The sequence below is a fragment of the Nocardia sp. NPDC127579 genome (assembly GCF_042672005.1).
Taxonomy (GTDB): domain Bacteria; phylum Actinomycetota; class Actinomycetes; order Mycobacteriales; family Mycobacteriaceae; genus Nocardia.
Genome location: NZ_JBHXVZ010000009.1, coordinates 113,653 through 168,880, shown reverse-complemented (window position 1 = coordinate 168,880; position 55,228 = coordinate 113,653). Strand labels below are relative to the sequence as shown.

General features: G+C 68.3%; 57 protein-coding genes (2 of these 57 running past the window's edge). 17 read left to right on the top strand and 40 right to left on the bottom strand.

Annotation, left to right across the window (positions count from 1 at the left end):
- The 3 genes in view from ACFVMC_RS27730 to ACFVMC_RS27720 are tightly spaced (each overlapping or abutting the next) and all read right to left on the bottom strand, a layout consistent with a single transcriptional unit that may run on beyond the window.
- Positions 1-441 carry the 5' portion of an SCO2522 family protein gene (locus tag ACFVMC_RS27730; RefSeq protein ID WP_379215023.1) on the bottom strand. The gene continues 555 nt to the left of window position 1, outside the view, so the window shows 441 of its 996 coding nt (coding positions 1-441); the start codon lies at positions 439-441; its stop codon lies beyond the left edge, outside the window.
- Complete coding sequence (locus ACFVMC_RS27725; RefSeq protein ID WP_379215022.1) at positions 441-1,379, bottom strand: SCO2523 family variant P-loop protein; 939 nt, start codon at positions 1,377-1,379, stop codon at positions 441-443. The genes ACFVMC_RS27730 and ACFVMC_RS27725 overlap by 1 nt, the downstream gene beginning before the upstream one ends.
- The gene (locus tag ACFVMC_RS27720; RefSeq protein WP_379215020.1) at positions 1,376-3,220 is read right to left on the bottom strand and encodes an SCO2524 family protein; all 1,845 of its coding nucleotides are present in this window, start codon (positions 3,218-3,220) and stop codon (positions 1,376-1,378) included. The genes ACFVMC_RS27725 and ACFVMC_RS27720 overlap by 4 nt, the downstream gene beginning before the upstream one ends.
- 135 nt (positions 3,221-3,355) lie before the next feature.
- On the opposite strand from ACFVMC_RS27720, the gene ACFVMC_RS27715 reads away from it, so the two are divergent.
- Positions 3,356-3,703: a hypothetical protein gene (locus ACFVMC_RS27715; RefSeq protein ID WP_379215019.1), complete on the top strand. Its 348-nt coding sequence runs from the start codon at positions 3,356-3,358 to the stop codon at positions 3,701-3,703.
- An 82-nt stretch (positions 3,704-3,785) separates the two neighbouring features.
- Here ACFVMC_RS27715 and ACFVMC_RS27710 read toward each other — a convergent pair whose 3' ends face one another.
- The 4 genes from ACFVMC_RS27710 to ACFVMC_RS27695 all read right to left on the bottom strand — a co-directional run bounded on the left by ACFVMC_RS27710 (position 3,786) and on the right by ACFVMC_RS27695 (position 8,091).
- Positions 3,786-4,832, bottom strand: a complete 1,047-nt coding sequence (locus ACFVMC_RS27710) for an alpha/beta fold hydrolase (protein ID WP_379215018.1) — start codon at positions 4,830-4,832, stop codon at positions 3,786-3,788.
- A gap of 221 nt (positions 4,833-5,053) precedes the next feature.
- Positions 5,054-7,072, bottom strand: coding sequence for a protein kinase (locus ACFVMC_RS27705; RefSeq protein ID WP_379215017.1), 2,019 nt, complete (start codon positions 7,070-7,072; stop codon positions 5,054-5,056).
- Between the two features lie 91 nt (positions 7,073-7,163).
- On the bottom strand, positions 7,164-7,637 hold the full coding sequence (locus ACFVMC_RS27700) for a DUF4189 domain-containing protein (protein WP_379215015.1): 474 nt from the start codon (positions 7,635-7,637) through the stop codon (positions 7,164-7,166).
- A gap of 13 nt (positions 7,638-7,650) precedes the next feature.
- Positions 7,651-8,091, bottom strand: a complete 441-nt coding sequence (locus ACFVMC_RS27695) for a DUF4189 domain-containing protein (protein ID WP_379215013.1) — start codon at positions 8,089-8,091, stop codon at positions 7,651-7,653.
- Positions 8,092-8,180: 89 nt separating this feature from the next.
- Between ACFVMC_RS27695 and ACFVMC_RS27690 the strand changes: the two genes are divergently transcribed.
- Entirely contained in the window at positions 8,181-8,849 is a 669-nt protein-coding gene (locus tag ACFVMC_RS27690; protein WP_379215012.1) for an NAD(P)-binding oxidoreductase, read from the top strand.
- A 40-nt stretch (positions 8,850-8,889) separates the two neighbouring features.
- Here ACFVMC_RS27690 and ACFVMC_RS27685 read toward each other — a convergent pair whose 3' ends face one another.
- From ACFVMC_RS27685 to ACFVMC_RS27655, 7 genes are all read right to left on the bottom strand, one after another.
- A complete protein-coding gene (locus tag ACFVMC_RS27685) occupies positions 8,890-9,879 on the bottom strand; it encodes an LLM class flavin-dependent oxidoreductase (protein WP_379215010.1) in 990 nt (329 codons plus the stop codon).
- 43 nt (positions 9,880-9,922) lie between these two features.
- Positions 9,923-10,444 (bottom strand): gluconokinase, encoded by a 522-nt coding sequence (locus tag ACFVMC_RS27680; protein WP_379215008.1) that lies wholly within the window; start codon positions 10,442-10,444, stop codon positions 9,923-9,925.
- Between the two features lie 9 nt (positions 10,445-10,453).
- Positions 10,454-11,185 carry a respiratory nitrate reductase subunit gamma gene (gene narI / locus ACFVMC_RS27675; protein ID WP_379215006.1) on the bottom strand — a complete coding sequence of 244 codons (732 nt, stop codon included), beginning with the start codon at positions 11,183-11,185 and terminating at the stop codon, positions 10,454-10,456.
- Complete coding sequence (gene narJ / locus ACFVMC_RS27670; protein ID WP_379215004.1) at positions 11,182-11,805, bottom strand: nitrate reductase molybdenum cofactor assembly chaperone; 624 nt, start codon at positions 11,803-11,805, stop codon at positions 11,182-11,184. The genes narI and narJ overlap by 4 nt, the downstream gene beginning before the upstream one ends.
- Positions 11,802-13,403, bottom strand: coding sequence for a nitrate reductase subunit beta (gene narH / locus ACFVMC_RS27665; protein ID WP_379215002.1), 1,602 nt, complete (start codon positions 13,401-13,403; stop codon positions 11,802-11,804). The genes narJ and narH overlap by 4 nt, the downstream gene beginning before the upstream one ends.
- Entirely contained in the window at positions 13,403-17,101 is a 3,699-nt protein-coding gene (locus tag ACFVMC_RS27660) for a nitrate reductase subunit alpha (protein ID WP_379215000.1), read from the bottom strand. The genes narH and ACFVMC_RS27660 overlap by 1 nt, the downstream gene beginning before the upstream one ends.
- A gap of 155 nt (positions 17,102-17,256) precedes the next feature.
- Positions 17,257-18,411: an EamA family transporter gene (locus tag ACFVMC_RS27655; RefSeq protein WP_379214998.1), complete on the bottom strand. Its 1,155-nt coding sequence runs from the start codon at positions 18,409-18,411 to the stop codon at positions 17,257-17,259.
- Between the two features lie 159 nt (positions 18,412-18,570).
- On the opposite strand from ACFVMC_RS27655, the gene ACFVMC_RS27650 reads away from it, so the two are divergent.
- Positions 18,571-19,167, top strand: a complete 597-nt coding sequence (locus tag ACFVMC_RS27650) for a phosphoribosylanthranilate isomerase (protein WP_379214996.1) — start codon at positions 18,571-18,573, stop codon at positions 19,165-19,167.
- A 23-nt stretch (positions 19,168-19,190) separates the two neighbouring features.
- Here the strand turns inward: ACFVMC_RS27650 and ACFVMC_RS27645 are convergent, their stop codons facing one another.
- The 8 genes from ACFVMC_RS27645 to ACFVMC_RS27610 all read right to left on the bottom strand — a co-directional run bounded on the left by ACFVMC_RS27645 (position 19,191) and on the right by ACFVMC_RS27610 (position 24,345).
- Complete coding sequence (locus ACFVMC_RS27645; protein WP_379214994.1) at positions 19,191-19,964, bottom strand: ESX secretion-associated protein EspG; 774 nt, start codon at positions 19,962-19,964, stop codon at positions 19,191-19,193.
- A gap of 23 nt (positions 19,965-19,987) precedes the next feature.
- Positions 19,988-21,298: a hypothetical protein gene (locus tag ACFVMC_RS27640; RefSeq protein ID WP_379214993.1), complete on the bottom strand. Its 1,311-nt coding sequence runs from the start codon at positions 21,296-21,298 to the stop codon at positions 19,988-19,990.
- A gap of 3 nt (positions 21,299-21,301) precedes the next feature.
- Positions 21,302-21,679, bottom strand: coding sequence for a hypothetical protein (locus ACFVMC_RS27635; RefSeq protein WP_379214992.1), 378 nt, complete (start codon positions 21,677-21,679; stop codon positions 21,302-21,304).
- A gap of 18 nt (positions 21,680-21,697) precedes the next feature.
- Positions 21,698-22,219 carry a DUF3558 domain-containing protein gene (locus ACFVMC_RS27630; RefSeq protein ID WP_379214990.1) on the bottom strand — a complete coding sequence of 174 codons (522 nt, stop codon included), beginning with the start codon at positions 22,217-22,219 and terminating at the stop codon, positions 21,698-21,700.
- Between the two features lie 96 nt (positions 22,220-22,315).
- Entirely contained in the window at positions 22,316-22,657 is a 342-nt protein-coding gene (locus ACFVMC_RS27625) for a helix-turn-helix domain-containing protein (protein ID WP_379214989.1), read from the bottom strand.
- Positions 22,658-22,708: 51 nt separating this feature from the next.
- Positions 22,709-23,038 (bottom strand): type II toxin-antitoxin system RelE/ParE family toxin, encoded by a 330-nt coding sequence (locus ACFVMC_RS27620; protein ID WP_379214988.1) that lies wholly within the window; start codon positions 23,036-23,038, stop codon positions 22,709-22,711.
- A gap of 102 nt (positions 23,039-23,140) precedes the next feature.
- Positions 23,141-23,986, bottom strand: coding sequence for a DUF6585 family protein (locus ACFVMC_RS27615; protein WP_379214986.1), 846 nt, complete (start codon positions 23,984-23,986; stop codon positions 23,141-23,143).
- Positions 23,983-24,345 carry a hypothetical protein gene (locus ACFVMC_RS27610; protein ID WP_379214984.1) on the bottom strand — a complete coding sequence of 121 codons (363 nt, stop codon included), beginning with the start codon at positions 24,343-24,345 and terminating at the stop codon, positions 23,983-23,985. The genes ACFVMC_RS27615 and ACFVMC_RS27610 overlap by 4 nt, the downstream gene beginning before the upstream one ends.
- A gap of 203 nt (positions 24,346-24,548) precedes the next feature.
- Here ACFVMC_RS27610 and ACFVMC_RS27605 point away from each other — a divergent pair, with 203 nt between their 5' ends.
- The 8 genes from ACFVMC_RS27605 to ACFVMC_RS27570 all read left to right on the top strand — a co-directional run bounded on the left by ACFVMC_RS27605 (position 24,549) and on the right by ACFVMC_RS27570 (position 33,832).
- Complete coding sequence (locus ACFVMC_RS27605) at positions 24,549-25,787, top strand: VWA domain-containing protein (protein WP_379214982.1); 1,239 nt, start codon at positions 24,549-24,551, stop codon at positions 25,785-25,787.
- A 75-nt stretch (positions 25,788-25,862) separates the two neighbouring features.
- The gene (locus ACFVMC_RS27600; protein ID WP_379214980.1) at positions 25,863-26,795 is read left to right on the top strand and encodes a metal ABC transporter substrate-binding protein; all 933 of its coding nucleotides are present in this window, start codon (positions 25,863-25,865) and stop codon (positions 26,793-26,795) included.
- Complete coding sequence (locus ACFVMC_RS27595; RefSeq protein WP_379214979.1) at positions 26,792-27,547, top strand: metal ABC transporter ATP-binding protein; 756 nt, start codon at positions 26,792-26,794, stop codon at positions 27,545-27,547. The genes ACFVMC_RS27600 and ACFVMC_RS27595 overlap by 4 nt, the downstream gene beginning before the upstream one ends.
- Positions 27,548-27,549: 2 nt before the next feature.
- Positions 27,550-28,416 (top strand): metal ABC transporter permease, encoded by an 867-nt coding sequence (locus tag ACFVMC_RS27590; RefSeq protein WP_379214977.1) that lies wholly within the window; start codon positions 27,550-27,552, stop codon positions 28,414-28,416.
- Positions 28,417-28,448: 32 nt separating this feature from the next.
- A complete protein-coding gene (locus ACFVMC_RS27585) occupies positions 28,449-28,835 on the top strand; it encodes a hypothetical protein (protein ID WP_379214975.1) in 387 nt (128 codons plus the stop codon).
- 164 nt (positions 28,836-28,999) lie between these two features.
- Entirely contained in the window at positions 29,000-30,724 is a 1,725-nt protein-coding gene (locus ACFVMC_RS27580) for a DUF3556 domain-containing protein (RefSeq protein ID WP_379214973.1), read from the top strand.
- A gap of 45 nt (positions 30,725-30,769) precedes the next feature.
- Positions 30,770-32,803 carry a M3 family metallopeptidase gene (locus ACFVMC_RS27575; RefSeq protein WP_379214971.1) on the top strand — a complete coding sequence of 678 codons (2,034 nt, stop codon included), beginning with the start codon at positions 30,770-30,772 and terminating at the stop codon, positions 32,801-32,803.
- Between the two features lie 90 nt (positions 32,804-32,893).
- Complete coding sequence (locus ACFVMC_RS27570; RefSeq protein ID WP_379214969.1) at positions 32,894-33,832, top strand: SMP-30/gluconolactonase/LRE family protein; 939 nt, start codon at positions 32,894-32,896, stop codon at positions 33,830-33,832.
- On the opposite strand, the gene ACFVMC_RS27565 is transcribed toward ACFVMC_RS27570, so the two are convergent.
- The gene (locus ACFVMC_RS27565) at positions 33,833-34,453 is read right to left on the bottom strand and encodes a TIGR03086 family metal-binding protein (RefSeq protein WP_379214968.1); all 621 of its coding nucleotides are present in this window, start codon (positions 34,451-34,453) and stop codon (positions 33,833-33,835) included.
- An 85-nt stretch (positions 34,454-34,538) separates the two neighbouring features.
- Between ACFVMC_RS27565 and ACFVMC_RS27560 the strand changes: the two genes are divergently transcribed.
- Positions 34,539-34,964 carry a MarR family winged helix-turn-helix transcriptional regulator gene (locus ACFVMC_RS27560; RefSeq protein ID WP_379214966.1) on the top strand — a complete coding sequence of 142 codons (426 nt, stop codon included), beginning with the start codon at positions 34,539-34,541 and terminating at the stop codon, positions 34,962-34,964.
- A 28-nt stretch (positions 34,965-34,992) separates the two neighbouring features.
- Here ACFVMC_RS27560 and ACFVMC_RS27555 read toward each other — a convergent pair whose 3' ends face one another.
- The 3 genes from ACFVMC_RS27555 to ACFVMC_RS27545 form a co-directional block, all read right to left on the bottom strand.
- Positions 34,993-35,451 (bottom strand): type II toxin-antitoxin system VapC family toxin, encoded by a 459-nt coding sequence (locus tag ACFVMC_RS27555; protein ID WP_379214964.1) that lies wholly within the window; start codon positions 35,449-35,451, stop codon positions 34,993-34,995.
- The gene (locus ACFVMC_RS27550) at positions 35,441-35,710 is read right to left on the bottom strand and encodes a type II toxin-antitoxin system Phd/YefM family antitoxin (RefSeq protein WP_379214962.1); all 270 of its coding nucleotides are present in this window, start codon (positions 35,708-35,710) and stop codon (positions 35,441-35,443) included. The genes ACFVMC_RS27555 and ACFVMC_RS27550 overlap by 11 nt, the downstream gene beginning before the upstream one ends.
- 346 nt (positions 35,711-36,056) lie before the next feature.
- A complete protein-coding gene (locus ACFVMC_RS27545; protein WP_379214961.1) occupies positions 36,057-36,644 on the bottom strand; it encodes a hypothetical protein in 588 nt (195 codons plus the stop codon).
- A 281-nt stretch (positions 36,645-36,925) separates the two neighbouring features.
- Here ACFVMC_RS27545 and ACFVMC_RS27540 point away from each other — a divergent pair, with 281 nt between their 5' ends.
- Positions 36,926-37,273 carry a DoxX family protein gene (locus tag ACFVMC_RS27540; protein ID WP_379214959.1) on the top strand — a complete coding sequence of 116 codons (348 nt, stop codon included), beginning with the start codon at positions 36,926-36,928 and terminating at the stop codon, positions 37,271-37,273.
- Between the two features lie 66 nt (positions 37,274-37,339).
- Here ACFVMC_RS27540 and katG read toward each other — a convergent pair whose 3' ends face one another.
- The 4 genes from katG to ACFVMC_RS27520 all read right to left on the bottom strand — a co-directional run bounded on the left by katG (position 37,340) and on the right by ACFVMC_RS27520 (position 44,639).
- Positions 37,340-39,565 carry a catalase/peroxidase HPI gene (gene katG / locus ACFVMC_RS27535; RefSeq protein ID WP_379214957.1) on the bottom strand — a complete coding sequence of 742 codons (2,226 nt, stop codon included), beginning with the start codon at positions 39,563-39,565 and terminating at the stop codon, positions 37,340-37,342.
- 37 nt (positions 39,566-39,602) lie between these two features.
- Positions 39,603-40,061: a Fur family transcriptional regulator gene (locus ACFVMC_RS27530; protein ID WP_379214955.1), complete on the bottom strand. Its 459-nt coding sequence runs from the start codon at positions 40,059-40,061 to the stop codon at positions 39,603-39,605.
- Positions 40,062-40,170: 109 nt separating this feature from the next.
- Positions 40,171-42,696: an ATP-dependent helicase HrpB gene (gene hrpB, locus ACFVMC_RS27525; protein WP_379214953.1), complete on the bottom strand. Its 2,526-nt coding sequence runs from the start codon at positions 42,694-42,696 to the stop codon at positions 40,171-40,173.
- A 380-nt stretch (positions 42,697-43,076) separates the two neighbouring features.
- Complete coding sequence (locus ACFVMC_RS27520) at positions 43,077-44,639, bottom strand: alpha/beta hydrolase (protein WP_379214951.1); 1,563 nt, start codon at positions 44,637-44,639, stop codon at positions 43,077-43,079.
- 235 nt (positions 44,640-44,874) lie between these two features.
- On the opposite strand from ACFVMC_RS27520, the gene ACFVMC_RS27515 reads away from it, so the two are divergent.
- Together ACFVMC_RS27515 and ACFVMC_RS27510 are read left to right on the top strand one after the other, a co-directional pair.
- Entirely contained in the window at positions 44,875-46,182 is a 1,308-nt protein-coding gene (locus tag ACFVMC_RS27515; RefSeq protein WP_379214949.1) for a phosphatase PAP2 family protein, read from the top strand.
- Between the two features lie 103 nt (positions 46,183-46,285).
- Entirely contained in the window at positions 46,286-46,525 is a 240-nt protein-coding gene (locus tag ACFVMC_RS27510) for a hypothetical protein (RefSeq protein WP_379214948.1), read from the top strand.
- Positions 46,526-46,531: 6 nt separating this feature from the next.
- On the opposite strand, the gene ACFVMC_RS27505 is transcribed toward ACFVMC_RS27510, so the two are convergent.
- Complete coding sequence (locus ACFVMC_RS27505) at positions 46,532-46,801, bottom strand: DUF2277 domain-containing protein (RefSeq protein WP_379214946.1); 270 nt, start codon at positions 46,799-46,801, stop codon at positions 46,532-46,534.
- A 277-nt stretch (positions 46,802-47,078) separates the two neighbouring features.
- Here ACFVMC_RS27505 and ACFVMC_RS27500 point away from each other — a divergent pair, with 277 nt between their 5' ends.
- Positions 47,079-47,681 carry a C40 family peptidase gene (locus ACFVMC_RS27500; protein ID WP_379214945.1) on the top strand — a complete coding sequence of 201 codons (603 nt, stop codon included), beginning with the start codon at positions 47,079-47,081 and terminating at the stop codon, positions 47,679-47,681.
- On the opposite strand, the gene ACFVMC_RS27495 is transcribed toward ACFVMC_RS27500, so the two are convergent.
- The 3 genes from ACFVMC_RS27495 to ACFVMC_RS27485 all read right to left on the bottom strand — a co-directional run bounded on the left by ACFVMC_RS27495 (position 47,678) and on the right by ACFVMC_RS27485 (position 49,337).
- Positions 47,678-48,154, bottom strand: a complete 477-nt coding sequence (locus ACFVMC_RS27495) for a lytic transglycosylase domain-containing protein (RefSeq protein ID WP_379214943.1) — start codon at positions 48,152-48,154, stop codon at positions 47,678-47,680. The two genes, ACFVMC_RS27500 and ACFVMC_RS27495, sit on opposite strands and share 4 nt — an antisense overlap.
- A 108-nt stretch (positions 48,155-48,262) precedes the next feature.
- Complete coding sequence (locus ACFVMC_RS27490) at positions 48,263-48,730, bottom strand: hypothetical protein (protein WP_379214942.1); 468 nt, start codon at positions 48,728-48,730, stop codon at positions 48,263-48,265.
- A gap of 58 nt (positions 48,731-48,788) precedes the next feature.
- Entirely contained in the window at positions 48,789-49,337 is a 549-nt protein-coding gene (locus ACFVMC_RS27485; protein WP_379214940.1) for an Rv3235 family protein, read from the bottom strand.
- Between the two features lie 138 nt (positions 49,338-49,475).
- Between ACFVMC_RS27485 and ACFVMC_RS27480 the strand changes: the two genes are divergently transcribed.
- Entirely contained in the window at positions 49,476-51,053 is a 1,578-nt protein-coding gene (locus tag ACFVMC_RS27480; protein ID WP_379214938.1) for an ATP-binding protein, read from the top strand.
- On the opposite strand, the gene ACFVMC_RS27475 is transcribed toward ACFVMC_RS27480, so the two are convergent.
- The 6 genes from ACFVMC_RS27475 to ACFVMC_RS27450 form a co-directional block, all read right to left on the bottom strand.
- A complete protein-coding gene (locus tag ACFVMC_RS27475; RefSeq protein WP_379214936.1) occupies positions 51,034-51,720 on the bottom strand; it encodes a Mut7-C RNAse domain-containing protein in 687 nt (228 codons plus the stop codon). The two genes, ACFVMC_RS27480 and ACFVMC_RS27475, sit on opposite strands and share 20 nt — an antisense overlap.
- Positions 51,721-51,763: 43 nt before the next feature.
- Positions 51,764-53,119: an AIM24 family protein gene (locus ACFVMC_RS27470; RefSeq protein WP_379214934.1), complete on the bottom strand. Its 1,356-nt coding sequence runs from the start codon at positions 53,117-53,119 to the stop codon at positions 51,764-51,766.
- An 85-nt stretch (positions 53,120-53,204) separates the two neighbouring features.
- Positions 53,205-54,065, bottom strand: a complete 861-nt coding sequence (locus ACFVMC_RS27465; protein WP_379214932.1) for an alpha/beta hydrolase family esterase — start codon at positions 54,063-54,065, stop codon at positions 53,205-53,207.
- Between the two features lie 36 nt (positions 54,066-54,101).
- Positions 54,102-54,788 (bottom strand): disulfide bond formation protein B, encoded by a 687-nt coding sequence (locus ACFVMC_RS27460; protein ID WP_379214931.1) that lies wholly within the window; start codon positions 54,786-54,788, stop codon positions 54,102-54,104.
- Positions 54,788-54,952, bottom strand: a complete 165-nt coding sequence (locus tag ACFVMC_RS27455) for a hypothetical protein (RefSeq protein ID WP_379214929.1) — start codon at positions 54,950-54,952, stop codon at positions 54,788-54,790. The genes ACFVMC_RS27460 and ACFVMC_RS27455 overlap by 1 nt, the downstream gene beginning before the upstream one ends.
- A 110-nt stretch (positions 54,953-55,062) precedes the next feature.
- Positions 55,063-55,228: the 3' portion of an MFS transporter gene (locus tag ACFVMC_RS27450; protein ID WP_379214927.1), read on the bottom strand. 2,357 nt of this gene lie beyond the right edge of the window; the window shows 166 of its 2,523 coding nt (coding positions 2,358-2,523); its start codon lies off the right edge, out of view; its stop codon occupies positions 55,063-55,065.

Sequence of the window (55,228 nt, the reverse complement as noted above, 5' to 3'; positions counted from 1 at the left end):
CTCCTCGTCCTCGGGCTGAGCGATCAGCCGCGCGGACACCATCTCCGCGACCGGGATCGGCGCGCCCACCGCGACGCCGCCCGCGAACACCGGCGCCTGATGGCAGCTCGATTCCCGGGCCAGATAGTCGATGCTCAGCCCGGCTTCACCGGCGGTGCGCAGCAGCCGGTCGAGCACCTTGGCCGGTTCGAACCGGGGCTGGAAGTAGTCGTCGGTGAGATAGCAGGTGCTCACCTGGGTATCGGGCCCGAATTCGATGCGCGCCGACTCGATGAACGCGGCGACCAGCGGGACCGCGCGCCGGAACTGGGCGCGGACCAGATCGGTCTCGTAGAGGATCTCCTCGTGCCGGAAATGGCAGATCTCGATCGACAGGTGGGCCATGGGTAGCGGCGCGATGGCGGATTCCTCCGACGCCTCCCGATAGGTTGGCAGATTCATTACTCGATGTCCCAGGTCGCCGAATCGGTAAGTCGCCGAGCCAGATCCGTGTACGCCTCGACCGTGGCCAGATTGGCCAGCCGGGCGTTCACGTCGGCGTCGAGAATGAGCTGTTCGCGCCACTGCAACATCGGCTCGATCGGCGTCTGCCCGAGCACCATGGCCGCGCCGATACCGTTGGCCATGGCCAGTTCCCGCAGCGCGTTGGCCTGCTCCTTGAGCCAGGCGGCCTGCGGCGGACGGTCCACCGTGCGGGTCCAGTCCGACGCGGCGACCGCGGTGCGCACGCAGCGCGTCGAGGCCAGCAGGGCGTCCTCGTCGTGGCCGAAATGCGCTCCGGTGGTGATCAATCCGTGCGGCCCGTGCACCAGGCCGCCGGCCGCCAGCACATGCTGATGGGTCCAGCGATGGAAGACCAGCCAGCGATGCGGGCGGTGATTCAGCATGGTCGAGGCGGTAGCGCGCAGCGCGATCTCCAGGGCGACCGAGCGCCCGGCGCTGAGATCGACCATCACCACCGCGAATTCGCTGAGCAGCTTCGCGAGCAGCCGCGCGCCGCGCTGCACCATGGCGTCGTCACAGCCGAATTCGGCGCCGCCCAGATCACCCGGAATCAGCACCAGCTCACCGGCGCCCGGCGGATTGCGGCGCAACTGGGGCCGGTCGGTCTCGCCGCTGACGGTCAGCCGCTTCGGCTCCCCGATATTGCCGAGCAGATACGAGTGCAACCCGTGGCCCTCGGTGATGCCGCGTTCGGCCTGGCCGATCTCGAACAGCGCGCCCGCCGTCGGGGATCCGAAATCGAAATCGACATAGGCGACGTCGAGACCGCGCAGACACAGCCGGTAGGCGATGTTGCAGCTGGTGACCGAGCGGCCCGTGCCCCCTTTGTCGGAGGTCGCGAAGACCAGCATCGAGTCGCTGTCGGCGGCGCTCATCGGGTGGCGTCCTCCCGGGCGTAGGCGAGCGCGTTGAGCCGTAACAGCGCGTCCACGGCCAGGGCCTCGGCGGTGTGCGGCCGTTTGCTCAGGATCTCCCGGGCGCGATCCAGGGCCTGCTCGATCGCCTCCAACTCCTTGAAGCGCGGCGAGTAGACGGCATCGCTGACCTGGAGCAGTTCCTGATTGAGCAGATGCTCGGCCTCGCTGATCTTGCCGGTGGTGGCGTTGATCATGCCCTGGGTGGCCAGCGGTGGCCGGGTGTAGGTGTTGTGCGCGACGACCAGACACTCCATCATGCGTTCGGTCAGGAACCAGGACGGCGCGGCCTCGGCGGCGTCGCCGAGCGGGGCGAGGTTGTCCCACAGGCCCGCCGACCGGCCGCGCGCGATCGAGCGCTCCAGCATGTGATCCATGGACGAGGTCGCCAGATCCAGCAGTTGCTCGCGGGTCTCGACGTCGCGGGCCAGCCGGGCGGCCTGTAGCGAGCGCTTGAGCAGCAGCGTGGTGAAGTCGGCGACGTGATAACCCAGCAGCGGGCCCGCCTCCACATCCTCGGACCCCTTGAGCGTCAAGGTGATTCCCGGATAGTGCAGGCGCGCGGCGGGATCGTCCGGCACCTCCCGGTTGATGATCCGCGCCCGCTGGGCCAGCTGACGCAGCACCGCGACGGTGCGCGCCAGATCCGTGGTGGACTCCCGTTCCAGCAGATCCTGGATCAGGAACGCGGTCACCGCGAGACTGTAGTAATCGGACTGTTTGCCGTCGGAGGTGCGCCAGGGCAGGTCCTCCAGCGGCCAGCGCCCGGTACCGAACCGCGAGATCGTCGCCCAATAGCGCTGGGTCAGCTCCGCGCGGCGTTTCAGCGACTCGACCAGCAGCAGCTGACGCGGCTCGAACAGGTCCGGTTCCTTGGTGCGCTGGGAGTACAGGTCCTTGATGCCGTCGAGGGCGACCAGCGTGAAATAGAGGTAGGGCTCGGAGACGGCGTAACCGGGCTGGGTGGCGATCCGGGTGGTGACATCCACGATGTCACCGGCGTTGACGTCGATGCCCCACGCCCAGCCGCACTCGAAGGCCAGATTGTCGTCGCGCAGATCGATATCGGAGGCGTGACCACTGCGGACGTCGGTGGAGGCCTGCACGCGGATCTGCTCCAGCGCGGCCGAGAAGTCGGCGATGACATCCTTGGCCGAGGCGCCGGTCTGGTTCACCAGCCGCAGGATCTCCTGTCCGGCAGGTGAGCTGAACGGCGGCGTGTGGATCACGAAACTGCGGATCAAGCCGCCCATCGCGGCGGTCAGGCGGGCGCTCACCCGGGGCGTCAGATCGTCGATCCGCTGGTTCAATCGCCGGGCCTCGCGGCGCACCTCGTGCACGAGATAGCGCTGCAACCCGCGCAGGAAGCGCAGAGTCGCGATGCACAGACTCAGCGACATCGAATACGAGTCGACCACTTCGAGTTCGCGTTGCGCGGCCGTCGGCTCGCCGAAGCCCACATCGCGAAAGTAGCTGCCGCCTGCGAAGTTCGACTCACCGTCGGCGCCGGTGTAGGCGTCGAAGAACTCCTCGATCTTCGTCACCAGCGCGCCGCCGACCCGGATGTCGTCGCCGAGGACCGCCATCACCGCGGCCACGTCGTCGGCGGTGGCGATGCTGTCCGGGTCCAGGGCGAAACTGTCCAACTCGGTCGACGGATACAGCAGGCACATCAACTGTTCGGCGTCGCTGATCGAGTTACGTCCGTCGCGCCCGCCCCAGACCCACGTATCATCGCGGAACGAGGTGTGCAGGTGCGCTCGCCACAGATCCAGAAGTTGTTGCCGCGGTCGAATTCTCATCGATGCCCCTCCGTACAACTGCCCCCTCAGTGTGAACGCTCGACCAAGACCTTGTCATCGGTTGTGCCGGAATATGTTTCGATGTTTCCGGGTAGCCCTGGCTGGGTACCGACCCGAACGCGAGGAGAACACCGAATGCGCGTCACCATCCGCCGTGGACTCGCCGCCATCGCGATAGCCGCCGCCGGCATCACCGGCCTGGCCCCGTCCGCCGCCCCCCAGCCGTCCATCTACCACCCGGTGATCACCCCGTGCAGCCACCTCTTCCGGACGCCACTGGAACCGCCCCGCCCAGGCACCGCGGTGTACTGGAGCCCCTTCGGCACCTCCGATATCGCCTGCTACGACGACGGCACCGGCATCCGCCACCGCTACCAGCGCGACCCCTCCGGCACCTGGCACGACATGAACGAACTGGCCCCCGGCCAATGGTTCTACGTCATCTACGGCTCGACCGTCCCGAACCAGGCCACCTGGGCCTAAGCCCTCTCAAGCCGGGACATGACTGCGGTGTTTCGCGAGAAGCCCCCGCAGTGGTGTCCCACTTACCGGCATCGTGGCGGGCTCAGCCCAGGAACTCGTGGATGCGGGGCCAGGTGGTGTGGCGGGCCTGGGGGCCGGCGATGAGGGCCAGGTGGTTGAGGTCGGGGATGTCGGTGAATTCGACTTCGGCGGCGCCGGTGAGGATGTCGACGCCGGGGGCGATGGTGGCGGAGGGGGCGAGGGTGTCGGCGCTGCTGCCGAGCAGCAGGACGCGGCAGCTGAGTTTGGTCAAGTCGATGCGGCGGTCCGGGCTCAGCCGGACCTGGCCGCGGGCGAGCTGGTTGCCGACGATGAGCTGCTTGTAGGTCTGGCGGTAGAGGCGGCCGGGGTAGCCGGGCATGGCGTCGATGAAGCGGTCGATGGCCTCCATGCGGGCCAGCGCCTCGGTGTCGGCCACGTTGCGGGCGATGAACAGCGGGCGGGTCAGTTCGCGCGAGAACGACATGCCGCGGAAACCGGCCTGCACGAACAGGCCCGGGATACCACCGAAAAGGTAGGTGGCATAGGTGATTTCGCGGCCACCGGAGAACTTGGCGAACATTCGCACCGGTTTGAGCAGGATGTTCTTGCCGAAGTCCATGGGCGAGCCCAGGGTGGTGACCGAGCCCAGCGGCAGCTCGTTGTGGTCGGCGGCGGTGAGCAGGCTGATGATGCCGCCCAGCGACCAGCCGATCACGTCCACGTCGGCGCCGCCGTGCTCGGCGCTGACCCGGGCGATGGCGGTCGGGAGGATGTCGTCGATCCACTCCTCGAGGCCGAGGTCACGGTCGGCGGCGGTGATGCGGCCGTAGTCGATCACGTAGGGCTGGCGGCCGGTGTCGAGCAGGAACTGGGCCAGGCTCTGCCCCGGCCGCAGGTCGTAGCAGGAGGCGTCGACGGCCAGCGGCGGCACCAGCAGCACCGGGTTGCCGGTGGCCGGGGTGTCCCGGTCGAACCGGCGCAGCTGCCGGTGCGGGCGGTCGTAGAGTACGGTCGAGCTTGTGCGCGTAGGCATTTCGATGCCATTACCGAAAGTCAACGCCCACCCGTTGCGCAGCGCGGGCGGCAGACTGGTGACAAGCCAGGTCATCCGGGGCGATTCCTCTCGGGCAGGGGTGCACGACCACCCCGACTAGACGTTACACACTGTAACAGACACACCTGTATGTAACTTCGCCGGGACGCCCAACTCTCGACGCGGCACCACAGCCACAGGGCAGTCCAGCCCTCCGGCAATCGGCTGTCGACCACAAACCCGCCGGACAGCCCAGCCAATCACCGACCCCGGCCTGCGGCACCACGCCCCGCGGGTCAGCCCGGCCATTCGTGGACCCGGGTCTGCGGGACCACCTGGGGCGCCTGGGTCGCGGGGCTCTGCGGGCGCTGGACCGGGGGGACGTATTGCTGGGTGGTCGGGGCCGGAGCGGCGGTCTGGTGAGTTTCGACCGGAGCCTCGGCCGGCAGCGGCGGTGGGCTGGCCGGGGCACCGGCCGATGTGGGCGTAGGCGTAACCGATTGCGGCGCAACCGTTGTCGTGGGTGCGGGACCTCCCGCCCCAGCATCCTCGCGCAGGGTGAACACCATGCCGACCAGTACGCCGAGCACTACCACCGCGAGCACGGCGAACAACGCGGTCTGCCGACGCCGGGCCGACACCCGCCCCGGGCTCGCGGGCCCGAGCGAATCGAAGCCCGCCGACGATCGCGAGGCCCCCGCTCGAATCACAGTCCGCACATGCGCCTGATCGGGAGCCACGTCCGACGCGTCTGGCGACCCATCAGGAAGCGGTGCTTGATCGGACACCGAGTTACCGGGCGCGCCTGACGCTTGCGCACCGCCCCCGTCACGACGAGGTGAACCCGCAGCCGACTGCACGCCGGGAGGCGAGTCGGCCGGGACACCCACGAAAGGCGTTCGCCGAGCAGCGACCGGCGGGCCCGGCATCACACCGCGGGGCGGCGCGGAGTTCGCATCGCGAGGCCCGTGGGCTGCCTCCGAGTCAGGCGAGTTGACGGCCGGGTCCGACACGAACCGATCGGAATTCATACCACTGCGCCGCGCGCCAGCCACCGGATCGGAAACGTCACCCGCCGACTCCGACACGGACCGATCAGAGTTCGGACCACCGCGCCACGCACCAGCCACCGACGCGGAAGCATCACCCGCCAACTCCGACACGGACCGGCCAGAGTCCAAGTCACCACGCCGAGCAGCACCTACCGAAACGGAAACATCACCCGCCAACTCCGACACGGACCGGCCAGAATCCAAGTCACCACGCCGAGCAGCACCTACCGGGCCGGAAACGTCGCCCACCAACTCCGGCGCGGACCGGTCAGAGTTCGGGCCACCGCGCCGGGCAGCAGCCACCGGAGCGGAAACATCACCCGCCGACTCCGGCACGGACCGATCGGCGACGCCCGGCTTCGTGAGGAGCGGCGCCTTCTGTGGGGTGCCGGTCTCGGTGGGGGCCGCTGCGGCGTGTGCGCGGGCGGCGGAGTGGAGGGCGTGGGCGGCGGCTTCAGCGAGAGCGGTGCAGTTGGGGTAGCGGTCCTCGGGGGATTTGGCCAGGGCGGTCGCAATGACGGTGTCGAGTTCCGCGGGCAGGTCGGGACGGCGGTCGCGGGGTGCCGGTGGCGGTGCGCCGAGGTGCGCGCCGATCACCGCCGCCTGGTCCTTGCGCGGGAAAGGTGTTCGGCCGGTGAGCAATTGGAACAGGGTGCAGCCCAGGGAGTAGACGTCGGCGCGGTGGTCGGTGGGGCCGTCGGTGAAACGTTCCGGGGCGGCGTAGGCGAAGGTAGCGGCGATACCGGACAGCGTGACGGTGTCGTCCAGGGTGCGGGCGATACCGAAATCGGTTAGCACGGCCCGCTCCCCGTGCATCGGGCTGTTCTCGATGAGCAGGTTCGCCGGTTTCACGTCCCGGTGCAGGACGCCCTGCTCGTGCGCGTAGTCGAGCGCGTGCGCCGCGCCGGTCAGCAGGCGCACCGCGCGGTCCGCGTCCAGACCGTCGGGATGCCGGTCCAGCAGTTTGGCGGCATCACCGCCGTCGATGTAACGCATGGTCAACCAGAGCGCCGGATCCTCGGCCTCGCTGCGGTCGTATACGGGCACGATATTGGGATGGTCGAGCCCAGCGGCCACGGTGGCTTCCCGGTCGAAAGCCGAGCGCGCCTTGGGATCCGCGAGGAAGGCGTTGGCGAGCACCTTCAGCGCCACCTGCCGCTGTAGCCGGGGATGCCCGGCCAGGTAGACCGTGCCCATCCCTCCGGATCCGAGCCGCCGCTCGATGGTGAACCCGGCGAACTGGGTTCCCGCCTGCAAAACCACTGACATCCTCCCCGCAGCACCCGAATTGCGCTGCGACCCTGAGCCAATCTAGTGCCGCCCCGGTCCGCCTGCCGACCGAGGGGCGACGAGTTCAGCCGGCGTTGGAGGTGCAGATGGTGTCCAGGACGAACGCCGGGCGGACGATCTGAAAAGTGGCGGATTGGAGGCGGGGCGCGTCGGCGAGCCGCATCGCCGCCGCCTCGGCGTCCGCGGCCGTGGGGCCCGTCCCGTAGTAGTAGAGGGGCTGGACGGACAGACCCGGGACATCCGGGAGCACCGTCCACGGAAAGGCCTTCACGTCCAATTCGGCGACCGAACCGCATTCGTTCTGGATTCGGACCGCGATCCAGCATCCGCTGGGCTTGCCCTTCTGGCACGCCTCGAGGGCGGCCGCGTCGGCGGAGCCCTGGTCCGGGTAGTCGAAGGATTCGCCTACGGTGCCCAGGCCGAGGGCGATCGATCCGTACAGATAATCGGTGGCCTGGGCGGAGCCGGTATTGGCGGCCAGCAGCACCCCGACGGTCGGAACAACCATGGCCCAGGCCGATTTACGCGGCAGCGACATGAGTTCGGTTCTCCTATCCGGCGTTCGAGGTGCAGATGGTGTCCAGGACGAAGGCGGGTTTGGCGACCCACCAGACACCCGGAATCGAGATCGGCTCCAAACCGGCCATCCGCATGGCGTTTTCGTGCGCCTTCGCGGCGGTCGGCCCGGTACCGGCCCAATAGTTCGGGCTGGTGCCGAGCGGCCAGGCGATATCGCGTTCGGCGACCGAACCGCACTCGTTGTAGAACCGCGCCATCACGGTGCACAGGGAAGCGTCACCGCAGGCTTTCATGGCCGCCGCGTCCGCTTCCTTCTGCGTGCGATAGTCCGCGGCCGCGCCGACTCCTTTGGTCCGCACCGCGATGGCCCCGTAGAGATCGGGCGCCGCCTGCGCGGACCCGGCACCGGTGACCATCGACGCGGCAGCCGCCGGAATAACCAAGGCCAACGCGGATTTTCGCAACAGCGACATCAAACACACCCCGAGCTCGAGTAGCAGTACCGGGAGATCATGGCGGCAATCCCGCCGACTGTCCAGCCGGTTACCTACAGTGAGTGCCCATGAAGGTATTCCAGATCGGTGCGGCCGGTGGTGTCGGACGCAGGCTCGCCCGCCTGCTCACCGAGCGCGGTGACGCGGTCACCGGGATGTACCGCAATCCGAGCCAGGCCGAGGTGGTCGCCGCGACAGGCGCCACTCCTCTGCCGGGTGATCTCATCGCGGAGTCCGCCGCGGAACTGGCCGAGAAGATCGCCGGTCACGATGCCGTGGTGTTCTCGGCCGGAGCCCACGGCACCGGCACCGACCAGACCACCCTCATCGACGGCAAAGGTCTGGAGAAGGCCGCCGAAGCCGCGATCCGAGCAGGGGTTTCGCGTTTCGTCCTGGTCTCGGTCTTCCCCGAGGCCGGCCGCGACCACGACACCACCCCCGGCTTCGAGCACTACATGCGGGTCAAGAAACTCGCCGACGTCTACCTGACCCGCACCACCCTGGACTGGGTCATCGTGCGCCCCGGCACGCTGCGCGACACCCCGGGCACCGGCCACGTCACCGCCGGCCCCGCCATCGACTACGGCGACGTCACCCGCGACGACGTAGCCGCCTTCCTCGCCGCCACCCTCCACCACCCCGCCCTCACCCGCGTCATCATCGAACTCACCGGTGGCGCAACCCCGGTCGCCGAAGCGGTCGCCCATTTCACCCGGCCCGTGGTAAGTGGGACCTGACCGAGGGAGTCACTCGACGTTTACCTCAGCCATGTCCCACTCACCCAGGTGCGAGACCGACCGCGACGGCCAGCCGACGGTGGGATTCGAGGCGGGCGGTGCGGTCGAAAGTGCTGGTGTGGACCAGGATTTCGTCGGCGGTGGTGCGGGTGATCAGGGATTCGAGGGTGGGGAGGATGTCGGCTTCGGGGCCGTGGATGTGGGGGCGCAGGCTGTCGGTGAAGATGGCGCGCTGGCGGTCGGTCATCGATTCGGGGGTGATGTCCTCGGGGGCGCGCAGCGGCGGGAAGGTGCCGTGGGTGCGGGAGTAGGCCGCCGACCAGGCTTCCGGCAGCAGGAGCCGGTGCGCTTGGGCGCGGCTGTCGGCGATCATCACCGAGGCGCTGACCACCACATACGGTTCGGCGGCCCAGGCGCCGGGCTGGAAGTCGGCGCGATAGCGCTCGATCGCGGTCACCATCGCCTGTTCACCCCCGACGGCGGCGATCACGAGCGGCAGGCCGAAGCGCGCCGCCCGCTCCGCGCTGGATCCGGTGGCCAGCAGGAACGGGGTCACCGGCAATCCCTCGGCGGGCCAAGCGTGTACCCCCTGCCGTCCGCCCGCGAAATAGCCGAGCAGTTCGGTCAATCGGGTGTCGAAGTCGGCGGCGTCCTGCTTGTCGTGGCCCAGCGCCCGCCGCACCCCGCCGGTGAAACCCACCGAGCGGCCCAGCCCCATATCGATGCGCCCCGGAAACAGCGATTCCAGCACGCCGAACTGTTCGGCCACCACCAGCGGCTGATGGTTGGGCAGCATCACACCACCGGTACCGACCCGGATCCGCGAGGTCGCCGCCGCCACGGCTGCCGCGAGCACGGTCGGCGCGGACCCGGCGATACCCGGCACGCTGTGGTGCTCGGACACCCAGAACCGGTGATACCCCCACTGCTCGGCGAGCCGGCCGAATTCGACGGTCTCCCGCAGCGCTTCGGGATGGCTCTGTCCTTCCCGGGTGCGCGACCGGTCCAGGATGGAGAAGCGGGTAGTCATAGGTAGTACCAACGCGCCGGGGGCGGAGGGATTCCGGGCGGGTTCAGCGCAGCGCCGCCTCGGCGGCCGCGGCGAGCTCGCTGGGCGAGTGATCGATGTCGAGGGTGATCACCCCGGGTTCGCCGGTGGGGTCCTCGAGCGTCGCGAGTTGGGAATCGAGCATGGACGCGGGCATGAAGTGGCCCTTCCGGTGCGCCATGCGCCGGTGTAGTTCCGCGCGGGTGCCGTGCAGATAGACGAAGATCAGGCGGGCGTCCGGGTGGTCGGCGACACCATCGCGCAGCAGGTCGCGATAGGAGCGCTTGAGCGCCGAACAGGTGACGACGGCCGACCCGTCGGCGGCGACCCGCGTGGAGATCCAGCGGGCGATATCCCGCAACCAGGGTTCGCGGTCTGCGTCGGTGAGCGGATGGCCCACCGACATCTTCGCGATATTGGCCGCCGGATGCAGGTCGTCACCCTCGAGCATCGGCCAGCCCAGGTCGGTGGCCAGCGCGGCGGCGACCGTCGACTTGCCCGCACCGGACACGCCCATCACCACGACTACGCAGGGCCGGTCGGACATGCCTCGACCCTACCGTCCGGCGTCGATCCGCTCCCAGCCCCGGCGCGCGGGCCGTTCGGCGAGCTGACGCGGGTCGCGGCTGCGGTAGACGATGTAGGGCCGGAACAGGTACTGCACCGGGGCGCTGAAGATGTGCACGAGCCGGGTGAACGGCAGCAGCGCGAACAGCAGCATGCCGATCACGGCGTGGATCTGGAAGGCGGTGGGCGCACCGGCCATCAGATCGACCTCGGGCCGCAGGGTGAAGATGCTGCGCGCCCAGGGCGCGATGGTGGAGCGGTAGTCGTAGCCCTCGTCGATGCTGGAATGGCTCAGTTTGGCGAACATGCCGGTGACGATCGCGCCGACCAGCACCAGGTACATGAGCTTGTCGTTGCGGGTGGTGGCGTGGAAGACACCGGCATTGGTGCGACGCCGGTAGATGAGCATGGCGATGCCGAGAACGGTCAGCGCGCCGGCGGCGGTGCCCGCGAACAGCGAGACCAGGTGGTAGGCGTGCTCGTCGAAGTGCAGCGCGTCGGTCCAGCTCGCCGGGATGAACAGGCCCATGATGTGGCCGAGGAAGACGAACAGGATGCCGTAGTGGAACATCGGCGAGGCGATGTTCAGCAGGCGGGATTCGTAGAGTTCCGAGGAGCGGGTGGTCCAGCCGAACTTGTCGTAGCGGTAGCGCCAGGCCAGGCCGGTGGCGAGCAGCGCGAGGACGAGGTACGGCAGCGCACCCCACAGGAAGATGCTCATCGACGGTCTCCTGTCAGCAGGGGCAGCATGGCGAGATGTCCGTAGGGTTCCAGGCCGACCGACTCGCGGGGCGGCCCGCCGCGCGCCATGGCCCGGGCTGCGGCCCGGTCACGCGGCGAGGGTCCGGGCAGGGTCGCGCAGATTCCGGCCAGCACGGCTGCATAGGCGTTGTCCTTGTCGCGCAGGGCGATTCGAAGCAGTTCCAGCGCGGGCCGATGCTCGAGCAGCAGCGCGGTGGTGCGGGCCAGGGCGCTGAATTCGAGGACAGCGGGCAGGAAGTCGGGCAGTTCGTCACCGCCGAAATCGAAGCCGCGTGCGCGGTAGTAGTCCTTGAACCGCACCAGCGCAGCGCCTCGGTTACGGGTGTCGCCGTCGGTCCACCAGGTCAAGTACAGGCTGTGCCGGTTGGTGAAATCGAAGGTGTCCACGTAAGCCGTGGCACGCCGGTCGAGATCGAGTTCCGCTGCGGTGGAAAGGAATTCGCGAAGAAGTCGAGCGCCCGGATGCCGTACCCGCGCCAGCGCCGAATCGAACAGCGGTATGTCCGCGTCGAATTCGGCGTCCGGATAGGCCAGGCAGGCCGCGGCGGCCCGGTAGACCAGCGCGATCTCGTCGTTCACGGCCGCGTCTCCTCCGGTGTGTCCGCGGTCTGCTGTTTGCGCATGGCGTGGAAGCTCTCGATGGTGACCAGCGGCAGCGATTTACGCCCGGACCCACCGCCGAACGAACCGTCCTCGGACATGCCGGGCCCGCCCTCGTAGTCCAGGCTGCATCCGCTCTGGATCGCGGACTCCTCCAGAGCATGCGCCTCGGCCATGGCGGCGGTCGGAATCACGTAGCGGTCTTCGTATTTGGCGATCGCGAGCAACGTGAACATCCGCTCGATCTCGGCGGCGCTCATACCGACGGCCGCGGCCTTGTCCTCGGTGACGGTGCGCCCGAGATTGATATCGGCCATATGGGATCGCATGGCCGCCAGCCGGTTCAGGCTGTCGCGCACCGGGCCGATATCGCCCGCGGTGAACAGTTCGGCCAGGTAGCGCAGCGGAATCCGCAGGGCGTCGATCGCCCCGAACAGGTTGCCCGCGTCCTCGCCGTCGAATCCGGTGTCGGCCACCGCGTCCACCACCGGGGACAGCGGCGGGATGTACCAGACCATCGGCATGGTGCGGTATTCCGGGTGCAGCGGCAGCGCCACCCGGTAGGTGCTGATCAGCGCGTGCACCGGCGAACGGCGCGCGGCGTCGATCCATTCGCGGGAGATGCCGTCGCGTTCGGCGGCCCGCCGCACCTGCGGGTCCTCGGGATCGAGGAAGCAGTCCAATTGGGCTCGGTAGAGCTGTTTCTCGTCCTTGGTGGCCGCCGCCCCGGCGACCCGGTCGGCGTCGTAGAGCATGACGCCGAGGTAGCGCAGCCGGCCCACGCAGGTCTCCGAGCATACGGTCGGCAGCCCCACCTCCACGCGGGGATAGCAGAACGTGCACTTCTCGGCCTTGCCGGTGTTGTGATTGAAGTAGATCTTCTTGTACGGGCAGCCGGTGACGCACTGCCGCCACCCCCGGCAGTGGTCCTGATCGACCAGCACGATGCCGTCCTCGGCGCGCTTGTAGATCGCGCCGGACGGGCACGACGCGACACACGCCGGGTTGAGGCAGTGCTCGCAGATGCGCGGCAGGTAGAACATGAAGCTCTCTTCGAAGGTGAAGCGGATCTTCTCCCCCACCTCTTCGCGCATCTTCACCACATTCGGGTCCGCGGGACCGAGTTCGGCCGCGCCGCCGAGGTTGTCGTCCCAGTTGGCGGACCATTCGACCGCCATGGGCTTGCCCGTGATCAGCGATCGCGGCGGCGCGACCGGATAGTCGTCCCCCAGGGGCGCGTCGGTGAGGTTGCGGTAGTCGTAGGTCCACGGCTCGTAGTAGTCACGAAGGGTGGGCATGACCGGATTGGCGAAGATGCTCGCCAATTTCCATGCTCGCGAACCCTGTTTGAGCTTCAGCTTGCCGCGCCGGGTGAGCGTCCAGCCGCCCTTCCACTCGTTCTGGTCCTCGTAACGGCGCGGATAGCCCTGTCCCGGACGGGTTTCGACATTGTTGAACCAGGCGTACTCCATGCCGGCCCGGTTCGTCCAGGTCTGCTTGCAGGTCACCGAGCAGGTATGACAGCCGATGCACTTGTCCAGGTTCATCACCATCGCGATCTGTGCCATCACGCGCATCAGTACGTCACCTCCTGGGAGCGGCGGCGGATCACGGTGATCTCGTCACGCTGGTTGCCGGTGGGACCGAAATAGTTGAATGCCCAGGACAATTGGGCGTAGCCGCCGATCAGGTGGGTGGGTTTGAGCAGGACCCGGGTCAGCGAGTTGTGGAAACCGCCACGGCGACCATCGGTTTCGGACTTCGGGACATTGACGGTGCGCTCCTGCGCGTGGTGCATGTACACCGTTCCGCGCGGCATGCGCGGGGAGACGACGGCGCGCGCCACCACTACGCCGTTGCGGTTCACCGCCTCGATCCAGTCGTTGTCGGCGACGCCGATCGCCGCGGCGTCCTCGACCGACATCCAGATGCCCTGCCCACCCCGCGACAGCGACAGCATGAACAGGTTGTCCTGGTACTCGGAGTGGATCGACCACTTGTTGTGCGGGGTCAGGTAGCGCACCGTCACCTCGCGCTGACCGTCCGGGCCCAGCGCGGGTTCGCCGAAGAGCCGCCGCATGTCCAGGGGCGGCCGGTACACCGGCAGCGCCTCGCCCAGCTCGTGCATCCAGTCGTGATCGAGGAAGAAGTGCTGTCGTCCGGTCAGCGTGTGAAAGGGCTTGAGATGCTCGGTGTTCAGGGTGAACGGCGCGTACCGGCGGCCGCCTGATTCGCTGCCCGACCATTCCGGCGAGGTGATCACCGGCACCGGCGCGGCCTGGGTGTCGGCGTACGTGATGCGCACGCCCTCCTTCTCCATGGCCAGGTGCGCCATGGGCTGGCCGGTGCGCCGGGTCAGCGTCTCGAAACCCTGAACGGCCAAGCGCCCGTTGGTGGTTGCGGACAGCGCGAGAATCGTATCGGCGGCCTTGACGGCGGTGTCGAGTGCGGGCCGCCCGGCCGCGACGCCGGAGGCCACCACCCCGTTGATGCCGCGCAGGTAGTCGATCTCCGCGTCGGGACGCAGCATGATGCCCTTGGCGGGCAGGCCGAGCTTGTCGACCAGCGGGCCCAGCGCCGCGAATTTGGTGGCGATGGCGGTGTAGTCGCGTTCCACCACGGCCAGGCCGGGCATGGTCTGGCCCGGGATCGGCTCGCATTCGCCCGCACGCCAATCCAGCGCCACGCCACCCGGTTGCGCGGTCTCGGCGGCGGTGTCGTGTTGCAGCGCGGTCGCCACCACGTCGCGGCGGGTGTCGAGGTGCCCGGCCGCCAGTTCGCTCAAACGGGCGGCCAGCTCGTAGAAGGCGTCGAAGTCGGTGCGCGCCTGCCACGGCGGGTCCACCGCCGGGGCGAACGAGTGCACGTAGGGGTGCATGTCGGTGGAGGACAGATCGTGCTTCTCGTACCAGGTCGCGGCCGGCAGCACGATATCGGAGAGCAGCGTCGAGGAGGTCATGCGGAAGTCGATGGTGAGCAGCAGATCGAGTTTGCCCTCGGGCGCGTCCTCGCGCCACACCACATCCCGCGGCCGCAGGTGCGGCGGCGCGGGTTCGGCGCGCAGCGAGGAATGCGTGCCCAGCAGGTGTTTGCTGAAGTACTCCGCGCCCTTGGCCGAGGAACCGAACAGATTCGACCGCCACAGGGTGAGCACGCGCGGCCAGTTCTCCGGGGCATCGGGGTCTTCGACCGCGAAACTCAGTCGGCCGTCCCGTAATTCGTCGACCACGTGATCGATCGGCGACTTGCCCGCCGCCTGCGCCTCGTCGGCCAGATCCAGCGGGTTGCGATCGAACGTCGGATACGAGGGCATCCAGCCCAGGCGCGCGGACTTGGCCAGCACATCGATCCCGGTCATGCCCTCGAACCGGCCCGTGCCCAACGGCGAGGCCAGCACATCGGCGGTGAAGTGGTCGTAGCGCCACTGGTCGGTATTGGTGAAATGCCATGCGGTGCCGATCATCTGGCGTGGCGGGCGAGACCAGTCGTTGGCCGAGGCCAGACTCGCCCAGCCGGTCACCGGGCGGCACTTCTCCTGCCCGACATAGTGCGCCCACCCGCCGCCGTTGCGGCCCTGACAGCCGGTGAGCAGCAGCAGCGACAGGAAGGCGCGGTAGATGGTCTCGGAGTGGAACCAGTGATTGGTGCCCGCGCCCATCAGGATCATGCACCGGCCACGGGATTCCTCGGCCACCGCGGCGAATTCGCGCGCGATCTTGACCGCCCGGGCGGCGGGCACCGAGGTGATCCGCTCGGACCAGGCCGGTGTTCCGGGCGAGGAGGCATCGTCGTATCCGGTCGGCCAGTCGCCGGGCAGATCCGTTCGCGCCACACCGTATTGGGCCAGCAGCAGATCGAAGACGGTGGTCACCACCGGACCGTCCTCCGTCAGCCGCAGTGCCGGGACGCCGCGGCGCATGGTCTCGCCACGTCCCTGCCCGTGCTCGCCGCCCTCGGTGTCGAAGCGCGGCAGCAGCACCTGCACGCCGATGCCGTGCTCGGCCACCGACAGCAGCGGGCGGGTGTCCTCGAGGTCCAGATTCCAACGGCCGGCGCCGGATTCGGTCCAGCGGAAACCGAGCGAGCCGTTCGGCACCACCGGGGCGCCGGTGGCCTCGTCGAGCACCACGGTCTTCCACTGCGCACCCTCGCCCGTGTCGCCGAGATCGGTGGCGCGCACGAATTTGTCCGGCACATAGGCGCCGTCGCGTTCCACCAGCGTCACCAGGAACGGCAGATCGGTGAACTGCCGCACATAGTCGCCGAAGAACGGGACCTCGCGATCGACGAAACACTCCTTGAGCAGCACATGCCCCATGGCCAGGGCCAGCGCGCCGTCGGTGCCTGGATGCGGGTGCAGCCACTCGTCGGCGAACTTGGCATTGTCCGCGTAATCGGGGGCGACGACCACGACTTTCTGTCCGCGATACCGGGATTCGGCCATCCAGTGCGCGTCCGGGGTGCGGGTCACCGGGACATTCGAACCCCACATGATCAGGTACGCGGCATCCCACCAGTCCCCGGATTCGGGAACATCGGTCTGGTCACCGAACACCTGCGGCGAGGCCACCGGCAGATCGGCGTACCAGTCGTAGAACGACAGCATGGGCGCGCCGATCAAACTCATGAACCGCGCGCCCGCGGCATGCGAGACCATCGACATGGCCGGAATCGGCGAGAACCCGGCGATCCGGTCCGGGCCGTGGGTCTTGATGGCGTGCACGTGCGCGGCGGCGGCGATCTCGATGGCCTCGTCCCAGGTGGCGCGGACCAGTCCGCCTTTGCCGCGGGCCTGCTGGTAGCGGCGGCGGCGCTGCGGGTCGGCCTGGATATCGGCCCACGCCAGCACCGGGTCGCCGAGGCGGCGGCGCGCCTCGCGATACAGCTCGACCAGGACACCGCGCACATACGGGTAGCGCACCCGGGTCGGCGAATAGGTGTACCAGGAGAACGACGCGCCGCGCGGGCAGCCGCGCGGCTCGTACTCGGGGCGATCCGGGCCGACCGAGGGATAGTCGGTGGCCTGGGTCTCCCAGGTGATGATGCCGTCCTTGACGTAGACCTTCCAACGGCAGGAGCCGGTGCAGTTCACGCCGTGGGTGGAGTACACGATCTTGTCGTGGCTCCAGCGGTCGCGGTAGAACACGTCGCCTTCGCGTCCGCCCACGATCTGTTCGCTGTGCAGATCCGCTGCGGGGGTGCCGGGTCGGAAGTAGCGGGCCGAACGCAGCAGCAGTTCACCGGTTTCGCCCGGCCCGGGAGCCTCCCGCATCATCGAAATCACCCTTTCGACACCACAGCCAATAGCCAGCAATAGGGCTCGCCCGTCGAGTAGAGCACAGACGAAAGCCCAGATCAGCGGGCCACGCCGGGGTGATTCCGGGGATCAGCAGCCAGTCGGCAACCGGTGTGGTCGCGATGCCGGGCGGCTCAATTCAGTGCCGGGACCGGCACTTCACGCGCCAGCGGTTCGGGTGCGGACGCACTGCGTGCTGTGCGCCGGTCACGGTGGTCGGCGCACATCACCGCGGGTGCCGAAGGCCGGCCGCCGCACTCGGCCTGCGGATCGGCCGGCGACGCGACGGCCGGGCGGCGGGCTCCGTGCTCGGCCTGCGGATCGGTCGGCGACGCGGCCTCCGGGCGGCGGGCTCCGTGCTCGGCCAGTACTACAGACGGACCGGTCAGCGTCGCTGAAGCCAGCGGCCGAACTCCATACTCGGCAACCACCGCGGGCCCACCGGTCGGAATCGCGGGCGCCGGAGACATCTCCTCGCGTGCGGCACCGGCAGCGGCGAGCACCACGACGGCGATACCCGCCCACTGGGCCGGGCGCAGCATCTCATCCAGGAGCAGCAGGCCCGCCAGCGCGGCGACCGCGGGCATCAGGCTCATCATGACGCCGAAGGTGGCGGCCGTGAGGCGGCGCAGGATCGTCAGCTCCAGCGCGTGCGGCAGCAGCGAGGACAGGACGGCGACCGTGAGCAGAGCCAGGAGTACCAGCGGGTCGAGCACCAGTGGCGTTGCCTCGGCCAGCCCCACCGGCAGCGCCAGCAGCCCACCGCACGCCATCGCCCAGGCGAGTCCGTCGTGGCCCTCGGTGTGCTTGCCGACCAGCGCGCCGCACGCGATATAGCTGCCCCAGCATGCGCCGGACCCGATCGCGAACAACACTCCCGTCCAGGAAACCGGCCCGTGCGACTCCATGAGCAAGAGCACTCCGCCGCCCGCCAGCAGTACCCACAGCGTGTCCCGCAAACGACGTGAGCCGATCGCCGCCACGGTCAGCGGGCCAAGGAATTCGATGGTCACCGCCATGCCGAGCGGAATCCGGTCGATTGCCGCGTAGAAGGTGGCGTTCATGCCCGCGATGGCCGTGCCGAGCCCGAGCACGCCGGGCAGGGCGGCGCGGTGCAGGCGCAGCACGGGACGCCACAGCAGCAGGGCGATCGCCCCGGCCAGCAGCAGCCGCAGGCTGGCCGTCGCACCCACACCCAGCAGGTCGAACAGGTACTTCGCGATAGCGGAACCGACTTGGATCGAGACCATGGCGCCGAGGGCGAGCAGCGGCGCGGCAGGGGTTTTCACAGGTCCGAAAGCTAGGTGGGCTAAGTAACGCAAAATAGACCGCCCGGTTTCCGAAAGCCATTGGCAGCGTGGCGGACTCGTTCTCAGCGTGTGGCCTCCAGCACAGCTCCGGCGACCGCCCGCCCGGCGTCGATCCGCCGTTCGCATAGGGTTTGCGGCATGTTCGTCAAGCTGTGCGGTCTGCGCACCGAGGAGGATGTTGCCACGGCGGTGGACGCCGGCGCCGACGCCGTGGGCTTCGTGCTCACCACCAGCCCACGCCGGATCTCCGTCGACACCGCCCGGCGGCTGCGCGCCGGCGTGCCCTCACACATGCTGTCCGTGGCTGTGGTGCACGGCATTTCGCCTGCCGAAGCCGGTGAGCTGGCCCGGAATTCGGGCGTCGATGCCCTGCAATTGCACGGCTCCTACCCGCGCGCAGCCTTCGAGCAACTCGCCGGCCTGCGACTGCTGCGTGCCACCTCGCTCACCGCCGACACCGACGTGCGCACCGGCGCCTACGGCGAGGAATGGCTCCTACTCGACTCCCCCGTCGCCGGCTCCGGCGAACCCTGGGACCTCACCGCCCTCAACACCACCCGCCCCACCGGCCGATGGCTGCTCGCCGGCGGCCTCACCCCCGCCAACGTCGCCGCCGCCATCACCACCGCCCACCCCTGGGGCGTCGACGTCTCCAGCGGCGTCGAATCCAGCCGCGGCGTCAAAGATCACGACCTGATGCGCGAATTCGTCTACGCCGCACGGCAATCCGGATAGCGGGCCCGGCCGGCGATGGAGGATCAGCGGGGGGCGTGGTCGCCGGTGTGGACTTCGCGGAGGGTGGCGGTGATCATGTCGGACAGGGTGCGGGTTACGCGGGGGGATTCAGTGGGCTTGATGTAGACGGTGTGGGTGCCGAAGGTTACGTAGCGGCCGTCGTTTTCGACGTCGGTGAGCTGGAAGTCCTTGCGGCCCTCGGTGTGGCGGTTGTCGACGCTGCCGAAGGGGTAGACGGCGACGTGGATGGTGGCGGTGCTGGGGCGGCGCAGGAAGGTTTCGAACTCCTCGCGGGGCGTGGGACGCCAGTGGTCGCGGGCGACGGGGAGCGGGTCGTCGAGCTCCGCGACCGGGATCTGGATCGGTTTGCCCTGGCCCCGAGCGCATTTCGGGAGCTGACGGACCACGGCCGGTGCGAGCAGGTCCGCGGCGAAAAGGCTCAGGCGCACATCGCCGGCCTCCTCGGGATCGCGGCCGGGCTCCTGCACGGCCAGCGCGCCGTACTCCGCACGCCTGGCCGCGTGCAAGCGCAGGCGACCATCCTTGCGCGGGCCGAGCATGCCCGCCACCTCGACCCGCACCTCTGGCTCCAGCAGCACGAGCACCGCCTGCACCAGATCGTCATCCCACTGCGCGACAAGACGTTTCGCCGCCTCCCGGCGGGTGCGGTCGTAATCCTCGCGAATCAGTTCCGAGGGCCGATGCCGCAGCGGATACGGCAGCACATCGCGCCCGGTGGACTCCCACAGCACCCGGAATTCGAGCGCGCTCCAGCGCCACTCCCGCATGACCGCCATCCGAAATATCCTGTCCGCCAAGGCTATGCGCCGATGACCGGCGGCACCACTTTCGGAATGCTGTCCAGGCCGGTGACCTCGTCGCCGTGCTCCTGGGTGATCAGATAGTCCGGGATACCCTTCGTCGACTCGTCGTCCTCGCCCTTGCCATTGCGCGGATTCATGCCGCCCATACCCGGCATGCCGTTGCGGGCACCGGCGCTCGCGGCCCGCGAAGCAGCCGAATTGGCCACGGCGGCAGCGGAATTCGGAGTGCCCGCGATGGTGCGCGGCGCGGCCGGTGTGCCTGAACGCGGAGTGCCGGTCCCGGGCGTCCCGGATCGAGGCGTGCCGGATCGAGGCGTACCAGCCCCCGGGGTGCCGGACGGTGTCCCGGTGGTCGGAGTGGTCGGGTTCGTCGACGCCGGAGTGGTGGAGGTCGGCGTGCCGGTGGTCGAAGCCGGTGTGGTCGACGCGGGAGTGGTGGCGTTCGGGTCGGTCGTCGGCGCGCCGGTATTCGCCGGGACAGTCGGATCCTCGGTCTCCGGCTTGGCGGTGACCGGCTCGGAAGTCTTCGGATTCACCCCGGTGTTCGGCTTCGGCGTGACCGGCTCGGTCGGATTCTTCGACACCTGACTGTCCGGCTTCGGGATTACCGGGACGCCGGTGTCGGATTCCTTGATGACGGGGGCGTACACGGTGTCCAGCACACGCACCGCCTCGGTGAACGCGGTGTCCTCGGCCTCGCTGTTGCTGCGCCAGCCGCGGCCCGCGATCCAGCTGCGGGTGTTGTCCCAGCCGGAACGATGATCAGGGGCGTGCGGTACCAGCGCGTAGGTCGGCTCCAGGCCGGTCTTCAGCTCGGCGACCTTGGAGCTGGTCAGCTTGGCCGAATTCGCCAGTTGCACCGCCTTGGTGCTGTAGTCGGTGACGGCCTGGGCGACGGCGTCACGGCTCGCGCCGCGCCAGACACTCTGATCGGTGGCCTTGGCCATCGCGGCGTTGAAGGCGGTCAGCGAGGATTCGGCCTTGGTGGCGATACCGGTCCAGGCCTTCTCGAGATCGGCGACCGAGGTGATGGTGATCTTGTCGACGCGCTCACGCAGCGCCTGTGTGGTCTTGTAACCGAGGAAATTGTCGGTCGTGGTGACGGCCGGATTGCGGTAGTCCCCTTGGAAACCGGATTCGGAAGCGTTCTTGCGTACAGTATTTCGCTGGTTGTTGTACTGGGTCTGGACCTTGTTGGGGTCGACACCCTTGTCGGGCTCCCCACCGGCGATGAAGTTGGTCAGGCTCTTACCCATGGCCGAGCCCAGGTCACCGATGGACCAGCTGAACATTCCGGGTAACTGCATGGCCTACCCACCGACCTTGGTGTTGAAGTGGACGGTATTGGTGATGTCCTGGCCGGTGATGCGTTTGACGGAGAGGGCCATGATTTCGCCCATGTCCTTCACGACGTCGATGTGAGCCTGAATCACTTTGTCGATCGAATTGTCCAGGCCCGTCGCTTGCGTCTTGAATTGTCCGACGAGCTGGTCTGCCATGGGGAAATTGCCGAAGCCGGAGACAGTCTGCGCTTGACGGACCAAGGCGGTCATGTCTTGAAGTTCAGTTACTCGTTTATCGCACGCCGCCAGGCATTGTTTGGCAACGTCTTCGCTGTCCAGAAATAGCTCACCCGATCGTACGGCCGCGGCGAACCGCTCCCACTTCGCAACTTCATCCTGACTCATACCTGACTCCCCCCGATGTCACTTCGGTAGAACTGGAACGATCGAATTGCCAACACGACGCAGAACAGCGCACGGATCTTCGAGGTCGGCGGAACCATAAGCATTCAACACCTGGAGTTGAAATAGCCCCTGAGCAGCGGGAAAGACCACATCGCAGCCGAGATCCTTGGACGCACCCTCGATCTTGAACTGGCGACCCGCACGACCCGCGATCGACGCATCCCGAAACTCGACGTTGCCAGCCTTGGATTCGATGTCCGCGACTGGTCGTGCTGCGGAGTAGACGCTGACATAGAAGTTCTTGCCTTTCCAAGCACAGATCTCCCACCCATCCTGATGCACCCCACCGATCCCGGTCTCCTCTGTCTCCGGCCGCAACCCCGCCGCCGTCAACGTCGCATCGGGAATCTCCGTACACGGATTCCACAGGCTCACCGGCGCGGCACTAGTGGTCGGACTCCCGCCCGTCGTGCTCTCACATGCCGCCAGCACCGGCGCGATCAGGACCGCGGCCAGCAGAATTCCGACTCGGCGCGTCATCTCCCCACCCTCTCACCTGCAACGATCCAGCTGCCGCGACCCTATCAGAGCGTCCGCGACCCCCGCCACGCTCGCACCAGCGGATCGGTGCTGGTGTCAGACTACGTCCGCGCGGTGGCCAGTGAAGTTCACTCGCGCATCCTCCGCGTCAAGAGCGATATCGAGCGTGGCGTCGAGGGCTTTCGCAAGCCGGGCGAGCAGCGGAAGTGTCGGCACCGTATCGGAGCCTTCGATGCGCGAGATCTTCGCCTGTGTCAACTCCGCACGCTTCGCGAGTTCCGCCTGAGTCAACCCGAGCTCCACACGGCGGTTGTATACGGCTTCGGCCAGCGCCATCGAGAGCTGAATTTCCCGACGTGCCTCGGTGATCTCTTCAGGTTCGGTGTAGCCCTCGGCAAGTTTGCGTTCTCGGAGGGTCTTCCAGCGTGCATGGCTCATCGGTCCAATTCTCCCTTCTCGATTGTGCGAATGAACTCTTGATGGGCAGGCTCATGTTCGGGCCAGACAGGTCTGCTGGGCGAGCTTCGCTCGCTTGACCTCGGTATCCTCGCGCATTCGCGTCTTGCGGAACACAGTCAGCAGGATCGCTCGCCGACCAGGTGCGAGCCAGTATGTAATACGAATGGCGGCACCATCCAGCGTCGGACGTAACTCGCGCACACCGTCGCCCAGATGTCCCGCATAGGGCTCACCCAAGGATTCCGCATGCTCGGCGAGCAGGCCGACATAGGCGTCGATCTCGAGAAAGTGCCTGGCCGGCAGCGCTTCCAGCCAATCCCGCACCTCAGGCTCGATCTCGATCGCGAACAGGCCATCCACTACGCCAGAATATATGCCGCTAACGACATAATGCAAGGCCGGGGAGGCTGAACTGCCTGTTGTGACTCATTACTAGCTGTGGGCCGCCGACCCGTCAGAGCGTCATCGGCCACCCGCTGTAGCGCGTAGCGCGGCGCTGAGCAGGAGCAGGACCGAGACGTCGGGGATCTCGCTGACCGGGGTCTTGGACCAGCGCAGCCAGTTGCCCGATTTCTTGATGACGATCTTGCCTTCCTTCGGCTCGACCGATTCGACCTCCGGCCACGGCAGGGTGCCGTGTTTGCTGGAGATGCCGGACGCGTCGATGATGAGGTCGCCGAAGTCGAGGCGCTGTCCGGCGCTTACCGCTTCGATGGCCTTGGGCACCCGTACCTCGGTGACCCGCTGTTCGATCAGCTCGCCGAGGACGGCGAGTTCACCGTCCGGGAAGAGCAGGTGCGTGAAGAAGGTCTTGCCGCCGTCGGCGCGCAACAGGGTGTAGTTGTGCGACGAGCGGGTGTAATACCCGCCCTGTGAGTAGTGGCGGGTCACATTGGCCAGGAGGCGGATCTCCGACCAGCGCAGCACGGTCAGCTGACCTTTGGACTCGCGGTGGATCATGCCGTGCTCGAAGACGTAGACCTGCTCGGCGACCTCGTCCGGGCCGAAGTAGGCGTAGGCCGCGAAGAGCACGCCGCCGGCGGCGAGGACGATCGGGATCGCGATCCACCAGCCGGACAGCAACAGCGCGATCGCCACACCGATGACTGCGATCACCGTGCCGCAGCCGATCGACCAGGCTACCGACGGCCCCTTGGGCTCGCCGAACCAGTTCTGATGCCGGCCCAGGCCGGCCCGGCCCGCCATGGCGAGCGCATCCTCGGGCACCGCTTCGGTGCGTGGCCCGAGTTGGGCAACCCGGTTGCGCCACCGCTGCATTTCCGCTGCTTCGCGGGTGCCGTCACTCATGAGTTCTGACTCCACCAGCCCTGATCGGCCGGGGCGACGGTTTGCCGCGCCCGGAGCATGCCCACCAGGCCGCCGATCAGCGCGGCGAGAGAAAGCGCGGTGATAGCGCCGCCCAGGATCGTCAGCTCGGTGCCCCACTTCTCGTCGCGGCGCCGCGCGGACTCGGCGTTGTCGATCTCGCGCTGCACCCGCTCCTCATAGGTGCCGGCTTTGCTGCTGTCGGTACTGATACATGTGGTGCCCGGCGTCATCCGCTCGTTGTCGCACATGACCTTCAGATCCGGAGTGTGGTCTCTCGGCATGAAGAAGACCAGAATCAATATGCCGACGATCAGTGTCTTCCACGCGATCGACGCCATGCGCTTACTACGCACGAGAGCTCCTCCCCAGGCTGCTGTCTGGTTGCAGTGTTTGCCAGCGCGTCGGCGATGTCAACACTTTTATCGGTGGGCGGGCGATTACCGCAGCTGATGAATCGTCCACCGGGCCACCGCAAGTCGGCCCGTAACTGCGCGACCGGGGATACTCTGACCCGAATCACGGTCGAGTGCGGAGATTTCGGGTGAACATACTGATCAAGGGGCAGAACGGCGCGTTGACCGCGCCCCGGGTGGTGCTCGGGTTCCAGGCCGCGGGTGCGGATCTGTCGGCCCTACTGGTGACGGTGGCCGGCACCGTGCGCTCGGACGCGGATTTCGTGTTCTTCAATCAGCCGGTGGCGCCGGGGGTCGAGCTGCGCGCGGATGGTTTGGCGGTCACGCTGGCCGATCTGCCCGCCGAGATCGCCCAGCTGCGTGCGGTTCTCACGCTCGAGGACATCGCGGCCAGCTTCGGGCAGGGCGTGCCGCCGGTCGTCACGGTCGCCGACGACGCGGGAAACCCCTTGTACGAGTATCGAATCGAAGGTCTCGACACCGAATCGGTGGTGATCGCGCTGGAGCTGTACCGCCGCGACGGCGGCTGGAAGGCGCGGGCGGTCGGGCAGGGCTACGCGGGCGGTTTCGCCGATCTGGTGACCGATCACGGCGTCAGCGTCGACGAGGACGAACCCGCCGGGTTTTCGGTGCGCACGGTGCCGGGTGAGGCCGCGCTGCCGCCGGAACGGCGGGCGAAGCTCGATATGCGCAAGCGCGTGGTGGCCGAGGTGCTGCACAGCCGCGACTCGGCGCACGAGCGGGCGCGCGTGGTGCTGGTGATCGACAAGACCGGCAGTATCGCCAAGCAGTACAACACCAAGGTGGTGCACCGGGTGGTCGAGCGGATCGTCCCGATCGCCACCCAGCTCGACGACGACGGCACGCTCGAGGCGTACCTGTACGCGCTGAAATTCCTGAAGCTGCCGGATATCACGGTCGCCGACAGCGAACAGTGGGCACACACCTACCTGCATCTGACCGGCAAGCACGCGGGTTTGGACTATGACCGGCTCGGCCTGCGCAACGACGAGCTGCCGATCATGCGCGCCATCATCGACACCCTGCGCCCCGGCGCCGAACCGACCCTGGTGCTGTTCTTCACCGATGGCGGCTTCAAACAGAAGCAGCAGATCACCGACCTGATGCGCGAGGCCTCCCGGCTGCCCGCGTTCTGGCAGTTCGTCGGCCTGGGCCAGGCGAACTACGGCGTGCTGCGCACGCTCGACGAGATGGACGGCCGCGCGGTCGACAACGCGGGCTTCTTCACCGCCGACGATATCGACCGGATGGACGACGCCGAACTGTATCGGCGCCTGCTCGCCGAGTTCGCCGACTGGTTGCGCGCAGCCCGCGCGCGCGGCATCGTCGCAGCAGGTCAGGAGTGATCGCACCGTTCAGGCCGGTCTGTTCGCAAAGGCTGGGGTTGTAAGTTCGGCTAACCGAACTTATCATTCAGGCGTATGAAGGTTTGGTTGTACCGTTCGCGGCGTGTCCCCTTGCGCGCGCTCGCCCTGGCCGTCGCCGTGTGCGCCACGCTCACCGCCTGCGGCGGCACCGCCGCGCGCGCGGGGAAACCCGTGGTACTCACCACCTTCACGGTGCTCGCCGATATCGCCCGCAATGTCGCCGGGGAACACCTCGCGGTGGAGTCGATCACCAAGGTGGGCGCGGAGATCCACGGCTACGAGCCGACACCCGGCGACATCCGCACCGCCGCCAAAGCCGATCTGATCCTCGACAACGGGCTCAACCTGGAGGCGTGGTTCGCGCAATTCGTCGACGACGTGCGCGTCGAGCACGTGGTGGTCAGCGACGGCATCACGCCCATCCCCATCGGCGAGGACGCCTACCAGGGCAAACCCAACCCGCACGCCTGGATGTCCCCGCTGAACGTGCAGACCTACGTCGACAACATGGTGCGCGCGTTCGAGAAACTCGATCCCGCACACGCCGCCGACTTCCGCGCCAACGCCACCGCCTACAAGGCCGAACTCCAACGGGTGCACACCGATCTCACCACCACCCTGTCCGTGCTGCCGCCGAACGAACGCGCACTGGTCACCTGCGAGGGCGCGTTCTCCTACCTGGCCCGCGACGCCGGGCTCACCGAGAAGTACATCTGGGCGGTCAACGCCGAACAGCAGGCGACACCGCAGCAGATCGCCTCCACCATCGAATTCGTGCGCGCCGATCGGGTGCCCGCGGTGTTCTGCGAGTCCACCGTGTCCGACGCACCCATGCAGCGGGTGGTCGAAGCCACCGGAACCCGGTTCGGCGGAACGCTGTACGTGGATTCGCTGTCGGAGGCGGACGGACCGGTGCCCACCTACCTGGACCTGCTGCGCCACGACGCGACCACGATCAGCACCGCATTGACCGGGAGAAAACCATGAGCCTCGCCATCGATGTCGATGCGGTCACCGTGCACTACGGTGACGTCCTCGCGCTCGAGGACGTCACCGTGTCCCTGCGCTACGGGCGGATCTGCGGACTCGTCGGCATGAACGGGTCCGGTAAGTCCACGCTGTTCAAAACCATTATGGGACTGGCGGATCCGGATCGCGGGACGGTGCGGATCGACGGCGGCTCGCATACCGCGGCGCGGCGGGCGGGCAAGCTCGGCTATGTGCCGCAGAGCGAGGACGTGGACTGGAGCTTCCCGCTCTCGGTGTACGACGTGGTCATGACCGGGCGCTACGGGCACCTGGGTTTCACCCGGCGACCGCGGCGCGCCGACCAGGACGCGGTCGCGCGGGCGCTGGAGCGGGTGGAGCTCACCGAACTGGCGCACCGCCAGATCGGGCAGCTCTCGGGTGGGCAGCGCAAGCGGGCGTTCGTCGCGCGCGGGCTCGCCCAGGGCGCGACCATTCTGCTGCTGGACGAACCGTTCGCCGGCGTCGACAAGCGCTCCGAGGCCACCATCACCGGCGTGCTGCGTGAACTCGCGGCGGACGGCGCCGCGGTACTCATCTCCACCCACGATCTGCATTCCCTGCCCGCGCTGGCCGATGACGCGGTGCTGCTGATGCGCGGCGTGCTCGCGCACGGCGACCCGGTGGAGGTGCTGCGGCCGGAGAATCTGGCGCGCGCCTTCGGGATCGACGTGCTCGACCGCGATTCCGACGATCTCCCGAAGGCCGGATGAGTATGAGCCCCACCGAATTCCTGATCGAACCGCTGTCCTACGACTTCATGACCCGGGCGCTGGTCACCTGTGTGATCACCGCCGTGGTGTGCGCGGTGCTGTCCTGCTGGCTGGTGCTGATCGGCTGGTCGCTGATGGGTGACGCGGTGTCGCACGCGGTGCTGCCCGGGGTGGTGCTCGCCTACATCGTGGGTGCACCGTTCGCGGTGGGCGCGGTGCTGTTCGGGTTCCTGGCCGTCGCGTTGATCGGCGTGGTGCGCAATACCAGCCGGGTGAAGGAGGACGCCGCCATCGGCATCGTGTTCACCACACTGTTCGCGTTCGGGCTGGTGCTGGTGTCGGTGACGCCCAGCCAGACCGATCTCAACCACATCATCTTCGGCAACCTGCTCGGCGTCAGCCGGGCGGAACTGATCCAGGTCGCGGTGCTGGCCGGAATCGTGCTGGCCGCATTGGTTTCCAAGCGGCGCGACTTCACCCTGTACGCGTTCGATCCCACCCACGCGCACGCCCTGGGCCTGCGCCCGCGCACCCTCGGCGCGGCGCTGCTGGCACTGCTGGCCCTCACTTCGGTGATGGCGCTGCAAGCGGTGGGCGTGATCCTGGTGGTGGCCATGCTGATCATCCCCGGCGCGACCGCCTACCTGCTCACCGACCGGTTCGGCCACATGCTGCTGATCGCGCCCACCGTCTCGGCCACCTGCTCGGTCGCGGGCCTCTATCTCAGCTACCACCTCGACACCGCCCCCGGCGCCATGGTCGTCCTGGTCCAGGGCGCGGCGTTCACGCTCGTCTATCTCTTCGCCCCGCAGCAGGGCGTCATCGCCAAATATCGCGCCGCTTCCCGTCGCCGGACCGTCAAGGTCTGACGCCGGCCCGCCGCATCCAGCAGACTGGAACCGTGGACCGGACTCAGCTGATCGTGGTGGACGCGGCCAATGTGGTGGGCTCGAAGCCCGACGGCTGGTGGCGTGATCGTGCGGGCGCCGCCCGCCGCCTGCTCTTGCAGATCTCGACCCTGACCGAACAACCCGGCGACATCGTGGTGGTGCTGGAGGGCGCGGCCAAAGCCGCGATCACCAGCGAGACACCGGAAACCGATGTGCTCCGGGTGGTCTCGGCCGACGGCAACGGCGACGACGCGATCGTGGAGGTCGTCGCCACCGCCCGCAAGGCAGACGACCGCCGCGCCGTCCTCGTCATCACCGCCGACCGCGGCCTGCGCGCCCGCGTCGAAGCCCTCGGCGCCACCACGGCCGGACCGCGCTGGCTGCTGGACCGGTTCTAGCGGCGCGGCATGCCGGCGCTACCACGGACCGGCGGCAGCCGCTACCGGATCGACTCGATCGGTCCACCGTGCAGGACCGGCGCTTGACCAGCACGCGCGCGATCGAGACGGTGTCGGAGACTCGGGATCCGCTGTGCCCGAGGATGCTTGGATCGGAGCGTGCGATGGGGTTTCTGCGGCCGGAGCTGCCGGTGGTCGATCTGGCGCGGTGGCGCGAAGGGACACGGGGCGAACGGATTCGGCCGATGGCCCGGCATTGGGCCGAGGTCGGGTTCGGGTCGCCGGTGGCGCTGCATCTGTTCTACGTCGCCAAGGTCGCACTGTATGTCCTCGGCGCGTGGCTGATCGTATTGTCCACCAAGGGAATCGACGGGTTCACCCGGATCGGTGACTGGTGGTCAGAGCCGATCGTCTTCCAGAAGATCGTGCTGTACACGCTGCTGTTCGAGGTGATCGGCCTGGGCTGCGGGTTCGGGCCGCTCAACAATCGCTTCTATCCGCCGATGGGATCGATCCTGTACTGGTTGCGGCCCGGCACGATTCGGCTGCCACCATGGCCCGGCCGGGTGCCGCTGACCGCGGGCGACACCCGCACCCCGGTGGACGCCGCGCTGTACGCGGCACTGCTCGCGGTGACGGCGGTGACGCTGTGCGCCGACGGCACCGGAGCGGTTCCGGAGCTCGGTACGACGGTGGGCCTGTTGCCGGTCTGGCCCGTCGCGCTGATCCTGGGCCTGCTCGCGGTGCTCGGGCTGCGCGACAAGGTGATCTTCCTGGCGGCGCGCGGCGAGGTCTACGGCACCCTCACCGTCGCCTTCCTGTTCGGCGCCGATCTGGTGCTCGCCGCCAAGCTGGTTTTCGTGGTCATCTGGATGGGCGCGGCGACCTCGAAGCTGAACCGGCACTTCCCGTTCGTCATCTCGACCATGATGTCGAACAGCCCGTTGATTCGCTGGAAACCACTCAAGCGCAAGTTCTTCGCGCGGTTCCCGGACGATCTGCGCCCCGGACGCTGGTCTCGCGTGGTCGCGCACACCGCCACCGCCGTCGAACTGCTGACGCCGCCGGTGCTGCTGTTCAGTACGGGCGGCGCGCCCACCGCGCTGGCGGCCACTCTCCTGGTGCTGCTGCACCTGGCGATTCTCACCGCCATTCCGATGGGCGTGCCGCTGGAGTGGAACGTCTTCATGATCTTCGGTCTGCTCACCCTGTTCGTCGCTCACGCCGAGCAGAATCCGGCCGATCTGCACAGCCCGCTGCCGGTCGCCCTGTTCGCCGTGGCCGCGGGCGTCGTGATCGCGGGAAACCTTTTCCCACGCCGGATCTCGTTCCTGCCGGGCATGCGCTACTACGCGGGCAACTGGGATACCACCCTGTGGTGCGTGCAGCCCTCGGCGGCCGCGAAGATCGAGCGCGACGTCATCGCCATCGCGAGCATGCCGCAGGCGCAGCTCGAACGGTTCTACGGCAAGGACCGCATGGACGTCCCGCTGTACTTGGGCTACGCCTTCCGCGCCATGAACACCCACGGCCGGGCCCTGTTCAGCCTGGTGCACCGGGCCCTGGCCGATGTCCGCGAAAGCGACTATGTGATCACCGACGGTGAACGCCTGTGCAGTACCGCCGTCGGCTGGAATTTCGGTGACGGCCACATGCACAACGAGCAGCTCATCGCCGCGCTGCACCGCCGCTGCGGATTCGAACCGGGTGAGGTCCGCGTGATCCTGCTCGACGCCCAGCCCATCCATCGCCCCACTCAGCGGTACCGTCTGGTCGACGCCGCCACCGGGGAATTCGAGCACGGCGAGGTGCGTGTCGCCGATATGGTGTCTCGGCAGCCCTGGGAGGACGACGTCCCGATCCGGGTGCACTCCGATCGGACCGAATAGGAGGGTCGCCGCGCCCCGGGCGGATTCGGGCCTAGAGTCCATACGGTGACCAGCAACCCGTTCTTCGAGCCCAGCCCGCTCCCCTACCAGCTGCCGCCGTTCGCGGACATCCGCGAGGAGCACTACCTGCCCGCCTTCACCCGCGGTATGAGCGAGCAGCTGGCCGAGATCGCGGCGATCACCGCGACCACCGAGGCGGCCACCTTCGCCAATACCCTGGTGCCGCTGGAGCGTTCGGGCGCGATGCTGGTCCGGGTCGCCGCCGTGTTCTTCAATATCGCGGGCTCGGATTCCACGCCGGGCACCGACGCGATCGAAGCGGAGATCTCGCCCCGGCTGGCGGCACACGAGGACGCGATCCTGCTCGATCCCGATCTGTTCACCCGGATCGAGAACCTGCACGAGCGGCGGCACGAGCTCGGCCTCGACCCCGAGGAGCTGCGACTGCTTGAAGAGCAGCACCGCCGGTTCGTGCGCGCGGGCGCCCGGCTCGATGCGGCGGGGCAGGCGCGGCTACGGCAGCTGAACGCCGAATTAGCCACCGCTGCCACGGAATTCGGCCAGAACAATCTGGCGGCCATGAACGCGGCCACCGTGCTGCTCGACACGGCCGACCAGCTGACCGGCTTGTCGCCCGCCGCGATCACCGCGGCCGCCGAGAACGCGAAAACCCGTGGGCACGACGACAAGTGGGCGTTGAGCCTGCAAAACGTCTCGAATCAGCCTGTTCTCGCCGAGCTGGACGACCGGGAGGTGCGCCGCCGCGTGCTCACCGCCTCGCTGGGCCGCGGCTTCGGCGACGAACCCAATGCCGCACTGGCCGTGCGGATCACCGGTCTGCGCGCCGAACGCGCGACCCTGCTCGGCTTCGCCGATCACGCGACCTATACGGTGGCCGACCAGACCGCGAAGACCACCGAGGCGGTGGAGACGATGCTGGGCCGGCTGGTGCCGCCCGCGGTCGCCAATGCCGAACGCGAACTCACCGAGCTTGCGGCGCGGATGCACGCGGCCGATCCGGACGCCGGGGCACTGCACCCCTGGGATTGGCTGTACTGGTCCGAACAGGTTCGGGCCCACCAGTTCTCGTTCGACTCCGACGCGCTGCGCCCATATCTCGAACTGGACCGGGTGCTGCACGACGGCGTGTTCCATGCCGCGAACCAGGTCTACGGCATCAGTCTGCGGGAGCGCACCGACCTGGTCGGCTATCACCCGGAGGTCCGGGTCTTCGAGGTGTTCGACGCCGACGGCAGCGAGCTGGGCCTGTTCCTGGGCGACTTCTTCGCCCGGCCCTCCAAGCGGGGCGGCGCGTGGATGAACGCACTGGTCAGCCAGTCGAAGCTGTTCGGCGCCAAGCCCGTGGTGGTCAACAACCTCAATATCACCAAACCCTCCCCCGGTGAGCCCGCACTGCTGACCTGGGACAACGTTCGCACCCTGTTCCACGAGTTCGGCCATGCCCTGCACGGACTGTTCTCCGATGTCGTCTTCCCGTCGTTCTCCGGCACCGAGGTGCCGCGCGATTTCGTCGAGTTCCCCTCGCAGGTCAACGAGATGTGGATGGCGCGTCCGGAAATCCTGGCCAACTACGCCAAGCACGCGCAGACCGGCGAGCCGATTCCGGTCGAGCTGATCGAGCGGATGGTGGCGGCCGAACAGTTCGGCGAGGGGTTCCGCACGGTCGAGTATCTCGGTGCGGCCCTGCTGGATTGGGCGTGGCACCGGATCTCGGCGCCGGTCACGACCGACGCCGAGACCTTCGAGGCCCAGGCACTGCGCGCGGCGGGCGTTGCCCTCGAGGCGATCCCGCCGCGCTACCGCACCGGCTATTTCGCGCACATCTACTCCGGCGGCTATTCGGCCGGTTACTACTCCTACATCTGGAGCGAGGTGCTCGACGCCGACACGGTCGACTGGTTCGAGGACGGGGCCGCACCCATCCGGGAGAAAGGCGAAACCTTCCGGCGCGCACTACTTTCCCGGGGCGGATCGGTGGATCCGATGGCGGCCTTCGAATCCTTCCGCGGCCGTGCCCCCGACATCGCCCCGCTGCTGCGACGGCGCGGCCTGAGCTGACCGAACTCGCCGGTTCGAGCCGGATCGCCCGAGCGGGGCGGCTCGGTGGACTAGGTTGGCGGCGTGGCCGCGGAACAGCGAGGGTAGATCATGAAGACCATCGACAAAGTCGCGAGCGCACTGGCCGTCGCCGCGTTCGGCGTACTCACCACCGTGACCGCTCCGGCCGCTGGCGCTGCACCGGTATGTCCCGGCAGCGGGCAGCCGACGGTGCAGGTCGCCACGGTGCCCGGCGCATCGCTGGAAGGTTTCACCGTGGACCCGCTCGGGCGGGCGTTCACCACAGATGTGCTCAGCGGGCGGGTCTTGCGGATCGACGCGCCCGGCGCAGCGGCGGTGCCGATCGCGACGGTGCCCAGCGGTGGCGCCGGCGCGCTGGCCTGGACACCGGACGGCGGGCTGCTGGTCGGCTACGGCGCGGACGCGCGCGTCGCCCTGGGTGACAGCCTGCGGCACGCGGGAGTCGTCCGGGTCGATCCCGATACCGGGGCCGTGACGCCGTTCGCGGCCGGGCTGAGCGCGGCCAACGGCATGGACGTGGGCTCGGACGGAATCGTCTACGCCACCAACGACTTCGGCAATCTGATCGGCCGGGTGAATCCGGACGGCGTCGTGCAGCCGGATTGGGCGAACCTGCCGAGCGCGAATGGCGCGGTCCTCGGTTCCGACGACCGATACCTCTACGTCTCGAGGACTTTCGTGAATCCCGGGGTGAGCCGCATCCCCACGGATCGGCCGGACGCGCCGCAGTCGCTGCTCGAGCTCGGCGGGGCGACGCCGGACGGCCTGACCTTGGATTCGATGGACCGACCGGTGGTTCCGCTCAACACCACCGGCGAGATCATCCGGGTCGACGGCCCCGGCGTGGCCTGCCGGCTCGGCGTCTCCGGCGCACTCACCAGTGTGGTCGCCTACGGGCGCGGTGTGGACGGTTTCGGGGCGGGTCGCCTGTTCGCCGCGACCTTCACCGGCGCGATCTTCGAGATCCCCGGCGGTTTCGACCCGAACGCCCGCACCGCCGCGCCCTGATCACGCCGTCGCGGCGGACCACCCGGGTACCCGGCCGAGCCGGGCCACGATCGCGTCGAGCGTGATCTCGTCCGACCACGGCACCACGGGGCCGAAGGCCGCACCCGGCGCGAGGCGGAGAGCACCGCCGGGCACCGCCGCCGCGATCGCGTGCGCTGCCGCCAGCGCCGCGACGTCGAAGTCCACGGTGGTGTCCAGGGTCTTGGCGACGTCCCAGGCGTGCACCACGTAGTCGACAAGGTGGAAGCCCACGGCCTGGGCGCCCGGCACGCGGACGTCGGGCCCGAACTCCACCAGCGGGAATTCCCGTGCCAGGACGCCGGGTTCGGCGAATGCCACGAGTACGTGCTCGGCCGCGGCACGGTATTCGGCGGCCGGATCCGGGCCGAGCGGACGCGGCTTCCACACCGTCGGATCGGCCGCACCGCGCGCGGCCGCGGCGAAACCGTAGTGCTGGGCGATCATGTGGGTGAGCAGGCCGTGCAGAGTCCAGTCGGCACACGGGGTGGGCTTGGTCAGGTCGGCGTGGTCGATCCGGTCGACCAGCTCGATACCGGCCCGGACGACTCGGGCGTGCACGGCCAGGTCGGTCTGTGTCTTCGAAGCTGTTGTCACGATCATCCTTTCGTTGCCATCCCCTGAGATGGTACGCGCATGCATACGATATGCAACCGCTTATGATTTGCCGAGGCAGTATTTTCTATCCATGCAGGAATCCCGCCGACCCGATCTGGCGGCCATGATCGCACCGCTCGGCCGGGCGCTCATGACCGCCGAACTGCCGATCCTGGAACGCCACGGGCTGACCATGTGGGGTTACGCCGTGCTGCTCGGACTCGGCCGCGAGCCGGTCTACACCCAGGCCGCGCTCGCCAAATCCATCGGCGCCGACAAGACCCGCATCATCGGCGTCCTGGACGCGCTCCAGAACGCGGGACTGATCGAGCGCGGCCCCGACCCGGCCGACCGCCGGGTCCGGCTGATCGCGCTCACCCCACTCGGGCGCAGCACCCGCGATCGAGCGCAGCGCGAGATCCAGCAGCAGGAAAACGAGCTACTCGACCAGCTGACCCCCGCCGATCGCGCGGCTTTCCTGCGCGCGCTGCGCGCACTGTCGGCGTCGGTCAGCTGAGCGGGCCGACGAACGGCAGCACCGTGACTCAGCGAGAAAGCGGCGCAGCAGGTCGCGGGACGGCGACTACCGTCAACAGCTCGCCCAGGCCACGGAAGTCATCCGGGTTGGTGGTGAACAGCGGCAGCTCTTCTGCGATCGCGGTGGCCGCGATCATCAAATCCGCCATCCTGCGACGCGGTTTGCGACCGATGCTGACGACGCTTGCGCACACCCTGCCGTAGATGCGCGCGGCTTCCGCCGCGAACGGGATGGGATCGAATTCGCTTTCCGCACGCTGCAGCACATCGAGCCGACGGGCCCGCTCAAGATGCTCGTCGTAGTCGGCCTGTTCATCGTTGCGCCGAACCTCATGCGGGCCAGCCGACAGCTCCGCCAAGGTGATCGCGCTGATCGCGATCGCCTCCGGCAAATCGCCCACATCGATCCAGCGGCGCAGGATCAGGATATTGGTGTCCACAAGTCCCTGTTCATGCTTATCGGGCATAGGGGTCGTCCACCTCATGATCCGCAGTCGCATCCTGGTCAGCCCGGAACGCATCCAAGGAGATATCCGGCGCACTCCGTGACATCGCCGCGAACTCATCACGGGAGACGAACCGCCGCTTGCGACGCAACGGGATCAACTCGCCGACCCGGTACCCGTCGCGAGTGACAGTGAACGATTGCCCCCGCTGAACGGCGTCCATGATCTCTTTCGACCGATTCCGCAGGTCGCGCTGGGTGATCTCCGGTTGTGCGCCCATTACCTCAGCATAGCGGGTATTGCGCTACCAAGTAGCACGTTGTGGCACACCGCTACTCTCGGACGCGCTGTCGGTGGCGGTCAGCCGAGCGAGCCGGCGACGCGCAGCACCACGTTACCGACCGCTCGAGGGCCGAACGTCCGTCGCACCGGCACACGATCGTGGTGAGGTGGAGTATTCGCCACGATGACCGGATCGGGGTTGAGCACCTGCGGAAACGGTGAGCCGGGCGCCACAGGACTCCTGGACGGACTTGCCGATAGACAATGTCCGACCGATCGGTCATCGTCGTAGCGGATAGCGGCCCTCGACGGAAGACGGCGAATGATCCAGCGGGACAGGCGTTTCAGAGCGCGCCGTGCGTCAGGTCCAGGCCTTCGATTCGAGCGAATTGCGGGCGCGCCTCGGAAGCGCTGGCGGACAGCGGTTTTCCGAGTGCGCAACGACAGGTTCCGGCCTCCGCGTGCGCGGCGTCGTCCAGGGCCGCGCCGAGGCGGATGGGACGGGTCATGCGATAGCGGGTGCCGCCGGTGGACGCCCCATTGGCTTCGGCACGCTGCGCGGGCGGCGGGAACCGACTCAGCTCGGCGGTCCACTCCGCGGGCTCCAGCGTGCGAAAACGGAAGGGGCCCGGGCAGTCTCCGCACCGCTCGACGGTGACCCGCAGGGCCTGATGCCACCTCTCGATCAAGCCGTGGCCACCGGGCGCGAGCGCGAGGATACTGCTCGGACCGTAGTCGTCGTCGGGCCGAGCCAACACGATCCGGCCGAAGTCCGGATGGGTGGCCTCGGCGGTGAACTTCAGCACCTCGAGGCTCACGAAATCGGTATCGCCCGCAAGCACTTTCACAACCCGCGCCCCACGGAAGTCCAGCGTCGGCAGCGGCGGCGGCAGGTTCACCACCAGGGTGCCGCCGAAACCGTTGACGCTCATCGCAAAGGTTTGCCCGACCCCGGCCGGCTGCATCAGCAAACTCGGCTCAGCCGCCGCCCGGCCGGCGGTGCCCAGCAGTCCGAGCCCGGCACAAGCTCCAACATGCCTGAGCAGACGTCGTCTGCTGATCGAAGCCGTCACAGGAGCAAGTATGCAGCAAACGGTGCGGCGCACCGCGATCGACCGGCCGTCGAACCTCGATGTCATATCTCGAGGGCCTACGTCGTCATAGAGCTGACCCCGTCGGCCGACGGGCACGTCCGAGAGAAGGCCAGACAGCTATGAACACCGCATTCGTCATCGTCACCATCGCCGCCGCCGCGTGGGTCGGCTCCTCGGCGATCTCGCTGCTGCGCCGGGCCGCGTTCGTCGTCGAGCCGCTGGTCGAGTACGGCGTGCCGGAATCCTGGTGGACCCCACTGGGACTGGCGAAAGCCGCGGGCGCGATCGGAATGATCGCCGGACTGTTCGTACCCGCGATCGGGGTGGCCGCGGCCATCGGCCTGATCCTGTATTTCACGGGCGCGGTGCTCACGGTCCTGCGCGCCCGCTCCTACCGGACCGTCGCGTTCCCGATGCTGTATCTGATCCCGGTCGCGGTCGCGCTGGGACTCGGCGCGGTCGGGTAAACCCTTGGGACACACCGCCGCCCCACGAACCTCTCCGGTTCGCGGGGCGGCGGCGTTCGAGCCGGATCAGGCGTCGAAGCGGTCCAGATCCGTCACCTTGGCCCACGCGGCGACGAAGTCGTCGACGAACTTCCGCTTGGAGTCGTCCTCCGCGTACACCTCGGCCAGCGCCCGCAACTGCGAGTTCGAGCCGAAGACCAGATCCACGCGGGTACCGGTCCAGCGCTCTTTGCCCGAGATCCGATCGGTGCCGACGTAGGTGCCGTCATCGGCGGCCGACGGCTTCCACTCAGTGGCCATATCGAGCAGGTTGACGAAGAAGTCGTTCGTAAAGGTGCCCGGGGCATCGGTGAACACGCCGTGCGCGGACTGCTGATGGTTGGCGCCGATCGCCCGCAGGCCACCGACCAGCACCGTCATCTCCGGCGCGGACAGGGTCAGCAGGTTGGCCTTGTCCAGCAGCAGGTACTCGGCGGAGAGGCGGTTACCCTTGCCGAGGTAGTTGCGGAAACCGTCGGCGCTGGGCTCCATCGCCGAGAAGGACTCCACATCGGTCTGCTCCTGGGTGGCGTCGGTGCGGCCCGGGGTGAACGGCACCTCGACGGGGTAGCCCGCGTCCGCCGCGGCCTGCTCCACCGCCGCGTTGCCGGCCAGCACCACCAGATCGGCGAACGAGACCCGCTTGGCGCCGGTCTGCTCGGCGTTGAACGCCTCCTGGATCGACTCCAGCACCGGGATGACCACGGCCAGCTGATCCGGCTCGTTGACCTCCCAGCCGCGCTGCGGCTGCAGGCGCAGGCGACCACCGTTGGCGCCGCCGCGCTTGTCGCTGCCGCGGAACGAGGCAGCCGCCGACCAGGTGGTCGAAACCAGCTGCGCCACAGTCAGATCCGAGGCCAGCACGCGCCGCTTCAACTCGGCGATATCGGCGGCGTCGATCAGGTCGTAGTCGCGGGCCGGGACCGGGTCCTGCCACAGCAGGGTCTCCTCGGGCACCAGCGGGCCGAGGTAGCGGACCTTCGGGCCCATATCGCGGTGGGTCAGCTTGTACCAGGCCTTGGCGAATGCCTCCGCCAGTTCCTCCGGATGCTCCAGCCAGCGGCGGGTGATCTGCTCGTAGATCGGATCGAAACGCAGCGCCAGGTCCGTCGTCAGCATGCCCGGGGCCCGGGTCTTGGCGCCGAACGCCTCGGGCACCAGGCCCGCGCCCGCGCCGTCCTTCGGGGTCCACTGGTGCGCGCCGGCCGGCGACTGAGTCAGCTCCCACTCGTAGTTGTACAGAATGTTCAGGAAGCTGTTGTCCCACTTGGTCGGCGTCCAGGTCCAGGTGACCTCGATACCGGAGGTGATGGCGTCCGCGCCGACGCCGGTGCCGTAGCTCGACTTCCAGCCCAGCCCCTGCTCCTCCAGCGGAGCGGCTTCCGGCTCGGGGCCGACATGATCGGCCGGGCCGGCGCCGTGCGTCTTGCCGAAGGTGTGGCCGCCGACGATCAGCGCGGCGGTCTCCTCGTCGTTCATCGCCATCCGGGCGAAGGTCTCGCGGATATCGACGGCCGCGGCCAGCGGATCCGGATTCCCGTTGGGGCCTTCGGGATTGACGTAGATCAGGCCCATCTGGACCGCGCCGAGCGGCTTCTCCAGATCACGCTTGCCGGTGTATCGAGTATCGCCGAGCCACTCGTTCTCCGGACCCCAGTACACGTCCTCCTCGGGTTCCCACTGATCGACGCGACCGCCGCCGAAACCGAAGGTCTCGAAACCCATGTCCTCGAGCGCGACATTGCCCGCGTAGACGATGAGGTCGGCCCAGGACAGCGACTTGCCGTACTTCTTCTTCACCGGCCACAGCAGGCGGCGGGCCTTGTCCAGGCTGGCATTGTCGGGCCAGCTGTTCAGCGGCGCGAAACGCTGCATGCCCGCGCCGGCTCCACCGCGGCCGTCGTTCACCCGGTAGGTGCCGGCCGCGTGCCAGGCCATACGGATGAAGAACGGGCCGTAGTGACCGAAATCGGCGGGCCACCAGTCCTGCGAGGTGCGCATGACATCGACGATGTCCTGCTTGACGGCGGCGAGGTCCAGGGTCGCGAAGGCGGCGGCATAGTCGAAGTCCGCGCCGAGCGGGTTCGCGACGGCGGGGTTCTTCTGCAGGATCTTCAGGTTGAGCTGGTTGGGCCACCAGTCTCGGTTGCTGCCGCCCTCGGTCGGGTACTTGAGACGACCGTGCCCGACCGGGCAGCCACCTTCCGCGGGTTCGGTGTTGGCTTCGGCGATCGGCGGGTGTTCTTGTGCCACAGCAACTTTCCTTTCGAGTGGGGTTGGGCTGTGTTGGTTACGCCAGGGTGCGCGCCTCAGGGGTGGCCACGCCACCCTCGGCGGCGCAGTCGGGGCACACGCCCCAGTAGATGACCTCGGCCTCATCCAGGACGAAGCCATTGTGGTTCGAGGCGGTCAGGCACGGCGCGTCGCCGACCGCGCAGTCGACGTCGGCGATGGCGCCGCAGGACCGGCACACGACATGGTGGTGGTTGTCCCCCACCCGGGTCTCGTAGCGGGCCACGGAACCCATGGGCTGAATGCGCCGCAGCAGTTTCGCAGCGGTCAGTGCGCGCAATACGTCATAAACCGCCTGGTGAGACACCGCCCCGAGAGACTCGCGCACCAGCCCCAGAACCGAATCGGTATCAGCATGCGGGTGACTGTGCACCACATTGAGCACGGCGAGCCGCGGAGCCGTGACCCGCAGCCCGGCCCCACGCAACATTCGCTCGAACTCCGAATTCGTGGACACGCTCGTAATTATGACTCATTCAAGTCTGGAACGCTCGTGTTTCCACAAAAAACACCCACTGACTGGGACCTCGGCCACCACTGTGCAGTCCGGCCAGGCCGAAGTGTCGTCAGGCGCGGGGCGCGTTGCGGGCGGTACCGCGATGGGCGGCGACGGTGGTGGGGTCCTCGGGCCAGGAGTGCTTCGGGTAGCGGCCGCGCAGGTCCGAACGTACCTGCGGCCAGCCGGAACGCCAGAACGAGGCGAGGTCCGCGGTCACGGCGGCGGGGCGGCCCGCAGGCGAGAGGAGATGGAGGACGACCGGCACCCGGGCACCGGCCAGACGGGGCGTCTCGGTCCAGCCGAAGACCTCCTGCACCTTCACGGCGAGGATCGGAGGATCCGCGGTGTAATCGACGCGGACGCTGCTACCGGACGGCACCGCCAAGCGTTCGGGTGCGAGCTCGTCGAAGCGGGCAGCCTCCGGCCACGGCAGCAGGCGGCGCAAGGCCGCGCCCGGATCGACGCGTTCCAAGTCGGCGCGGCGGCGGACGGTGGCCAGTTCCGGACCGAGCCAGCTGTCGAGGTCGGCCAGCAGCGCGGCATCGTCGACGGCGGGCCACGGTGCGCCGAGGGTGCGATGCAGGAAGTCCAGACGCTGGCGCAACACCAGCGAGTCGGCCGCCCAGCGCAGCATCGACGGCTCGAATCCGCCGCGGACCGCCGCGGCCACCAGCGCGGGATCCGGATCGCGTAAACGCCGCTCCGACAACATGATCGCGCCCAAACGAGTGATCCGGCGGGCCACCACATCCCCGTCCACCCACGCCACCTCGTCCACGGTCTCGAGCAGATCCGGAGCGGCACTGAGCGCCAGATCCACATCGGCCGAGGCAGCCAGCCGAATTCGCCCCTCCGACCGCCCGGGATCCCGAGCCGCCCCCGCGACAGCCAACCACTCCGCGTCCGCCAGCCCGGAGCCCGGCGGCAACACCGCCGCCGTCCCACCGGCCATCAGATAGCTCGCCGACGCCGCACCCCGCCGCCGCGCCAACCGCTCCGGATAGGCAAGTGCCACAACGAATGCCGGGTCATCCACACCGCGAGGTGCGTTGGTGGGCTTCGGATTGTCCATGCCACCGGAAACGTTCGTGAGCTTGGGGTCACCCGGATGCGAGTCGGTGCGTGGTGTGCCCGAGGTGCGGGTGGACTCGGCCAGCCGGGTAAGACGGTCGACTTCGCGTTGCCAGCGGGTGGGGCGGTCGCGGCGGAGGGTGCGGAGGGCTTCGCGGAGATCGATGGCCGGGGTGAGGGTGTCGTCGTCGAGGAGGGTCACGACCTCGGCGGCGGTGCGGGCGCCCACGACCGGGGCGCCGTCCACGAGGGCGCGGGCCAGACGGGGATGCAGGCCGAGGGCGGACATGCGGCGGCCGCGATCCGTCACGCTCCCATCGGGTTTCACCGCCCCCAGGGCGCGCAGCACCTCGCGACCGGCGTTCAGGCCACCGGCCGGCGGCGGGTCCCACCAGGCCAGGCCATGGCCGTCGGCGGTCCCCCAGCAGGCCAGCTCCAAAGCGAGGCGGGTGAGATCGGCGGTGCGGATCTCCGGTTCCGGATAGGCGGGCAAGGTGGTGTGCTCGTGCTCGGGCCAGCAGCGAAACGCCCGCCCGGGACCTTCACGACCCGCGCGACCCGCCCGCTGTTCGGCCACCGCCTGCGAGACCCGCACCGTCGCCAGCCCGGACAGACCGCGCCGGTGATCGATGCGCGGCACCCGCGCCACCCCCGAGTCGACCACCGCGCGCACGCCGGGCACGGTCAAACTGGATTCGGCCACCGCCGTGGACAGGACCACGCGGCGACGGCGACCCGGACGCAGCGCGGTGTCCTGATGCGCCGCCGACAACCGGCCGTGCAGCGGCACCACATCGACCTCACCCAGACCACTCAGCAGATCGGCGGTGCGACGGATCTCCCCCGCCCCGGGCAGGAAAACCAGGACGTCACCGTCGGTTTCGGCCAGCGCCGTCCGGGTGGCCCGCGCGACCTGCGCCTCCATCCGCTCCCTCGGCAGCGACGCCACATACGAGAACTCGACCGGATAGGCACGTCCGCGCACCTCCATTACCGGTGCCGGATCACCGAGCAGTGCGGCCAATCGGTCGGCGGCGACGGTCGCCGACGTGGCAAGCACGCGCAGATCCGGGCGCAGCCCCGCACGCGCGTCGAGCAGCAGCGCCAGCAGCAGGTCGGCGTCGAGATGACGTTCGTGGCACTCGTCGAGCACCACCGCGTCCACACCGGCCAATTCCGGGTCGGCCTGCAATCGCCGCACCAGCAGCCCGGAAGTCACCACCTCGATCCGGGTCCCCGGCCCCACCTGCCGATCCCCTCGCACCGAATACCCCACCGTCGCGCCGACCCGCTCCCCCAGCAGTGCCGCCATCCGCGCCGCGGCCGCCCGCGCGGCCAATCGGCGCGGCTCCGCCACCAGCACCCGTCCACCCGTCCCGGCCGCCAGTGCCAGCGGAACCAACGTCGTCTTCCCGGTCCCCGGCGGCGCCACCAACACCGCCGCACCCGCCGCCGCCACCATCGCGGTGATCTCGGACAGCTGCGGCCGAACCGGCAAATCGGGTAACTCAGGCAGTTTCATCGCCCACCAGTCTGCCGAACCACCTGTCGGCACCACGCGCCCACCACTCGATCCAACGTGACACCAGGCGACGTCCCGCATAGGGCACCGACCGACTGGTGATCCTGACACCAGGCGACATCCCACATAAGGCACCGACCGACTGGTGGTCCCGGACATGCTCGCGGTGCCAGGGCGTCGACACCCGCCTGCCGCCCGGCCCAGTTCGGCCGCCGGTGGAGCTTCGTGCATGTCGGCGCGCAAGGGGCAAGCAAATCGAAGTTACTGAGCAGCGTCGCAACGGGTTTCGCGCCCACTGGAGCGCCCAGCACCCGCCGTGCCCCTTGACCGCCAGCATGGGCGCACAGCGGTGCAGGGCGGCACCGTGCGGCCGGGCCCGCTCAGTCGAACGGGGAGCGGTCGGCGGTGCAGTGGGTGTCGGGGGGTGGGAGTGCGGTGGTGACGAAGTAGTCGTATTTGACGCGTTCGGCGCAGGTGCTCGGCACGTACATGGTGCTGTGGCCGGTGCCGTCGACTTCCACCAGTTGCGCGGTGGCGAGTTGGTCGGCGCCGGCGCGGGCGCCGGCCAACGGGGTGGCGGGGTCGAAGCGGCTGTTGAGCACCAGGATCGGTGCGGCCGTGCGGCGGTTCCAGGGGCCGGTGTAGCGGTCGGCGTCGTGCCCCTGCCAGAAAGCACAGGCGGCGCTGGCGAATACGGCGACGCGGCCGAAGTACGGTGTCCGCAGGTCTTCGGAAATCGCTGCGCGAGTGTATATCTCGGGATCGGTGGGCACCGTGCTGTCGGCGCACTGGATAGCGTGGAACGCTTCGGTGCGATTGCCGGCGTAGGCCGCGCCCTTGGCGATCGGGAGCAGACCGGGCAGCGTGGTGCCCGCGTCGAACAGCCGCTGCAACAGGGTCGCGAGGTCGGGATAGGTCGACGGTTGCGCGAGATCCGTCGCCGCGCCGAGGACGGACGCGTAGGTCCACGCCTGCCCGTCCAGCCGGATCGGCGTCAGCCGCGCCCGCTCGGCCAGCGCGATCCATTTGAGTCGCGGTTCACCACCCGAGAACGCACAGCGCGGCCCGGCCGCCGCACACTGCCGCAGGAATTCCTCGAAGGTCTCCGAAATGCCCTGGGCGACATCCTGTCTGACATCCAGCGGCACCACCGTGCCCTGACCTTCGTGCCCGTTGACATTGCCCTGGAAATCCAGCGACCCGTCGAATGCCATGGCCCGCACCCGGCTCGGGAACATGTTCGCGTACACCGCTCCGACCTGTGTGCCGTAGGAGATCCCGTGGTACGTCAGTTTCCCCTCGCCCACCGCACGGCGCAGGAGTTCCAGGTCGCGTGCGGTATTGGCGGTCGAGGCGTGATCCAGGATCGGCCCCGCCTGCGCTCGGCAACGCGCGCCGAACTCCGCCGCCCAGGCATAGTAGGCGGCCTCTTCGCCCGGGGCCGTAGGCATTTCGGGTACCGACCCGAGGAAGGCCAGCTGCTCGTCGGTGGAGGCGAAGCAGCGCACCGCCGCACTGCGCGCCACCGATCGCGGATCCCAGGACACCAGATCGAAGCGCGCGCGTAGTTCCTCGGAGAACAGCCACGGCCAGCGCGCCCGCTCACGCAGCCGGTCAACGCCGGAAGGCCCGGGCCCGCCGAAGTTGACGAACAGTGTGCCGATCCGGCGCGCCGGATCGGTGGCGGGCAGCTTGAGCACGGCGAGGTCGATGCTCGCGTCATTGGGCCGGTTGTAGTCCAACGGAACTGCCGCGGAAGCGCATTCGAAGCCGTCCGAACAGTCCGACCATTCCAGCACCGGCGTGTACGCGGCGGCGGCCAGCGGATCCAGGTAGGGGTCGGGCTCCCGCGCCGCGGCGGGCACCGGTATACCGAGCACGCCCACCGCGAGCACCAGCGCCGAGGCCGCGCGCCGGACCCAGTGAAACCCATTGGGTCCCAACCACGCAACCAAAACCGAAGCCTCCCGCGGCAGCCGATGAACCAAGTCATCCTGTCACACCGGCTCGATCGAAGGCCACAGCCGGAGACCTCGGCCACACACCGATCGCGGGTATCGCCGGATGCTTTCGCGGCGCGGCCGGGTTCCGGGGCGATCCGCCACAGCGGCGGCCGACCAGACATTTATTGTCAACCACCGAGTTCGAGAATGTTCACATCGTGTTTACGATGTCCGAATGCTCATTCTCGACCCGCACGAACGTTCGACCTCCTCGACCGGGGTGGCGCGGCGAGCTGGGCACTTCCGGCCGATCACCATCTGGGGCGGTATCGCGGCCGCGGTGCTGGTGCTGGTGGCCGGTCAGGCGATGGCCGTTCACATCGGCGCGCTCGGACCACTGACGAGTCTGGGGCGCGACTATGCCGGAATCCCCAAGTCCGCGAGCACCTCGTGGGCCGGGTTCCTGCTGGCACTGGTCGGCGTCACCAATCGGGTCCGGGTGACGGCGCTCGCGTCCGCGGTCACGCTCGATCTGGTGTTCGTCGCGATCCGGGCGTTCGAGGGTGCGAAGTTCACCGTCGGGAACGGGCCGACGATCGTGCTGACCGTGCTGGCCATCCTGGCGGCCGTGCGCTGGCGCGGCGATCAGCGCGAGACCGCCCTGCGCACCATCGCGCTCGGCGCGCTGCTGATCCTGGCGACGAAGGTCGGCGAGATCTGGCTCGACATCACCGCGTGGTCGCGGCCGATGGTGCTCGATCCCTATGTGCAGGTGGCCGACCGGGCGCTGGGCAATCCGTCGTGGCTGGCCGGCCAGATGCTGGAGGCCGCGCCGTGGTTCGAGAGCCTGGTCCGCTGGGTGTATTTCGAACTGCCGGTCGCCGCGATCGTGGTCGCGGTCTGGCAGTTGCGCGGGGTGACGGCGGGACGCTGGCCGCGGCATCACCTGGTGCGGACCTTCTTGACGATCGGGCTGATCGGACCGCTGTTCTATGTCCTGTTCCCGGTGGTCGGCCCGATTCTGGCGTACGGCCCGTGGGGCAAGGGCATGGAGTTGGCGGATGTCTGGCCGACGCTGGTTCCCCCCGTGCCCGCGGCGCTCGGGGCCATGCCGTTCGACGGGATCACGCCGCGCAACTGTATGCCGTCGCTGCATACGGCCTGGGCGCTCGCGCTGTTCATCCATTCCCGGCGCGGTCCGGCGTGGCTGCGCTGGGGCGGGGTGTTCTGGCTGGTGTGCACGTTGACCGCGACGCTGGGGCTGGGCGCGCACTACGGCGTGGACCTGGTGGTGGGTGCGGCACTGTGCTTGACCATCGAGTCCGTGCTGCGCGATCCGGAGCGTGGCTGGGATCGGGCGCGGGTGCGCGTGGTGGCGCTGGGTGTCGCGACCTTCGCGGCGGTGCTGCTCAGCGTCCGCTATCTGCCGTTGACCATGGCAGCGCATCCGCTGCCGTCCGGGTGCGCGATCCTCGGACTGTTCGCCGTGCTGGCGGTCGCGTTCTATCGCACCTGGTTCGGGCCCACCCGAATCACCCCGTAGCGAAATCTCTTTTTGCAAACCTCGGGTTTGCTGGCAACCCCACTTTCCTGCATCGTTGGCGAACTCGCCGCAATACCAACGGATTAGCAATACTCTGTTTCACATGGTGCGCACGGCATTAGCCGGAGCCGACCCGGACGAGCCAGAACGCCCGGTGTCGCCACCCCGGCCCGATCACCTATCGGTGGTCACAGACACGCCCGACCCCGACGAGTACCAGGTGCAGGTACCCAGCGAGCCGGTGTTGACGGCCGCGGACATCGCCCGCCTCCCGGCGGCCGCCCGGCATCGAATAGCGGCCTATGTCCATACCCAGCTGGCCGATCTCGAAGAGATGGCCTGACACACCTCAGCCGTGTGCGTGCAGCCGCGCCTGCACCTCCGGCCGGCGCAGCGGCGGCACCGCCTTCGGCGGGACCTTGCGGTCGGGCAGCTGCTCCAGTAGCCGGACCGTTGCCGCGGCGATATCGGCGACCGCCTCCTCTACCGCGGGCTTAGTTGCTGCGGAAATGCTGGAGAGGCCACCGACCTTGCGCACATATTGCAGGGCCGCGGCCTGAATTTCCTCGGGCGTTGCCGCGGGCTCGAGGCCGCGCAGCGCGGTGATATTTCGGCACATAACCCGAGGCTACGAGCCGGGACCGACAACTGTCCGCCCCCGACGCAAATTCGCCCCCACAGCAATCGATCAGTATCCACTATTCCCTTGAATGACATCTTTGTTATTTACGGCTCCGACCTGGCATTTTCCCAATCTGAAACACGCCCGGTTTGAATGCCGTTATCGGATCGTAGTAAACTTGAAGCAATCTTGCGATCGAGCAAGGCACCCGCCTGATGGCGCCGGGGGTGAATGCGCGCCGGGTGTACGACACATACGGAGATTGCTGATTCTCATGTCCAACCCTCGCGTGTTCCTGCGCGCCGCCGTCATCGCGGGCGCCGTCCTCGGCGCCGCCGCCCTGCCCGCCGTCCCGGCCTTCGCCCAGACCCTGCACATCCCCGGCGTCGGCCCGATCGACATCCCCGACCTACCGCAGCCGGTCAAGGACCAGCTGGCCGCGCCGCAGACCCAGGACCTGCTCAACCAGGTGCCGCAGCCCTACCAGGGCCAGGCCCGCGACGTGGTCGGCCAGATCGTTCCGCCGCCCGCCTCACCCGCCGGACTGCGCGCGCTGCAGGCCGCCGAATCCCAGATCGGCACCCCCTACGTGTGGGGCGGCAGCGAGCCCGGCGGCTTCGACTGCTCGGGCCTGGTGCAGTGGTCCTACGAGCAGGAAGGCGTCGGCCTGCCGCGCACCAGCCAGGAGCAGGAGAACATCGGCACGGCCGTCTCACTGGAGGCGGCGCAGCCGGGCGATGTCGTGATCTACAACGGCGGCACGCACACCGGCATCTACGCCGGCGACGGGCAGATCGTGCACGCGCCCAGCTCCGGGCAGAGCGTCACCTACGCACCCGTCGACCAGATGCCGATCGAGGACATCCGCCGCCCCTAATACCAGTGGTTGGCCTGCCAGAACGCCCACGCGCCCTCGGGACCGCCGTAGCGCTTGTTCATGTAGTCGTAGGTCCAGCGAATCTGCGTGACCGGGTTGATCATCCAGTCCACCCCGTGGGTGAACATCTTCTCCGGCGGCAGCGCCTGGCCGAGGCCGTAGGCGCCGCTCTGCGGGTTACGGGCCAAATGGTTCCACGAACTCTCCCGCATGATCACGTTGTCGAAGGCCGGGAACTGGTGCGGCGGAACGATCGACAGCGCGATCAGCCGGTTCGCCGCGCGCACCAGCGCCAGGGTCATGCCCGCCCGGCGGACAGCGGCCTCGCACTCCGGGGTGGTGCAGTTCGGGATCTGAGCCGCGGCGTATTCGGCGGCCGTGGGGCCGCCGCGTCCGGGTTCGGCGCTCGCCGGGGCAGTACACAGCAGCACCGAGCAGAAGACAGCAGCACCCAGCGACAAGGGGCCGACCATAGGATTCGCTCCTTCCGCAGCAGACATACGGAGTCGAGCAAAACACCGGCCGAGTAGTCGGCCGTCGCGCCGCGCCGGACCGTGCGGGCACCCTGTCCGGTGCTTGCCTCAGCCGGTGGGCAGCGGGATCACGGTGGCGCACACGGTATCTCGCAGCTCCGCCGGGGTCGCTGCGGACGGGATGTCGTACCAGAGGTCGAGTTCGAGCCGGTTGCCCGCGCCGAGTTGCAACGCCGTCAGCTGGCGTTTCACGCGCATCGCATCGATACTCGACCGGTGCGCGCCGGCGGCGGTGTCGATCAGTCGATAGTCCTCGGCGCGGGTGTCGTGCACCTGGTGGCCGGTATTGGTGAGCGCGATCCTGATCCGCACGAACTGCCCTTTCGGCAGCAGTTCCGCATGCGTTCCGAAGACGGTGGCGACACCGGGCTGTAGCTCGAGCGCGGTGACCGCCAGTTCGGTGCAATCCTCGCGGGTGCGCGCGAACGCGCTGGGGGCGGGAGCCGATGTCGGCTCCGGATTCTCGGCACCACACGCCACGAGCGGCAGTGCCAGCAGCAGAATCAACCGGCGCACCGGATCAAGGGTAGTCGGGCGCACCCGGCCCGGCAGTGAATCGCGTTGTGCCGCCGCACTACAGGCCCATGAGCCGGAAGACGGTCAATTGCCAGCCGACACCGCGCGTGAACCGCGCCCGCGCGGCGATCGCCAACCTGCGCTGCCGCCGTCCGCGCTCGTAGCGCGCGCAGATCTCCGCGTTCTCCACATCGATCATGAACACGTCCACCTTGTCCAAGGTGGCTGCCCCCAACCCGCGCCCGGGCGCCGAATCACAGACCACCATGGTCCGAATCGCCTCCAGCACTTGCTGACTCACCATCCCCCGCAGTTGCGTCACCGGCCTGCGCTGATCGAGCACCTCCAGCGCCACCCGCAGCGCCCGATCCGCGAACCGCATCGCATCCGACCGTGCCTCCCCCACCACCGGCGCCGCCTCCCGCGCCCGCAGCCGCCGCAGCCGCGGCGAAATCACCTCTCGCTCAACCGAACACGCCGCACCCCGGACAACCGGCGGATCCACCCACACCTCCCCGCGCTCCGGACCCACCGCACCACACCCGCACCCGAGCAACGGCGGCTCGAACTCCGGCACCGCCCGCACCCACTTCCGCCCCGCACCCACACCCTGCTCCCCTCACGAGTCCGCCAAAAGTGATGCACATTAAACATCACTGCCCTGCGACTGGCCCGGGAACACCCGACTTCCCCTCGAAAAATCGCGCCGGGCGTGTCTTACCACTGCTCAGGTATGGTCTGCGCCGTGAGGTACTTCAACACGGTTGGTCCGTGTGATCCGGACCTGCACTACATGCTTCCGAGCGAAGAACGCTTGCCCGACGCTGAGATGTTCTTCGAGTTCGGGTTCTACTTCGTCATCCACGCGCCGCGACAGACCGGCAAGACCACGGCATTGCTGAGCATGGCACGGGAACTCACGGCGGGCGGTCACTTCGTCGCACTCGCGGTGTCCTGCGAATCGATATCCTTACACGGCGACGACTTCGGCGAACTGGAGATAGCGCTCCTGAGCATCATCCGCCAGGCCGCCGGGATTCGGGATTGGGCACCGGAGCTGCTGCCGCCGGATGTATGGCCGGACGCGGCGCCCGGTACGCGACTGACAGCGGGTCTGACCGCATGGGTCGCGAAGTGCCCACGACCGCTGATCTTGTTGATCGATGAGATCGACACGCTGACCGGAATGGGTTTGATCAACGTGTTGCGACAGTTGCGCTTGGGGTTCACTCACCAACGCAACCACTTCCCGCATTCGGTGGTGCTGTGTGGGATGCGAGATGTTCGTGACTACAAGGCGGCGTCCGGTGGCGATCCTGCCCGACTCGGTGGCCCTAGTCCGTTCAACATCGCGATCGCCTCGATTCGCATCGGTGATTTCACCAAGGCCGAGATGACGCGGCTGTATCGACAGCACACCACCGAGACCGGTCAGGAATTCGATGACAAGGCCATCGATCTGGCTTTCTGGTACACGCAGGGACAGCCATGGCTGGTCAACGCGCTGGGCTGGGAAATCACCAACAGAATGCGGGTTCGGGAAACAATCACAATCGACCATGTGGAAGAAGCGAAGGAACGGTTGATCCTCGCGCGCGCAACTCACCTGGATTCCCTGATCGACAAGTTGAAGAATCCGCGCGTGCAACGGGTGATCGAGCCGATCATCGTCGGGGATGTCCTACCGCCCAGCGACGACTTCGACGACGACGTGAGCTATACCCGCGATCTGGGGTTGATCGCCCAGAGCAAGCCGCTTCGCATCGCCAATCCGATCTATCAGGAGGTCATCGTGCGTGTCCTCGGCGCCAATGCCGAGGAAGCGGTGGTCGCTGCACCGTCGAGTTTTCGGTTCGCCGACGGCTGCATCGACTTTCCGCGCCTGCTGCAAGAGTTCTCCGCATTCTGGATCCAGCACGGTGACGTACTCGCCGCACGCGACAACTACCGCGAGGCCGCCGCCCAGCTCGTCCTGATGGCCTACCTGCACCGAATCGTGAACGGCGCGGGCTATATCGAACGCGAGGTTGGTGTGGGCCGTGGCCGAATCGATCTACTTGTGCGGCTGCCATATACGGATGCCGACGGGCAACGGGCCGAACAGCGTGAGGCCATGGAGTTGAAAGTGTGGGCGGGGCATCAGAGCGATCCGCTCGACGACGGGCTCGCACAGCTCGACAGCTACCTGGACCGGCTGACGCTCGAGACCGGCACCTTGATCATTTTCGACCGGCGCCCCACCGCCGCACCGATCGCCGAGCGGACCAGCTTCGACAAGGCTCAGACGCCCGCGGGCCGGATCGTCACTCTGTTGCGCGCGTGACCTTGGTCAGGGCGTGGGTGACTATGGCGGCGAGGCGGGGGTGGTGGGCGCCCTGCCAGTAGGTTTGGTCGCAGGTAGGGCAGTGGGTGTTAGGCGGCGGGGTGGTGGGGTGGAGGAGGCCGTTGCAGGTGGTGCAGCGGGTCCAGGGGGACAGGGGTGGGTCGAAGCGGGTGAGGACGTCGTCGAGCTGTTCGGGTGGGCGATGGCTGTAGATGTAGGCGCCGGCGAAGAGCTCGCGGCGGCGCAGCAGGCCGCGGTCGCGGGAGAGCAGAATGCGGTGTTCGGTGGCGGAGCGGGTGGCGAGGGCGGCGTCGCCGATATCGGGGTTCTCGTAGGCGGCGTCCAGGCCGAGCAGGCGCAGGCGGCGGGCAAGGGTGCCCAGGTGGATGTCGAGCAGGAAACGGAGCGGTTCGGGGTTGGGTTGCGGACGGACGACCGCTCGGACCTCGATCGATTCGCCCGCGCCGGGGATGTGCGCGGGCGTGACCGGTCGGCCGTCGACCAGCAGTGCGCCTACCTCCGTGAGCGGAACACCCAGCGACTCCACCACATGACCGAGTGTGGAGGTGCCGTCGACGCGGACCGGGGCGGCACCGCCGCGCAGCCCCGCACCGACGAAAACGTGCAGGCCGGGCGCGAACTCGACAGTGATCCCCGATTCACTCATTTCGTCAGCATGCCAGTGGTAACCCGGTGGAGGCCAGGGCATTTCAGCCGAACAGGCCACCCAGTGCTCCGCCGGACTGGCCCGCCTGCTGACCGCCGCCGGTACCGCCGATCAGGCCGCCCGGCGGCAGTTCCGAGGGCTGCACGATGACGAAACCGCGCCCGGCGAACGACAATGTCAGCCCCTCTCCCGTGCTGCGCCCGATCAAGCGGCCCAATCCGAACGAATCATTGCGTTTGATCCCGGTATTGAGGCTGGACGACCACGCGACCGCCGCTTGCGGATCGGCGAAGGTGGGCTGGTCGACCTGCAATACCACCGGCGACCCGTGGGTGGTGATCGCGATCCGGCCGCGCCCGGTGAACACACAGTTGAAAAGCCCGGCGTTGCTGGCGTATCCGGCCGCACCGGACACCATCTTCACGTCGTAGCGCAGGCTGGAATCGAAGGCGAGCACATTGGCGCCGTTGATGGTGAGCCCGTCGGAACCGTCGAGGTCGACGGTGTGCACATCGGCGGCGGCGTTGGCCAGGAACAGATCACCGTGCCCGGAGACCCGCATCAGCGGCACCCCCTCGCCGGTCAGCCGCTGCTGGATAGCGCGGCCGATACCGCCGGAGCCGAGCGCCTTGAATTGCAGATCACCCTGGTAGGCCACCATCGACCCGGCCCGCGCCATCACCTCGCCGGCGACGGCGACCTTGATCATCTTGCCGCCCTGCTTCTGGATACCGGGCCCGTTGGCCTCGGCGAAACTCGGGTTGAACAGATCGCTCTGCATCGGCAGTGCTCCTTGCTGGAATTGCGGCGGGGCGGAGTGGGCGGGCGTCTGATAGGCGGGCGGCGGCTGATAGACGGGCGGTTGCTGCACCGGCGGCGGCTGAGGGGCAGCAGGCGCGGGAGCGGGCTCATCGTCGATGTTCACCCCGAACGCCGTAGCGATTCCGGCCAATCCGTTGTCGTACCCCTGCCCGACCGCCCGTACCTTCCACGCACCGGCCCGCCGATAGATCTCGACGCAGACCACCGCCGTCTCGGTGGTTAGCCCCGTCATCGGGAAAGTCAATGTGCCGGAGGGGGATCCGATGGTGGCCAACAGCGACCCGGCGGCCGCGAAGGTGCCGGGCCGGTCCAGGCTGGCCGTCACCACGACCTTGTCGACGTCGGCGGGCAGCGCGGAGGTCTGCACCTCGACCACGTCGGGCCCGCCGCCGCCGTGCCGGTAGGTGACCCCCGGCCCGGCCGGTTGATTGAAGAACACGAAGTCGGCGTCGGAACGCACCCGGCCGTTTGCGTCGAGCAGCAGCGCGGAGACATCGACGGGATCGGTGCAGCTGACGGTGACGGTCAGGCGGTCGCCCGGCGCGGGCCGGTTCTCACCGCGAGCCAGCGCGGTCACCGGGTCGCTCCGCGGTTCTCGACCACTCCAGGGTGTTTGCGAAACACAGCATCGAGTGTGCCGTGCGCGGCCCCGGAGTGCCACCTCATCCGGTGTGTGCCCGAAAGAATTCCCACATCAGATCGGTGGCGTTCAGCCCCGCGTTCGGGTCGACCAGTCCGCCGCGCTCGGTCCCGGGCCAGGCGTGTCCCATCTCGGGCAGCCGATAGACCCGCACCTCGCTGCCGTCGGCGCAGGCGCCCGCGGTCAGGGTGATGCCGCGTGGCAGCGGAATCTGCTGTGGCACCGGGGCGACCGCGCAGCCGAGCCGCAGCTGCCAGGCGTCGATGCCGGCGCCCAATTGACCGGCGACCCGGTCCTTCCCGCCGAGGAAGGTGATCACCGAGACCGGCGTGCGCGGTTTGTAGGCGGGATCGCGCAGCGCGATATCGCCCGTGAATCCGCCGCTGACCGGCGCGATGGCGGCGAAGAGCCCCGGCGCCTCCACGGCGAGCTTGAACGACATATCCGCGCCGTTGGAAATCCCGGTGGCGTACACCCGTTTCGGGTCGGCCTTCCAGTATTCGCGCATGCGGGTGACCACCGCGCGGATGAATCCGACATCGTCCTCGGTACCGCAGCAGATCAGCGCGTTGTAGGCGTCGTTGAGCCCTTGCGGATAGACGACGAGGAAGTTCTCCAGGTCGGCTTTGGCGTTCATACCGGAGGTTTGGGCGGCGTCGGCGGCGGTACCGGGCCGGTAGTGCATGACGACCACGAGCGGCAACGCGGTCTTGCCGTCGTAGCCCGGCGGCGCGTGAACCGTGTAAGACCTTGTCTTGCCACCGGATTCGAAGGTGACGGATTGGTCGCCGGGCGTCGGCTGGTCGGCGGGTGGCGCCGGTTCCCCGGACCCGCCACAGGCCACCGTCGCCGCGGCGGTGAGTGCGATCGTGATAGCACCCATGCTGCGAAGCCACGACATCGACCAACTATGACATGCCTATACCGTGGGAAGTGCGGAAATGGTTACGCCCCAGTGCAGCCCTTCCATCAGGAAGCACGCGGCCAGGTTCGCCAGCGCGAAGGCGAGCAGCAGGCCGAGCGTGATCCGTGCCGTTGCGCGGGTTCCGGCGGCGTCGAGTGTCTGTGCCGGAGTGAGGAACAGCAGCAGCGCCGCGCCGAAAACCGCCGCGAGGAAAGCGATCAGCGACCAAGTGTAGAGGTGCAGGCCGAAAAGTGTTGCGGCGTAACCGGGATCGGGCGGGACGATGTGCATGAGCACCTGGGTCGCCGCGACCGCGGCGCCGCATCCGGCCGCGAGGACGGTCCACCCCCAGCCCCGCGCCCAGTCGCGCGCGGTGACCGTGCCGCCGTGCGAGCGGGCAATGACGTATCCGGGTCCGATCGCGCTGAGCAGCACGAACATTCGCTGGAACAGGCACATCGGGCAGGTGTACTCGCCTCGCACGAACTGGTAGAACAGCGCGACCGCCAGGACGCCGCAGCTGCCGAGCACGAAGAGATGGGCACAGATCAGGCCGAATCGGGAGCCGGACTCGGGCGGGTCGGGGACCGCCGGCGCGGCCGGCGGCGCGACGGCCGGGCGAATGACCTCGTCGGGTCTGATCCGCCCGCCGGTGACGCGCGGATCGCCGGTCATCAAGGGCCGCTGCGCCGGTGCGCTCATCAGAACTCGAGACCGAATGTGTGACCGAGCAGCTGCGGCAGGAACGCGGCAACGGTGGCGATCAGGGTGGCCACCCAGAGTGCGCGCGCGCCGCGGCCGACGCGGTCGGTCCACAGCACCGTCAGCACGCATAGGGAGATCAAGAGGAAGAGCAAGGTGTACATGGGCATCCTCGCTGGCGAAGTGGTCAGGCGCTGGTTAATGCACAGCTACCGCACTATAGCTTCGATTGTCCGTTTTCAACGGATAGCAAAGCATGCCAGTTATCGAATAGCTACAGCGCATGCCCGGTCGCGTCGGCATGCTCGAACAACTCATCGTCCACTTCGCGTCCGTACCCCAGCCGGACATCGTGCTCGACCTCACCGCCGGACACCGAAACCCGGCTGGTGACCGGCGGATACCCGCGCGCCACCACGGTGTACTCGCCCTCCGGCAGA

Excerpts from the sequence above, each read along its gene's own strand:
- ACFVMC_RS27465 (WP_379214932.1), bottom strand. The coding sequence starts at position 54,065 with ATGGGTGCTATCACGATCGCACTCACCGCCGCGGCGACGGTGGCCTGT.
- ACFVMC_RS27660 (WP_379215000.1), bottom strand. The coding sequence starts at position 17,101 with ATGATGCGGGAGGCTCCCGGGCCGGGCGAAACCGGTGAACTGCTGCTG.
- hrpB (WP_379214953.1), bottom strand. The coding sequence starts at position 42,696 with ATGAAACTGCCTGAGTTACCCGATTTGCCGGTTCGGCCGCAGCTGTCC.
- ACFVMC_RS27540 (WP_379214959.1), top strand. The coding sequence starts at position 36,926 with ATGAACACCGCATTCGTCATCGTCACCATCGCCGCCGCCGCGTGGGTC.
- ACFVMC_RS27505 (WP_379214946.1), bottom strand. The coding sequence starts at position 46,801 with ATGTGCCGAAATATCACCGCGCTGCGCGGCCTCGAGCCCGCGGCAACG.
- ACFVMC_RS27720 (WP_379215020.1), bottom strand. The coding sequence starts at position 3,220 with ATGAGAATTCGACCGCGGCAACAACTTCTGGATCTGTGGCGAGCGCAC.
- ACFVMC_RS27710 (WP_379215018.1), bottom strand. The coding sequence starts at position 4,832 with ATGACCTGGCTTGTCACCAGTCTGCCGCCCGCGCTGCGCAACGGGTGG.
- ACFVMC_RS27625 (WP_379214989.1), bottom strand. The coding sequence starts at position 22,657 with ATGAGCCATGCACGCTGGAAGACCCTCCGAGAACGCAAACTTGCCGAG.
- ACFVMC_RS27645 (WP_379214994.1), bottom strand. The coding sequence starts at position 19,964 with ATGGCGGTCATGCGGGAGTGGCGCTGGAGCGCGCTCGAATTCCGGGTG.
- ACFVMC_RS27690 (WP_379215012.1), top strand. The coding sequence starts at position 8,181 with ATGAAGGTATTCCAGATCGGTGCGGCCGGTGGTGTCGGACGCAGGCTC.
- ACFVMC_RS27640 (WP_379214993.1), bottom strand. The coding sequence starts at position 21,298 with ATGCAGTTACCCGGAATGTTCAGCTGGTCCATCGGTGACCTGGGCTCG.
- ACFVMC_RS27475 (WP_379214936.1), bottom strand. The coding sequence starts at position 51,720 with ATGAGTGAATCGGGGATCACTGTCGAGTTCGCGCCCGGCCTGCACGTT.
- narI (WP_379215006.1), bottom strand. The coding sequence starts at position 11,185 with ATGAGCATCTTCCTGTGGGGTGCGCTGCCGTACCTCGTCCTCGCGCTG.
- ACFVMC_RS27680 (WP_379215008.1), bottom strand. The coding sequence starts at position 10,444 with ATGTCCGACCGGCCCTGCGTAGTCGTGGTGATGGGCGTGTCCGGTGCG.
- ACFVMC_RS27630 (WP_379214990.1), bottom strand. The coding sequence starts at position 22,219 with ATGACGCGCCGAGTCGGAATTCTGCTGGCCGCGGTCCTGATCGCGCCG.
- ACFVMC_RS27460 (WP_379214931.1), bottom strand. The coding sequence starts at position 54,788 with ATGAGCGCACCGGCGCAGCGGCCCTTGATGACCGGCGATCCGCGCGTC.
- ACFVMC_RS27510 (WP_379214948.1), top strand. The coding sequence starts at position 46,286 with ATGGTGCGCACGGCATTAGCCGGAGCCGACCCGGACGAGCCAGAACGC.
- ACFVMC_RS27555 (WP_379214964.1), bottom strand. The coding sequence starts at position 35,451 with ATGCCCGATAAGCATGAACAGGGACTTGTGGACACCAATATCCTGATC.
- ACFVMC_RS27635 (WP_379214992.1), bottom strand. The coding sequence starts at position 21,679 with ATGAGTCAGGATGAAGTTGCGAAGTGGGAGCGGTTCGCCGCGGCCGTA.
- narH (WP_379215002.1), bottom strand. The coding sequence starts at position 13,403 with ATGCGCGTGATGGCACAGATCGCGATGGTGATGAACCTGGACAAGTGC.
- ACFVMC_RS27565 (WP_379214968.1), bottom strand. The coding sequence starts at position 34,453 with ATGATCGTGACAACAGCTTCGAAGACACAGACCGACCTGGCCGTGCAC.
- ACFVMC_RS27610 (WP_379214984.1), bottom strand. The coding sequence starts at position 24,345 with ATGGCGTCGATCGCGTGGAAGACACTGATCGTCGGCATATTGATTCTG.
- ACFVMC_RS27650 (WP_379214996.1), top strand. The coding sequence starts at position 18,571 with ATGTTCGTCAAGCTGTGCGGTCTGCGCACCGAGGAGGATGTTGCCACG.
- ACFVMC_RS27715 (WP_379215019.1), top strand. The coding sequence starts at position 3,356 with ATGCGCGTCACCATCCGCCGTGGACTCGCCGCCATCGCGATAGCCGCC.
- ACFVMC_RS27685 (WP_379215010.1), bottom strand. The coding sequence starts at position 9,879 with ATGACTACCCGCTTCTCCATCCTGGACCGGTCGCGCACCCGGGAAGGA.
- ACFVMC_RS27580 (WP_379214973.1), top strand. The coding sequence starts at position 29,000 with ATGGGGTTTCTGCGGCCGGAGCTGCCGGTGGTCGATCTGGCGCGGTGG.
- ACFVMC_RS27515 (WP_379214949.1), top strand. The coding sequence starts at position 44,875 with ATGCTCATTCTCGACCCGCACGAACGTTCGACCTCCTCGACCGGGGTG.
- ACFVMC_RS27700 (WP_379215015.1), bottom strand. The coding sequence starts at position 7,637 with ATGTCGCTGCCGCGTAAATCGGCCTGGGCCATGGTTGTTCCGACCGTC.
- ACFVMC_RS27615 (WP_379214986.1), bottom strand. The coding sequence starts at position 23,986 with ATGAGTGACGGCACCCGCGAAGCAGCGGAAATGCAGCGGTGGCGCAAC.
- ACFVMC_RS27570 (WP_379214969.1), top strand. The coding sequence starts at position 32,894 with ATGAAGACCATCGACAAAGTCGCGAGCGCACTGGCCGTCGCCGCGTTC.
- ACFVMC_RS27455 (WP_379214929.1), bottom strand. The coding sequence starts at position 54,952 with ATGTACACCTTGCTCTTCCTCTTGATCTCCCTATGCGTGCTGACGGTG.
- ACFVMC_RS27550 (WP_379214962.1), bottom strand. The coding sequence starts at position 35,710 with ATGGGCGCACAACCGGAGATCACCCAGCGCGACCTGCGGAATCGGTCG.
- ACFVMC_RS27590 (WP_379214977.1), top strand. The coding sequence starts at position 27,550 with ATGAGCCCCACCGAATTCCTGATCGAACCGCTGTCCTACGACTTCATG.
- ACFVMC_RS27725 (WP_379215022.1), bottom strand. The coding sequence starts at position 1,379 with ATGAGCGCCGCCGACAGCGACTCGATGCTGGTCTTCGCGACCTCCGAC.
- ACFVMC_RS27560 (WP_379214966.1), top strand. The coding sequence starts at position 34,539 with ATGCAGGAATCCCGCCGACCCGATCTGGCGGCCATGATCGCACCGCTC.
- ACFVMC_RS27495 (WP_379214943.1), bottom strand. The coding sequence starts at position 48,154 with ATGGTCGGCCCCTTGTCGCTGGGTGCTGCTGTCTTCTGCTCGGTGCTG.
- ACFVMC_RS27695 (WP_379215013.1), bottom strand. The coding sequence starts at position 8,091 with ATGTCGCTGTTGCGAAAATCCGCGTTGGCCTTGGTTATTCCGGCGGCT.
- ACFVMC_RS27600 (WP_379214980.1), top strand. The coding sequence starts at position 25,863 with ATGAAGGTTTGGTTGTACCGTTCGCGGCGTGTCCCCTTGCGCGCGCTC.
- ACFVMC_RS27500 (WP_379214945.1), top strand. The coding sequence starts at position 47,079 with ATGTCCAACCCTCGCGTGTTCCTGCGCGCCGCCGTCATCGCGGGCGCC.
- ACFVMC_RS27545 (WP_379214961.1), bottom strand. The coding sequence starts at position 36,644 with ATGAGCGTCAACGGTTTCGGCGGCACCCTGGTGGTGAACCTGCCGCCG.
- ACFVMC_RS27595 (WP_379214979.1), top strand. The coding sequence starts at position 26,792 with ATGAGCCTCGCCATCGATGTCGATGCGGTCACCGTGCACTACGGTGAC.